This is a genomic window from Nocardioides sp. Root1257, from assembly GCF_001425175.1.
GTDB lineage: Bacteria > Actinomycetota > Actinomycetes > Propionibacteriales > Nocardioidaceae > Nocardioides.
On record NZ_LMDV01000009.1, the window covers coordinates 393,152 to 450,163 of the forward strand.

54 protein-coding genes, 1 tRNA gene and 1 other RNA gene (2 of these 56 only partly in view) are annotated in these 57,012 nt (G+C 70.0%); 23 read left to right on the top strand and 33 right to left on the bottom strand.

The window, feature by feature from the left end; genetic code table 11:
• The 3 genes from ASC77_RS27500 to ASC77_RS16115 all read left to right on the top strand — a co-directional run.
• A protein-coding gene (locus ASC77_RS27500; protein ID WP_235547714.1) for a LuxR C-terminal-related transcriptional regulator crosses the window boundary here: on the top strand, positions 1-1,576 show its 3' portion. 1,028 nt of this gene lie to the left of the window's left edge; only the last 1,576 of its 2,604 coding nucleotides appear in the window; its start codon lies off the left edge, out of view; the stop codon is at positions 1,574-1,576.
• Positions 1,577-1,642: 66 nt separating this feature from the next.
• A complete protein-coding gene (locus tag ASC77_RS16110) occupies positions 1,643-2,236 on the top strand; it encodes an HdeD family acid-resistance protein (protein WP_162249833.1) in 594 nt (197 codons plus the stop codon).
• Between the two features lie 11 nt (positions 2,237-2,247).
• Positions 2,248-3,603 (top strand): hypothetical protein, encoded by a 1,356-nt coding sequence (locus ASC77_RS16115; RefSeq protein WP_056155122.1) that lies wholly within the window; start codon positions 2,248-2,250, stop codon positions 3,601-3,603.
• On the opposite strand, the gene ASC77_RS16120 is transcribed toward ASC77_RS16115, so the two are convergent.
• Positions 3,515-4,450 (bottom strand): YhjD/YihY/BrkB family envelope integrity protein, encoded by a 936-nt coding sequence (locus tag ASC77_RS16120; RefSeq protein WP_056155125.1) that lies wholly within the window; start codon positions 4,448-4,450, stop codon positions 3,515-3,517. The genes ASC77_RS16115 and ASC77_RS16120 overlap by 89 nt on opposite strands.
• A gap of 112 nt (positions 4,451-4,562) precedes the next feature.
• Here ASC77_RS16120 and ASC77_RS27015 point away from each other — a divergent pair, with 112 nt between their 5' ends.
• Together ASC77_RS27015 and ASC77_RS27270 are read left to right on the top strand one after the other, a co-directional pair.
• Positions 4,563-5,078, top strand: a complete 516-nt coding sequence (locus ASC77_RS27015) for a potassium channel family protein (protein ID WP_162249834.1) — start codon at positions 4,563-4,565, stop codon at positions 5,076-5,078.
• A 162-nt stretch (positions 5,079-5,240) separates the two neighbouring features.
• Positions 5,241-6,461, top strand: a 1,221-nt coding sequence (locus tag ASC77_RS27270) for an HNH endonuclease signature motif containing protein (protein WP_235565256.1), incomplete at its 3' end; no start/stop codon positions are given.
• 482 nt (positions 6,462-6,943) lie between these two features.
• Here the strand turns inward: ASC77_RS27270 and ASC77_RS16135 are convergent.
• Positions 6,944-7,861 carry a formylglycine-generating enzyme family protein gene (locus ASC77_RS16135; protein WP_235547716.1) on the bottom strand — a complete coding sequence of 306 codons (918 nt, stop codon included), beginning with the start codon at positions 7,859-7,861 and terminating at the stop codon, positions 6,944-6,946.
• A 37-nt stretch (positions 7,862-7,898) separates the two neighbouring features.
• On the bottom strand, positions 7,899-10,223 hold the full coding sequence (locus tag ASC77_RS16140) for an arylsulfatase (protein ID WP_056155135.1): 2,325 nt from the start codon (positions 10,221-10,223) through the stop codon (positions 7,899-7,901).
• A gap of 109 nt (positions 10,224-10,332) precedes the next feature.
• Here ASC77_RS16140 and ASC77_RS16145 point away from each other — a divergent pair, with 109 nt between their 5' ends.
• Both ASC77_RS16145 and ASC77_RS16150 read left to right on the top strand, forming a co-directional pair.
• Positions 10,333-11,994, top strand: coding sequence for a SulP family inorganic anion transporter (locus ASC77_RS16145; protein ID WP_056155138.1), 1,662 nt, complete (start codon positions 10,333-10,335; stop codon positions 11,992-11,994).
• Positions 11,987-13,255, top strand: a complete 1,269-nt coding sequence (locus ASC77_RS16150) for an ion channel protein (protein ID WP_200945011.1) — start codon at positions 11,987-11,989, stop codon at positions 13,253-13,255. Before ASC77_RS16145 ends, ASC77_RS16150 begins: the two co-directional genes overlap by 8 nt.
• Positions 13,256-13,258: 3 nt before the next feature.
• Here ASC77_RS16150 and ASC77_RS16155 read toward each other — a convergent pair whose 3' ends face one another.
• From ASC77_RS16155 to ASC77_RS16165, 3 genes are all read right to left on the bottom strand, one after another.
• On the bottom strand, positions 13,259-15,583 hold the full coding sequence (locus tag ASC77_RS16155; protein WP_056155144.1) for an arylsulfatase: 2,325 nt from the start codon (positions 15,581-15,583) through the stop codon (positions 13,259-13,261).
• A 63-nt stretch (positions 15,584-15,646) separates the two neighbouring features.
• Positions 15,647-17,851: a SpoIIE family protein phosphatase gene (locus ASC77_RS16160; protein ID WP_056155147.1), complete on the bottom strand. Its 2,205-nt coding sequence runs from the start codon at positions 17,849-17,851 to the stop codon at positions 15,647-15,649.
• A gap of 4 nt (positions 17,852-17,855) precedes the next feature.
• Positions 17,856-19,106, bottom strand: coding sequence for an FAD-binding protein (locus ASC77_RS16165; RefSeq protein ID WP_235547717.1), 1,251 nt, complete (start codon positions 19,104-19,106; stop codon positions 17,856-17,858).
• 33 nt (positions 19,107-19,139) lie between these two features.
• Here ASC77_RS16165 and ASC77_RS16170 point away from each other — a divergent pair, with 33 nt between their 5' ends.
• Positions 19,140-19,538: a hypothetical protein gene (locus tag ASC77_RS16170; protein WP_056155153.1), complete on the top strand. Its 399-nt coding sequence runs from the start codon at positions 19,140-19,142 to the stop codon at positions 19,536-19,538.
• 6 nt (positions 19,539-19,544) lie between these two features.
• On the opposite strand, the gene ASC77_RS16175 is transcribed toward ASC77_RS16170, so the two are convergent.
• The 3 genes from ASC77_RS16175 to ASC77_RS16185 form a co-directional block, all read right to left on the bottom strand.
• The gene (locus ASC77_RS16175) at positions 19,545-20,678 is read right to left on the bottom strand and encodes an RNA polymerase sigma factor (protein WP_056156526.1); all 1,134 of its coding nucleotides are present in this window, start codon (positions 20,676-20,678) and stop codon (positions 19,545-19,547) included.
• A gap of 10 nt (positions 20,679-20,688) precedes the next feature.
• Positions 20,689-21,108, bottom strand: a complete 420-nt coding sequence (locus ASC77_RS16180) for a YciI family protein (RefSeq protein ID WP_056155156.1) — start codon at positions 21,106-21,108, stop codon at positions 20,689-20,691.
• 102 nt (positions 21,109-21,210) lie between these two features.
• Positions 21,211-21,963 (bottom strand): glucose 1-dehydrogenase, encoded by a 753-nt coding sequence (locus tag ASC77_RS16185; protein ID WP_056155159.1) that lies wholly within the window; start codon positions 21,961-21,963, stop codon positions 21,211-21,213.
• Positions 21,964-22,014: 51 nt separating this feature from the next.
• Between ASC77_RS16185 and ASC77_RS16190 the strand changes: the two genes are divergently transcribed.
• The gene (locus tag ASC77_RS16190) at positions 22,015-23,094 is read left to right on the top strand and encodes a diacylglycerol kinase (RefSeq protein WP_056156528.1); all 1,080 of its coding nucleotides are present in this window, start codon (positions 22,015-22,017) and stop codon (positions 23,092-23,094) included.
• A 12-nt stretch (positions 23,095-23,106) separates the two neighbouring features.
• On the opposite strand, the gene ASC77_RS16195 is transcribed toward ASC77_RS16190, so the two are convergent.
• The 4 genes from ASC77_RS16195 to ASC77_RS16205 all read right to left on the bottom strand — a co-directional run bounded on the left by ASC77_RS16195 (position 23,107) and on the right by ASC77_RS16205 (position 24,924).
• The gene (locus ASC77_RS16195) at positions 23,107-23,832 is read right to left on the bottom strand and encodes a hypothetical protein (protein ID WP_056155162.1); all 726 of its coding nucleotides are present in this window, start codon (positions 23,830-23,832) and stop codon (positions 23,107-23,109) included.
• The gene (locus ASC77_RS16200) at positions 23,829-24,059 is read right to left on the bottom strand and encodes a hypothetical protein (RefSeq protein WP_056155166.1); all 231 of its coding nucleotides are present in this window, start codon (positions 24,057-24,059) and stop codon (positions 23,829-23,831) included. The genes ASC77_RS16195 and ASC77_RS16200 overlap by 4 nt, the downstream gene beginning before the upstream one ends.
• Before the next feature lie 138 nt (positions 24,060-24,197).
• Positions 24,198-24,362: a twin-arginine translocase TatA/TatE family subunit gene (gene tatA, locus ASC77_RS26225; protein ID WP_082574822.1), complete on the bottom strand. Its 165-nt coding sequence runs from the start codon at positions 24,360-24,362 to the stop codon at positions 24,198-24,200.
• Positions 24,363-24,438: 76 nt separating this feature from the next.
• The gene (locus tag ASC77_RS16205) at positions 24,439-24,924 is read right to left on the bottom strand and encodes a lecithin retinol acyltransferase family protein (protein ID WP_082574823.1); all 486 of its coding nucleotides are present in this window, start codon (positions 24,922-24,924) and stop codon (positions 24,439-24,441) included.
• 147 nt (positions 24,925-25,071) lie between these two features.
• Here ASC77_RS16205 and ASC77_RS16210 point away from each other — a divergent pair, with 147 nt between their 5' ends.
• The gene (locus ASC77_RS16210) at positions 25,072-25,479 is read left to right on the top strand and encodes a hypothetical protein (RefSeq protein WP_056155171.1); all 408 of its coding nucleotides are present in this window, start codon (positions 25,072-25,074) and stop codon (positions 25,477-25,479) included.
• 97 nt (positions 25,480-25,576) lie between these two features.
• On the opposite strand, the gene ASC77_RS27275 is transcribed toward ASC77_RS16210, so the two are convergent.
• Together ASC77_RS27275 and ASC77_RS16215 are read right to left on the bottom strand one after the other, a co-directional pair.
• Positions 25,577-26,035, bottom strand: a complete 459-nt coding sequence (locus ASC77_RS27275) for a hypothetical protein (RefSeq protein WP_082574824.1) — start codon at positions 26,033-26,035, stop codon at positions 25,577-25,579.
• Positions 26,009-26,091: transfer RNA gene (locus ASC77_RS16215), tRNA-Leu, on the bottom strand. The genes ASC77_RS27275 and ASC77_RS16215 overlap by 27 nt, the downstream gene beginning before the upstream one ends.
• Before the next feature lie 223 nt (positions 26,092-26,314).
• Here ASC77_RS16215 and ASC77_RS16220 point away from each other — a divergent pair.
• From ASC77_RS16220 to pknB, 7 genes are read left to right on the top strand one after another with little or no spacing between them, the layout of a single operon-like run.
• Entirely contained in the window at positions 26,315-27,022 is a 708-nt protein-coding gene (locus ASC77_RS16220; protein WP_056155174.1) for an FhaA domain-containing protein, read from the top strand.
• Positions 27,023-27,026: 4 nt separating this feature from the next.
• Complete coding sequence (locus ASC77_RS16225) at positions 27,027-27,503, top strand: FHA domain-containing protein (protein WP_056155177.1); 477 nt, start codon at positions 27,027-27,029, stop codon at positions 27,501-27,503.
• Between the two features lie 6 nt (positions 27,504-27,509).
• Positions 27,510-28,844, top strand: coding sequence for a PP2C family protein-serine/threonine phosphatase (locus tag ASC77_RS16230; RefSeq protein WP_056155180.1), 1,335 nt, complete (start codon positions 27,510-27,512; stop codon positions 28,842-28,844).
• A 1-nt stretch (position 28,845) separates the two neighbouring features.
• Positions 28,846-30,258, top strand: coding sequence for an FtsW/RodA/SpoVE family cell cycle protein (locus ASC77_RS16235; RefSeq protein WP_056155183.1), 1,413 nt, complete (start codon positions 28,846-28,848; stop codon positions 30,256-30,258).
• Positions 30,255-31,727 (top strand): peptidoglycan D,D-transpeptidase FtsI family protein, encoded by a 1,473-nt coding sequence (locus tag ASC77_RS16240; RefSeq protein WP_056155186.1) that lies wholly within the window; start codon positions 30,255-30,257, stop codon positions 31,725-31,727. Before ASC77_RS16235 ends, ASC77_RS16240 begins: the two co-directional genes overlap by 4 nt.
• Positions 31,724-33,157, top strand: coding sequence for a serine/threonine-protein kinase (locus tag ASC77_RS16245; RefSeq protein WP_056155190.1), 1,434 nt, complete (start codon positions 31,724-31,726; stop codon positions 33,155-33,157). The genes ASC77_RS16240 and ASC77_RS16245 overlap by 4 nt, the downstream gene beginning before the upstream one ends.
• Positions 33,158-33,169: 12 nt before the next feature.
• Complete coding sequence (pknB, locus tag ASC77_RS16250; protein ID WP_056155193.1) at positions 33,170-34,906, top strand: Stk1 family PASTA domain-containing Ser/Thr kinase; 1,737 nt, start codon at positions 33,170-33,172, stop codon at positions 34,904-34,906.
• An 18-nt stretch (positions 34,907-34,924) separates the two neighbouring features.
• Here the strand turns inward: pknB and ASC77_RS16255 are convergent, their stop codons facing one another.
• Entirely contained in the window at positions 34,925-35,752 is an 828-nt protein-coding gene (locus tag ASC77_RS16255; RefSeq protein WP_235547718.1) for a DUF881 domain-containing protein, read from the bottom strand.
• Positions 35,753-35,855: 103 nt separating this feature from the next.
• Between ASC77_RS16255 and ASC77_RS16260 the strand changes: the two genes are divergently transcribed.
• Positions 35,856-36,311, top strand: coding sequence for a cell division protein CrgA (locus ASC77_RS16260; RefSeq protein WP_056155195.1), 456 nt, complete (start codon positions 35,856-35,858; stop codon positions 36,309-36,311).
• Between the two features lie 232 nt (positions 36,312-36,543).
• On the opposite strand, the gene ASC77_RS16265 is transcribed toward ASC77_RS16260, so the two are convergent.
• Together ASC77_RS16265 and ASC77_RS16270 are read right to left on the bottom strand one after the other, a co-directional pair.
• The gene (locus ASC77_RS16265; RefSeq protein ID WP_056155199.1) at positions 36,544-37,461 is read right to left on the bottom strand and encodes a rhomboid family intramembrane serine protease; all 918 of its coding nucleotides are present in this window, start codon (positions 37,459-37,461) and stop codon (positions 36,544-36,546) included.
• Between the two features lie 19 nt (positions 37,462-37,480).
• The gene (locus ASC77_RS16270; protein WP_056155202.1) at positions 37,481-37,993 is read right to left on the bottom strand and encodes a peptidylprolyl isomerase; all 513 of its coding nucleotides are present in this window, start codon (positions 37,991-37,993) and stop codon (positions 37,481-37,483) included.
• Positions 37,994-38,156: 163 nt separating this feature from the next.
• Here ASC77_RS16270 and ASC77_RS16275 point away from each other — a divergent pair, with 163 nt between their 5' ends.
• Positions 38,157-38,789 (top strand): hypothetical protein, encoded by a 633-nt coding sequence (locus ASC77_RS16275; protein WP_056155205.1) that lies wholly within the window; start codon positions 38,157-38,159, stop codon positions 38,787-38,789.
• A 10-nt stretch (positions 38,790-38,799) separates the two neighbouring features.
• Here the strand turns inward: ASC77_RS16275 and ASC77_RS16280 are convergent, their stop codons facing one another.
• Genes ASC77_RS16280 through ASC77_RS16300 form a run of 5 tightly spaced genes read right to left on the bottom strand, consistent with a single transcriptional unit; the run spans position 38,800 to position 42,858 of the window.
• Entirely contained in the window at positions 38,800-39,819 is a 1,020-nt protein-coding gene (locus ASC77_RS16280) for a 1-acyl-sn-glycerol-3-phosphate acyltransferase (protein ID WP_056155209.1), read from the bottom strand.
• Positions 39,819-40,646, bottom strand: a complete 828-nt coding sequence (locus ASC77_RS16285) for a patatin-like phospholipase family protein (RefSeq protein ID WP_056155213.1) — start codon at positions 40,644-40,646, stop codon at positions 39,819-39,821. The genes ASC77_RS16280 and ASC77_RS16285 overlap by 1 nt, the downstream gene beginning before the upstream one ends.
• A gap of 7 nt (positions 40,647-40,653) precedes the next feature.
• Positions 40,654-40,998, bottom strand: coding sequence for a DUF3817 domain-containing protein (locus ASC77_RS16290; RefSeq protein ID WP_056155216.1), 345 nt, complete (start codon positions 40,996-40,998; stop codon positions 40,654-40,656).
• A gap of 9 nt (positions 40,999-41,007) precedes the next feature.
• Entirely contained in the window at positions 41,008-41,760 is a 753-nt protein-coding gene (locus ASC77_RS16295) for an SURF1 family protein (RefSeq protein WP_056155219.1), read from the bottom strand.
• Between the two features lie 51 nt (positions 41,761-41,811).
• The gene (locus ASC77_RS16300) at positions 41,812-42,858 is read right to left on the bottom strand and encodes an Ig-like domain repeat protein (protein WP_056155221.1); all 1,047 of its coding nucleotides are present in this window, start codon (positions 42,856-42,858) and stop codon (positions 41,812-41,814) included.
• Positions 42,859-43,231: 373 nt separating this feature from the next.
• Between ASC77_RS16300 and ASC77_RS16305 the strand changes: the two genes are divergently transcribed.
• Positions 43,232-44,407, top strand: coding sequence for a tyrosine-type recombinase/integrase (locus tag ASC77_RS16305; RefSeq protein WP_082574826.1), 1,176 nt, complete (start codon positions 43,232-43,234; stop codon positions 44,405-44,407).
• Positions 44,408-44,527: 120 nt separating this feature from the next.
• On the opposite strand, the gene ASC77_RS26730 is transcribed toward ASC77_RS16305, so the two are convergent.
• The 4 genes from ASC77_RS26730 to ASC77_RS26735 form a co-directional block, all read right to left on the bottom strand.
• Positions 44,528-45,226 carry a hypothetical protein gene (locus ASC77_RS26730; protein ID WP_156391130.1) on the bottom strand — a complete coding sequence of 233 codons (699 nt, stop codon included), beginning with the start codon at positions 45,224-45,226 and terminating at the stop codon, positions 44,528-44,530.
• A 187-nt stretch (positions 45,227-45,413) separates the two neighbouring features.
• Positions 45,414-46,217, bottom strand: coding sequence for a hypothetical protein (locus ASC77_RS16315; protein WP_056155231.1), 804 nt, complete (start codon positions 46,215-46,217; stop codon positions 45,414-45,416).
• Positions 46,214-46,834: a hypothetical protein gene (locus ASC77_RS16320; protein ID WP_056155233.1), complete on the bottom strand. Its 621-nt coding sequence runs from the start codon at positions 46,832-46,834 to the stop codon at positions 46,214-46,216. Before ASC77_RS16320 ends, ASC77_RS16315 begins: the two co-directional genes overlap by 4 nt.
• 203 nt (positions 46,835-47,037) lie before the next feature.
• A complete protein-coding gene (locus ASC77_RS26735; RefSeq protein ID WP_156391131.1) occupies positions 47,038-47,559 on the bottom strand; it encodes a hypothetical protein in 522 nt (173 codons plus the stop codon).
• Positions 47,560-47,764: 205 nt separating this feature from the next.
• Between ASC77_RS26735 and ASC77_RS16325 the strand changes: the two genes are divergently transcribed.
• Complete coding sequence (locus tag ASC77_RS16325; protein WP_156391132.1) at positions 47,765-48,145, top strand: hypothetical protein; 381 nt, start codon at positions 47,765-47,767, stop codon at positions 48,143-48,145.
• Positions 48,146-48,786: 641 nt separating this feature from the next.
• On the opposite strand, the gene ASC77_RS16330 is transcribed toward ASC77_RS16325, so the two are convergent.
• Positions 48,787-49,002 carry a helix-turn-helix domain-containing protein gene (locus tag ASC77_RS16330; protein ID WP_056155240.1) on the bottom strand — a complete coding sequence of 72 codons (216 nt, stop codon included), beginning with the start codon at positions 49,000-49,002 and terminating at the stop codon, positions 48,787-48,789.
• Between the two features lie 272 nt (positions 49,003-49,274).
• On the opposite strand from ASC77_RS16330, the gene mobF reads away from it, so the two are divergent.
• The gene (gene mobF, locus ASC77_RS16335; protein ID WP_156391133.1) at positions 49,275-52,631 is read left to right on the top strand and encodes a MobF family relaxase; all 3,357 of its coding nucleotides are present in this window, start codon (positions 49,275-49,277) and stop codon (positions 52,629-52,631) included.
• Here the strand turns inward: mobF and ASC77_RS16340 are convergent.
• Positions 52,555-53,295, bottom strand: a complete 741-nt coding sequence (locus tag ASC77_RS16340; RefSeq protein ID WP_056793439.1) for a hypothetical protein — start codon at positions 53,293-53,295, stop codon at positions 52,555-52,557. The two genes, mobF and ASC77_RS16340, sit on opposite strands and share 77 nt — an antisense overlap.
• 570 nt (positions 53,296-53,865) lie before the next feature.
• On the opposite strand from ASC77_RS16340, the gene ASC77_RS16345 reads away from it, so the two are divergent.
• Positions 53,866-54,948, top strand: coding sequence for a tyrosine-type recombinase/integrase (locus tag ASC77_RS16345; protein ID WP_056155248.1), 1,083 nt, complete (start codon positions 53,866-53,868; stop codon positions 54,946-54,948).
• Positions 54,949-55,127: 179 nt separating this feature from the next.
• Here ASC77_RS16345 and ASC77_RS16350 read toward each other — a convergent pair whose 3' ends face one another.
• The 4 genes from ASC77_RS16350 to ASC77_RS26235 all read right to left on the bottom strand — a co-directional run.
• Complete coding sequence (locus tag ASC77_RS16350; protein WP_082574949.1) at positions 55,128-55,604, bottom strand: Ltp family lipoprotein; 477 nt, start codon at positions 55,602-55,604, stop codon at positions 55,128-55,130.
• A gap of 34 nt (positions 55,605-55,638) precedes the next feature.
• On the bottom strand, positions 55,639-56,157 hold the full coding sequence (locus tag ASC77_RS26740) for a hypothetical protein (RefSeq protein WP_056155251.1): 519 nt from the start codon (positions 56,155-56,157) through the stop codon (positions 55,639-55,641).
• Between the two features lie 55 nt (positions 56,158-56,212).
• An RNA gene (rnpB, locus tag ASC77_RS18900) (RNase P RNA component class A) lies at positions 56,213-56,599 on the bottom strand.
• A 39-nt stretch (positions 56,600-56,638) separates the two neighbouring features.
• A protein-coding gene (locus ASC77_RS26235; protein WP_082574828.1) for a very short patch repair endonuclease crosses the window boundary here: on the bottom strand, positions 56,639-57,012 show its 3' portion. The gene runs 139 nt beyond the window's last position; 374 of the gene's 513 nt are visible here — the last part of the coding sequence; the start codon falls outside the window, past its right edge; its stop codon occupies positions 56,639-56,641.

Here is a 57,012-nt window from a genome sequence, read left to right on the forward strand (position 1 = left end):
CCTGCACCGGCTCGAGGCGATCGGCGAGCACGCCGTGGCGGCCGCCCTGATCGCCAGCGACGGGCCCAGCCTGCTGCTGCGCGGGCACGGTGGCCCGGTCCGCGAGTTCGCTGCCGCGCACCCCTCCGCGATCGAGGTGGCCCCGGGGTCGTGGTTCGCGGTCGCCCTCGAGCGATGGTTCGCGGGCGACGCGCCCGCTGCCCTGCTGTGGCTCGAACGGATCCTGCAGGAGCCCCAGCCCGACACCGAGCTCACCGTGGTCCAGCAGGCGTGCGCGCGGGTGATGCGCTCGCGTCTCGGGCTGGAGCCCATGGGCCGCGCGGTCGCGCACGCCCAGCGGGTCGTCGCCGACCCCGAGCTGACGGCGGCGGGCACCTCCGCCCTACCGATCCTGCTGTGCGAGCTCGCCGTCACCCAGAACTGGACGGGCGACCTGGACACCGCGCAGGAGAACCTCGCCGCCGCCGTCCGGCTCAGCCGCACCCACGACCTGCCCGTGCTCACCGTCGTCGCCCTCTCCCACCTCGCGTTCACGGAGTACATGCGGGGTCGCGAGAGCGCCGCGGCCGAGGTCGCCGACCAGGCGCTGGCCCTGATCGCGGAGCGCGAGCTCGACGCGCCGTACTCCGCAGGCCGGGCGCGGCTGGCCCGCCAGCTCGCGGAGCTCAGCGGGCTGCCGCTCGAGCGCGGCGTGCGCGCGCTGGAGGACGACCCGCTCGCCAGCCACGCGGCCGACCTCACGACGCGCTTCTGGGTCCGCACGCGCCGCTCACGCCTGCAGCTCGCGCACGGCTCGGTGTCGTCCGCCGAGCTGGCGCTCGAGGTGCCGCTCGAAACGCCGCCGCTCCCCGCCCACCTGGCCGTCGCGCTCCTGCTGGAGCGGGCCTTCCTCGCCAGCCTGTCCGGCGACGCCGCTCTGCTCGGGCAGCTCCACGACCAGCTGACGGAGATCGGCGCCGCCGCCGAGTCCGCCCTGGTCGCCGGGCTGCGCGCCGACCTCGCCGGCGACCGGCGCTCCGCGGTCCGGCTGCTCGACCTGGCGGCCGAGGGACCTGCCACCGAGCAGCCGGCGGTGCGCGGGCTCGCCCTGGTGACCTCCGCCCAGCTGGCCGACTCGCTCGGCGACGGGGAGCGGGCGATGTCGCTGCTCGGCGAGGCCGTGCTCGCGACCAAGGTCCGCCACAACGCCGTCCCGTTCCTGGGCTGGAGCCGACACGGCACCCCGGTGGCCGACCTGGTCCAGCGTCTCGCCGAGACCAGCCGGGACCCGTGGCTGGGCGACCTCGATGCGAACCTCTCGGGCCTGTCCAGCATCGCGACGTACTTCGGCCCCTCCACGCCGCACCCCCGGGAGCGTGAGGACCTCCCGGACGGCGCGATCCGACCGACGCTGAGCCCCCGAGAGCGCGACGTGCTCTACGAGCTGGCCCGCGGCTCGACGTACGCCGACATCGCGGCGAACCTCTTCGTCTCCGAGAACACGGTCAAGACCCACGTCTCGAGCCTCTACGCCAAGCTCGCGGTCAACCGGCGCAGCGCCGCCCTGGCCGCCGCCCGCACCATGCGGCTGCTCTAGCCGCGTCCTCGGACCACCCGATTTGGGTGACGGCACCCGGTGCCGGAGCGCGGGATGGTGGGGACCATGACCGATGCCGTCGAGCCCTCTGCCACCCGGTCCCGGCACGCCGCGGCGAGCGAGCTCCGCCTCGTCGACCACTGGGGGCTCGTGCTGGCCTACGGCATCGTCACCCTCGGCTTCGGCATCGCGCTGGTCGTCTGGCCGCACGCGTCCGTCACCGTGTTCACGGTGCTGCTCGCCATCCAGCTCATCATCGCCGGGATCTTCCGGATCAGCGCCGCGCTCTCCGTCAGCCGCGCGGACGGCGGCGTCCGGGCCCTGATCGGCCTCAGCGGCGGTCTCGCACTGATCGTCGGCCTGCTCATCCTCCGTGACCCGCTCCAGAGCGTGCTCGTGCTCGGGATGATCATCGGCGTCTTCTGGGTGATCGCCGGGGTCATCGACATCCTCGGCGCCCTCGTCGCGCCGCCTCCGTCCGGGCCCGGCTGGGAGCTCTTCATCGGGGTGGTCACCGTGCTGGCCGGCGGCTTCCTGCTCGTCTACACCGACCTGTCGCTGAAGCTCCTGGTCGTCTTCGTCGGGATCTCGCTGATCGTCACCGGGGCGCTCGCGATGATCGCGGCGTTCCGGCTGCGCTCGCTGCGGCCCGTGACCTGAGAGGACCCGCCATGGCCGACGAGGAGCCGTCCGAGGTCGACGAGCTGCGCGCCGAGGTCGCCCGCCTGCGTGCCGAGGTGAACGCGCCGCCCCCGACCGTCGAGATCCCGGCCGACACCTCGAGCCGTACGGGTTGGTGGCGCCCGGTGGTGGCGACCGTCCTCATCGTGCTGATGGCGGTGCTCGCCCCGCTGTCGGTCGTCGCCCGCTGGGCCCACGACACGGTCTCGGACACCGACCGGTACGTCGAGATCGTCGGGCCGCTGGCGAGCGACCCGGCCGTCCAGGCCGCCGTCATCGACCGGATCACCACGGAGATCACCACCCGCCTCCAGGTCCAGTCGGTCACCAAGGAGGCGGTGGACGCGCTCGCGGAGCGCGGACTGCCGCCGCTCGCGGCGACCAGCCTGCAGGCGCTCTCCGGCCCGCTGGCCGAGGCCATCAACGGCTTCGTCGAGGAGCAGGTGACCACACTGGTCGAGTCCGACCAGTTCCAGCAGGCCTGGGAGGAGGCCAACCGCCAGGCCCACACCCAGATGGTCGCGGTGCTGACGGGCAAGGACACCGACACGGTCGAGGTCTCCGACAACGCGGTCTCGATCAACCTCGCGACGCTCATCGACACCGTCAAGCAGCGCCTGGTCGACCGCGGCTTCACGCTGGTCGAGCGGCTCCCCCAGGTCGACGCGACGTTCACGATCTTCCAGTCCGACGACATCACCAAGGCCCAGACCGCGTTCCGGCTCCTGGACGCCGTGAACACCTGGCTGCCGATCCTCGCCCTGCTCTGCCTGGCCGGGGCCGTCGCCGTGGGCCGGTCGCGCCGGCGCACGCTGGTCGCCGGGGCGCTCGCCCTCGCGCTCTCGATGCTGCTCCTCGGCGCCGGCCTCAACGCGTCGCGCGAGATCTACCTGAACGCCGTACCGACCGATCAGCTGCCGACCGACGCGGCAGGAGCGATCTACGACCAGCTCGTCTCCTTCATCCGCCTCAACCTGCGCGCCGTCATGGTCGTCGCGCTCGCCGTCGCCTTCGTCGCCTGGGTCACCGGGCCGGTGGGGGCACCGGTGGCCCTGCGCCGGGGTACGGCGCGCGCGATCGGCGCCGTGCGGTCCGGCGGGGACCGCGTCGGCATCGACACCGGACGCTTCGGCATCGCCCTGCACGCCTACAAGACGCCGATCCGGATCGGCGTCCTGGGCGTGGCGCTGCTGCTCTACGTGATGCGGGACCACCCCACCGGTGGGTTCGCGCTCGTGCTGCTCCTGGTGGCCGCGCTCATCCTGCTGCTGGTGGAGCTGCTCTCCCGTCCCCCCGTCCCCGAAGCCGGTGCCACAGCGGCGCCAGCAGGTCCGCCAGCGTCCTGACGACCCGCTGCACGGTCGGGTCCTCCGAGACGACCCGGCCGACGAGGGCGGCGCAGACCAGGATGCCGGCGAAGCCGATCAGCCAGGTCGAGATCGCCAGGATGACGCCGAGCGTGCCGAACTGGTCGGCGTTCGAGTCGACGTACGCCGGCATGACCTGGGCGGACGCCCGCGTGTAGAGCACCCCGACGACGCCCGTCAGCAGGGCGCCGAGCAGCAGCCTCCGCCACGCCACCCGACCGAAGAGCAGCACCCAGCTGGTCGCCCACCACAGGAGGGTCACGAGCACCATCTGGACCCCGAGCCGGACCGTGATGCCGAAGAGGCCGTCGACCGCACCCATCAGGGTCCGCACCGCGCCGACGAGCTGGAGCGTCAGCAGCCAGCCGAGCAGCCACAGGAAGCACCGGCGCATGCCGGACACACCCCCGATGTGGTGCTGCTCCCACACCTTCTCGTACATCCGCTGGATGGCCCGCGCGAAGCTGGTCGCGGAGAAGAACGTGATGGCCAGGCCGATCAGGCCGGTCTGAGCCCGCACCTGGTCCTCGTCGACCTGTCCCTGGATCTGGCTGTCGCCACCGCTGCCGAGGCCGGTGGCGTCGGTGAAGGACCGTACCGCCTCCCCGGACACGTGTGGGAAGAACGCCGCGAGCACCACCAGCATGGGGATCAGGGCGAGGAGCCCCTGGGCGGCGATCAGCATGCAGCGGTCGATCAGCTCGATCCGGACGAACTCGCTGACCAGCCGGCCCAGGATCGGCACCCGGTCGATCACGTCCATCGCCTGGTCGCGACGCGTGCGGTACGACGTGGTCACCCGCTCGCGCAGGGCGGCGACATCCACCGCTCGCTCACCTCCCGCGTCGTCACCGCCGGGTCCGGCAGGATGGCAACCAGCATGGGTGGCGCTCCAGGCGCCCCGCTCACCCGTGCCGGGTGATTCCAGGAGGTCTGAGATGCGCAGTTGGCGGCGGGTGCTCCGGGACTTCGGGCTGATCGGCGTCGCGCTGCTCGTCTACTTCGTGGTCCCGGTCGGGTTCCGCAGCAGCTCCAACGTCGTCGAGCATGGCGTCATCAGCCTGGTGGCGATCGGACTCGTGGGTGCCCTGGTGCTGTGGCAGGTGCTGCTCCAGGTCGACGACCCGAGTCGCCGGATCGACGGCCTGCTGCTGTCGATGGTCGCCGGCGTGCTCGTCTTCGCGCTCGCGTTCTACCGCCTGCACCTCGAGGACCCCTCCCAGTTCTTCGGCATGTCCACACGCATCGACTCGCTCTACTTCACGATGACCACCCTGCTCACCGTCGGCTACGGCGACATCAACGCCGCGGGCCAGACCGCCCGGGTGATGGTGCTGCTCCAGATGGTGTTCAACGTCGTCGTCATCGCGACCGCCGCGAGCACCCTCAACAGCCGGGTGCGGGAGAACGCCGCGCGTCGTGCCGAGGCGAGGCGTGAGCGTCGCGACGCGTGAAGTCGTGCGGGTTCGCTCGGGTCGGCCGCCGACAGGCTAGTTACAGCGGGTGACGTCGGCGGTGGGTTGCGGTCCGCCGCCCGGCACGCGGGTCCGCCCGAAAACCATTCGAATCAATCCTCGATGACTCGAATGTATGTTCGAATCATGGTAGGATCGAGCATGGCTCGACGCACCCCCACCCAGGACCCGCAGCTGCGGGATCTACTGGAGCGTGCCACCGAGCAGACCCAGGTCGCGCGGATGGCCGAGGCCGCCCGGTTCGAGCTCGCCGCACGTTGGGCCGAAGCCCACCCCGCACCGGTCGAGGACGCGGTGGTCGACGAGCTGGGTGATCTGGTCATGTTCGGTGACCAGCCGATCACCCTGGCCGGTGAGGGTGCACCGGGGATGAGCGAGTTCGCGGTCGCGGAGTTCGCCGCCGCCGTGGGCATGTCCGCCTACCAGGGCCGCAGCTTCCTGGGTGCAGCGTTGGAGGCGAAGTACCGGCTCCCGAAGATCTGGGCCAAGACACTCTCGGGCGAAGTGCCGGTGTGGAAGGTCCGCCGGGTCACCGACCGCACCCACCGCCTCAACCCGACCGCCGCCGCCCACGTGGACCGGCAGCTGGCACCGGTGCTGGCGTCGTGCTCGTGGGCGAAGGTCGAGTCGGAGGTCGAGACCGCCGCCGCCGAAGCCGACCCCGAGCACGCCGAAGGCGAACGCCTCGACTGCTCCGCCCAGGCCCACCTCGACATCGACCTCAAGGACGGCCGCCTCAACCGGGGCCTCGTCCCGATCACCGGGCTGCTGGAGTACACCGACGCCCTCGCCCTCGAGGCACAGATCAAGGCCGGCGCCCACGCCCTGCTGACCGACCACCCCGAGCTGGACCTCGATGTCCGCCGTGCGATGGCCGCCGGACAGCTCGGCGGCGATGCCGCTGCCCCGCGCGAGGTCGTGATCTACGCCCACCACCAGCCCGACGATGCCCACGGCATCGTCGGCCTTGAGGGCGGCCACGTCCCGTACGCCACCATCGACCAACTGGTCGAGTGGTGCACCCAGGCCGGCACCCGGGTCTCGATCCGACCGGTCCTGGACTTGTCCGAGGAGATCACCGTCGACCGTTACACCCCCACTGCCCGGCAGCGGGAGCAGGCGATCCTGCTGACCCCGACGTGTGTGTTCCCGCACTGCAACAAGGACGCCCGGGGCTGCGACCTCGACCACATCACCGCCTACGCGAGTGGCGGGAAGACCACGTCGTGGAACCTCGCGCCGCTGTGCCGGTTCCACCACCGCGTCAAGACCTTCAGCACCTGGACCTACCACCGCACCAGCCGCACCAGCTTCATCTGGACCAGCCCCAAGGGCCGGGTCCACCCCGTCGACCTCACCGACNAGGACGCCCGGGGCTGCGACCTCGACCACATCACCCCCTACGCGAGCGGCGGGAAGACCACGTCGTGGAACCTCGCCCCGTTGTGCCGCTTCCACCACCGCGTCAAGACCTTCAGCACCTGGACCTACCACCGCACCAGCCGCACCAGCTTCATCTGGACCAGCCCCAAGGGCCGGGTCCACCCCGTCGACGTCACCACCGAACACCGACGACGAACCCACTGACCCCCACCCCGCCGACACCGCCGGCGGGGCCATTGCCATGCCACCCGGGCCCCAACGGTCGACCCGAGCGGGCCGCCACCCGACAGGCTGCTGGAAATCGCCCCCGCAACCACCGACCACGGTGACCACGTATCCCGGTAGTCGCGTCACCAACAGCAACCACCACGAACCGCGACGCTGTCGACATCAACCGGGAAGATCCGGTGCACCAGGTAGATCGAATCCTCCCGGGCGATCCCCGCGATCGACCCGATCGGTCACCCCCGGCGTACGCACCGGAACCCGACGTGAGACGTCGTGTCCCGCACGCCGTGGCCCTGTCGGGCGGCCGGGCGGTAGCGCTGGCAGTAGTCGGGCGAGCACAGGTGCGACCCGCCCTTCGTGACGAACCGGTCGGTCTCGACCAGCCGGACGCTGCCCCCGCAGCAGGGGCTGGCGGTCGCGGCCGACGTCACGACCTCGCCCTCGCGGGCGTGGTTGTCGGTCCAGCGGGTCGCGGTCCACTCCCAGACGTTGCCGATCATGTCCTGCAGCCCGAAGCCGTTGGCCGGGTAGGTGCCGACCGGCGAGGTGTGGTCGAAGCCGTAGGGGTCCTCGCTGCGCCAGGGGAACGGTCCCCGGAAGGTGTTCGCCAGCACCGCGCCGCCGGGCGACAGCTCGTCGCCCCACGCGAAGTCGCGGCCCACGAGCCCGCCACGGGCCGCGCGCTCCCACTCGTGCTCGGTCGCGAGGTCCTTGCCGGCCCAGCGGGCGTACGCCGTCGCGTCCTCCCAGCCGACGTGCACGACCGGGTGGTCGGGGAGCTCCTCCCACGAGCTGCCAGGGCCCTGGGGCGCGCGCCACGAGGCATCCGGCTGCCAGCGCCACCACTGGGTCCAGTCGCCGAGGTGCACCGGCCCCGAGGTCAGCGTGAAGACCTGGGAGCCCGGGACCAGGAGCGCGGGGTCGGCGCCCGGGAAGTCGGCCGGGTCGGGCGCCACCTCTGCGACCGTGACGTGGCCCGTGTCGGCCACGAACTGCGCGAACTCGGCGTTGGTGACCGGGTGCCGGTCGAACCAGACGTCCCCGACCGCGACCTCGCGGAGCGGTCGCTCCTCCGGGTAGTAGTGGTCGTTGCCGATCGTGGTCGTCCCTCCCGGGACGAGCACCATGCCCTCCTCGTGGCCCTCCGTCACGCCCTCTGTCTAGCAGAGAGGCGTGACGGAGCCGTGGTCAGTCTCGGGACATCGCGGCGTGGAAGTCGCGCTCCCGGTCGACGTACACGTCGTCGCCGATGTTGATCTCGACGACCTTGATCCGCCCTCCGGTGAAGGCGTACGGCGCCGCGTACTCCTTCGTGACCGGGTCGGAGGAGTCGCGACCGACCGTGAGCCCCTCACCGCAGAGGGCGAAGTGGCCGGGCTGGGTCTTCCAGTCGCTCTTGGCGACGGCGAGGTCGTCGACGTAGAGCGTGGCCGTGCCGATCGCCTGCCCGCGGTCGCCGTGGCTCTCCTTCGAGAACTCGACGCCGAGCACGTGCGCGCCGGTCGGCAGCAGGTCCGGCGAGACCAGCTGCTGCTCGGGCGGGATCCCGAGGAAGTTGTTGACGTACCAGAGCCTGCGGTCCTTGATGAAGAGCGTGTGCCCGCCGAAGCGCGCGCCGTTGGCGATGAGCACGCCCTCCGAGTCGTCCGTCAGCTCGACGTCGGCGAGGATCTTGAAGGAGCGACCCCGGATCTCCGCAGCGTTGAACTCCGGCAACGGCGAGGTGTCCGGGTAGTAGCGGTAGATCCCGCCCTCGGGGATGTCGGCGACGGGCATCTCCTTGACCAGGTCCTCCAGGGAGCGGTTGTCCAGGGGCAGCACATCGTACTTACCGGCCTCGACGTACCAGAGGTTGACCAGCTCCTTGACCTTGTCGGGGTGCTGCTCGGCGAGGTCGTGCGCCTCGGCGCGGTCCTCCTCGGAGTGGTAGAGCTCCCAGGTCTCGTTGACGAAGTCGGCGGCCGTCGCGCCCTGCTGCGGCGCTCGTTGCGCGACCACGTGCCAGCCCTCGTGCCACAGCGCGCGGGTGCCGAACATCTCGTAGTACTGGATCTTCTTGCGGGTCGGGCCGTCGCCGTCGAAGGAGTACCTCATCGACACACCAGGCAGCTCCGTCTGCGCGTAGCCGAGCACCTGGTCGGGCATCTCGAGCCCGATGCACTCGAGGATCGTCGGGACGACGTCGACCGCGTGGTGGTACTGCGTGCGCACCTCGCCGCGCGCCGTGATGCCCTTCGGCCACGAGATCACCAGCGGGTCGGCGACGCCGCCCTGGTAGGTGTAGCGCTTGAACATCTTGAACGGCGTGGAGAACGCGGTCGCCCATCCGGTCGGGTAGTGGTTGTACGTCGCCGGCGAGCCGATCTCGTCGAGCAGAGCGAGGTTCTCGTCCATCTCGTCGGGCCAGGCGTTGAAGAACTTGTTCTCGTTGACCGACCCGTTGGGCGTGCCCTCACCGGAGGCGCCGTTGTCGGCGCAGTACATGACGATGGTGTTGTCGAGCTGGCCGGTCTCCTCGAGGTAGTCGATGATCCGGCCCACCTGCGCGTCGGTGTACTCCGAGAAGCCGGCGTACGTCTCCGCCATCCGGGCGAAGAGCCGCTTCTCGTCGTCGCTGAGGGAGTCCCAGGGCCGAACGTGGTCGAGCGGGGTGGCCGCCTCGCCGGGCAGCGGGTTGATGTCGGTCAGCGCGGTGCCCTCGGGCAGGATGCCGCGCTCCACCATCCGGGGCAGCACCCACTCGCGGTAGGCCTCGTAGCCGTCGTCGAACTGCCCGGCGTACTTGGCGATGTACTCCTCGGGCGCGTGGTGCGGGGCGTGGTTGGCGCCGGGGCAGAACCACAGGTACCACGGCTTCTTCGGTGCCGAGCTCTTGCTGTCCGCGATGAAGGAGATCGCCTTGTCGGCCAGGTCCTTCGACAGGTGGTAGCCGTCCTCGGGCATCGCGGGCTGGTCGACGTAGTGGTTGTCCTCGGCGAGGGTGGGATACCAGTTGTTGGTCTCGCCGCCGATGAAGCCGTAGAAGCGGTCGAACCCGCGGGCCAGGGGCCAGTTGCGCTTGCTGGCACCGACCGCCCACTCGTCGAGCGGGATGTTGTGGTTCTTGCCGACCCAGAAGGTGTTGTAGCCGTTCTCGCGGAGCACCTCGCCGATGGTCGCGTTCTCCATCGGGATGTGGCCCGTGTGGCCCGGGAAGCCCTGGGCGCCCTCGGCGATCTGGGCGAAGCCGTTCTGGTGGTGGTTGCGGCCGGTCAGCAGGCACGACCGGGTCGGGGAGCAGAGCGCCGTGGTGTGCCACTGCGTGTAGGTCAGGCCGTTGTCGGCGAGGCGCTGCATGGTCGGCATGTTGATGCGCCCGCCGTACGGCGACCAGGCGGCGAGCCCGGTGTCGTCGTACAGCACCAGGAGCACGTTGGGCGCGCCCTCGGGCGCCGGCGGTTCGCGGAACGGCGTCCAGTCGGCGACCGAATCGCGCACATCGAGGTTGACGACACCCTTGAACTGCTTGGCCACGAGACCCCTCCCGGGAAGACGGCGGACCACCACGCTCCCTCGCTGTCGCGGCACCCGGCTCACCCTCATCGGGTGAGGTTGCCGCGCGGTCCGCGCGATTGGGTGAGGCGTGCCCGCACTGCTGCCGACCCTGTCCGGCTACCAGCGCGGTTGGATCAGGTACGACGTCCTGGCCGGGGTCGCCGCAGGCACCGTCGTCATCCCGCAGGCGATGGCCTACGCGACCATCGCCGGGCTGCCGGTCGAGGTCGGTCTCTACACGTGCATGCTGCCGATGCTGGTGTACGCCGCCCTCGGCGGATCCCGGTCGCTCAGCATCTCGACGACGTCGACGATCGCGGTGCTCACCGCGTCCGCGCTCGCCGTGCTGCCCGACGACCGCACGCCCGACGAGCTGCTGCGCGACGCGTTCACCCTCACCACGCTGGTCGGCCTCGCGCTGCTGCTGATGCGCCTCTTCCGGCTCGGCTCGCTGGTCGAGCAGATCAGCCCGGCCACGATGATCGGGGTCAAGACCGGGGTCGGGCTGACCGTCGCCGTCTCGCAGCTGCCGACCCTGCTCGGCGTGAGCGGCGACGCCGAGAGCCAGGGCTTCTTCGGCAGGCTCGGCGACACGCTCTCCAAGCTCGGTGACGCGAACGGTGTGACCGTCGTCGTCTCGGCGGTCGCCATCGGTGTCCTGTACCTGCTCCGCCGGGTCGCCCCCCAGGTCCCGGGCCCGCTGGTCGTGGTCGCGGGCGCGATCCTGCTCGTCGCCCTGACCGACGTCGAGGAGCACGGTCTCGCCCTGATCGAGCACGTGCCGAGCGGCCTGCCGACGCCGACGATGCCGATGTGGGGCGACATCGGCGTGCTGATGCCCGGCGCGGCCGCGATCGCGATCATGGCCTTCATGGAGACCGTGATCGTCGCCCGGGCCCAGCGGCAGCGCTCCGAGCCGCCCATCGACAGCGACCAGGAGCTCCTCGCCAACGGCGTCGCCGCGCTGGCCGGCGGGCTCTCGCAGTCGATGCCCCCGGCGGGTGGCTTCTCCCAGAGCGCGGTCAACCAGCGTGCGGGTGCGCGCACCCAGCTGGCCGGCGTCACGACCGCCGTGCTCGCCGTGCTCGTCGCCCTCTTCCTGGGCCCGGTCCTCGACGACCTGCCGGAGGCGATCCTGGCCGCGATGGTCATGGTCGCCGTCCTCGGCCTGGTGCACCCCGCCGAGTTCGTGCGACTCCTGCGCATCGACCGCGCGGAGTTCTGGGTCGCACTCGCCACCGCGATCATCGGGCTCACCGCCGGCCTCCTGCTGGCAGTGGGAGTCGGCGTCGCCCTCACCCTCGTGCTCGTGCTCCGCTCCGTCAGCCGCAGCCAGGTCCGCCCGATCCATGCGCGGATCGGAGGCGGCTGGACCATCAACCCGGAGACGATCGACGAGACCGCGTCGTACGACGACATGGTGCTGTTCCACCTCGACGGCGGCCTCTTCACGGGCAACGCGCAGCCGACCCAGGACGCGATCTTCACCGCCGCGCTCAACCGCGATCCCCGACCCGCGGCCGTCGTCCTCGAGGCGGCGTCGGTCGGCAAGGTCACCACGCCGTTCCTCGACGTGCTCGAGGGTCTGCACGCCGACCTCGGGCAGGAGGACATCGCCTTCGTCGTCGCCGCCCTGGCACCGGAGGCCGCCGAGACGGCCCGTCGGGCAGCCTGGTTCGCCGGTTTCGAGGACGACGGGCTGGTGCAGCCGACGGTCGATGCGGCCATCGAGCGGGGGCGTCGTGGCTGACGCCGAGCCCGCTGCCGGCGCCCCGACGGTGACCGCGGGGAGCCTGCTGCGCCAGGTGCCGCCGGCGATCGTCGTCGGCGTCGGTTCCGGGCTCACGCTGATCGGCATCTCGCTGCTGGCCGGCTGGCTCGAGGGCCTGATCTGGGACGACCTGCCGCCGCAGCTCGGCGTCGACCCCGACGCCTGGTGGTGGACGATCCTGCTGCTCACCTGCGCCGGCGCGCTCGCCGGTCTCGTCGTCTGGAAGGCCCCTGGCCACGCCGGGCCCGACCCAGCCACCATCGAGCTCGTCTCGGCGCCCCTCCCCCTGCGGGCGCTGCCCGGCCTCGCCGCTGCGCTGATCATCACCCTCGCCGGCGGGATCAGCCTCGGCCCCGAGAACCCGATCATCGGTCTCAACGTGGCCCTGGCGGCCGTGCTCGGCATGCGCCTGCTGCCGAAGACGCCAGCGCCCTTCTGGATCGGGCTCGCCGTGGCCGGCACGCTCGGCGCGATGTTCGGTACGCCGGTCGGCGCGGCGCTGCTGCTGAGCGAGACGTCGCCCGGCGACCAGCGGATCCCGCTCTGGAACCGGATGTTCGGGCCGCTCGTGGCGGCCGGCGCCGGCGCGGCGACGATGTTCGCGCTCTCGGACCTCGACCTCGCCATCCCGGTGCCCGGCTACTCCGGCTTCCACACCGGTGACCTGTTCATCGCGATGCTGATCGCCAGCGGCGCGGCGGTCATCGGACTGGTGGCGGTCTACGCGTTCCCCGTGCTGCACGACGTGCTCCACCGGGTCTCTAACCCGTTCGTCCTGCTCACGGGAGCGGGCTTCGTGCTCGGCATCCTCGGTGTCATCGGCGGCAGGGAGAGCCTCTTCAAGGGCCTGGACGAGATGAAGGACGTCTCGGCCCACATCGGTGATTACTCCGCCGGGCACCTGGCCCTGCTCAGCGGCGTCAAGCTGCTCGCCCTGCTGGTCGCCGCCTCGGCCGGCTTCCGCGGCGGCCGGATCTTCCCGGCCCTCTTCATCGGCGTGATGCTCGGCTGGCTCGTCGTGGCGGTCTTCCCCGACGTCGCGCCGGCCGTCGCGATCACCGCGGCCTGCGTGGGCATCCTGGTGGCCGTCACCCGCAACGGCTGGCTGGCGCTCTTCATGGCGCTGACCGTCGTCCCCGACGCCGACCTGCTGCCCATCCTCGTCCTGGCCGCACTGCCGGCCTGGCTGATCGTCGTCGGCCGGCCCCTGATGATCGTCGAGGAAGAGCCGGCTGCCTGACGCCTACTCCCGCGAGAGGATCGCGGCGGCCTCGAGCTCGAGGTCGAGGTACTGCTCGCCGCTGACGTCGACCGCGACGCCGAGCAGCTTGCCGCCGGTGAAGGGGAACGGGTTCGTGTACTGCCGGCTCACCGTGTCGGCGCTGTCGAAGCCGACGCAGAGGCCGTCACCACAGAGGGTGAACTTGCCGACCTGGGCGCGCATCGGCCCCTCCGCGACGACCTGGTCGTCGACGTAGAGGCGGCAGGTCCCGACCGACTCCTTGTACTCGCCGGCACCCTCGCGCACGAACTCCATGCCGAGCGTGTGCGGCCCGGCCGTCAGCGGCTCGGAGACGAAGGTCTGCTCCGGCGGGATGCCGAGGAAGTTGTAGACGTAGTGCAGCTTCTGGTCCTTGATGAAGAGCGCGTGCCCGCCGAAGCGCGAGCCGTGCGCGAAGAGCACGCCCTCCGCGTCGGCGTCGAGGACCGCGTCCGCGATGATCTTGTAGGACCGACCCCGCACGTTCACCGCGACGCTCTCGGGCACGGCCGCGGTGTCGGGGTAGTAGACGTAGCGGTCCCGGGCCGGCTCGGCCTGGGGACGCTGGATGCTCACCAGCTCGAGCGCCCTGCGGTCGTCGAGCGGCAGGACGTTGTTCTCGTCGGCCTGCTGGAACCAGGCGTCGACCATCTCCTGCAGCTTCTCGGGCATCTCGTCGGCGAGGTTCCTCGACTCGGAGCGGTCCTCGGCGACGTGGTAGAGCTCCCAGGCGTCCTCGTCGAACCTGCCCTTGCCGCTGATCGGCGCGTGGATCGCGGCGGCCTTCCACCCGTCCTTCCAGATGCCCCGGGTGCCGAGCATCGCGTAGTACTGCACCTCCTTGGTCGTCGGTGCGTCCGGCGCGGCGTCGAAGCTGCTCCGCATCGAGACGCCGCTCAACGGCTGCTGCTCGACACCGCGGTACGTCGCCGGCATCTCCAGCCCGGTGACGTCGAGCACGGTCGCCACGATGTCGGTCGAGTGGTGGTACTGGTGCCGTATCTCGCCGCTCGCCTCGATGCCCTGCGGCCAGTGGATCACCATCGGGTCACAGGTGCCGCCGGAGAACTGCGCGTAGCGCTTGAACATCTGGAACGGCGTGGAGAAGGCGGCCGCCCATCCCGTCGGGTAGTGGTTGTAGGTGTCGGCGCTGCCGAGCTTGTCGATCATCGCGAGGTTCTCGGCCAGGTCGTCCGGGTAGCCGTTGAAGAACTTGTTCTCGTTGACCGAGCCGTTGGGACTGCCCTCGCCCGAGGCGCCGTTGTCGGCGCAGTAGAAGATCAGCGTGTTGTCGAGCTGGCCGGTCTCCTCGAGGTAGTCGACGATCCGGCCCACCTGGGCGTCGGTGTACTCCGAGAACCCGGCGTACACCTCCGCGAAGCGGGCGAAGAGGCGACGCTCGTCGTCGTTGAGCTCCGCCCACGGGCGCACGAAGTCGTCGGGGTTGGCGGCGTCCTCCGGCATCGGGTTGAGGGGGGTCAGCTCGGTGCCCTCGGGCATGATGCCCTTCTCGATCATCCGGGCCAGCACCCACTCGCGGTAGGCCTCGTAGCCGTCGTCGAAGGCGCCCTCGTACTTCTTGATGTACTCCTCGGGCGCGTGGTGCGGGGCATGGTTGGCGCCGGGGCAGAACCACAGGTACCACGGCTTCGAGGGGTTGGACGCCTGCTGGTTGCGCAGCATCTGGAGCGCCTGGTCGGCCAGGTCCTTCGACAGGTGGTAGCCGTCCTCCGGTGAGTACGGCTGGTCGATAAACCGGTTGTCCTCGACGAGGTCGGGATACCAGTTGTTGGTCTCCCCGCCGAGGAAGCCGTAGAAGCGGTCGAAGCCGAGCTGGAGCGGCCACATCGAGCGATTCCCGCCCGGGGCGTTGTCCTCCTCCGGCACGTTGTGGTCCTTGCCGACCCAGAAGGTCGAGTAGCCGTTGTCCTGCAGGAGGTGGCTGATCGTCGCGCACTCGTCCGGGATGCGACCGGACGCTCCCGGGAAGCCGTCGGTCGCCTCCATGATCGTCGCGCAGCCGTTGAGGTGGTGGTTGCGACCGGTCAGGAACGTGGACCTGGTCGGCGAGCACAGCGCGGTCGTGTGCCACTGCGTGTAGGTCAGGCCGTTGGCGGCCAGCCGGTCCATCGTGGGCATGTTGATGCGACCGCCGTACGGCGACCAGGCCGCGAGGCCGGTGTCGTCGTACAGCACCACGAGGACGTTGGGGGCGCCATCGGGCGCCGTCCGCAGCTCGTAGGGCTTCCAGTCCGGGACCGAGTCCCGCACGTCCAGCTGGATGACGCCGTCGAAGTCCTCGTTCATGCTTCGATCGTGTGACGTCCCCGGAGGGTCCGCCTCCCCCGAGTCGGGTGAAGGTCCGTCCGGTCAGACGAGCCGGAGGGCGAGCACCGTGGTGTCGTCACCGCCACCGTCGTCGTGCAGGTCGACGAGCCCGTCGAGCCAGGTCTGCAGGCCGGTGTCGGCGTACGACGCCGCGGCCAGGGAACGCAGCCGCTCGGTCCGCTCCTGGAGGTCCTCACCCCTGCGTTCGACGAGCCCGTCGGTGTAGAGCAGGAGCGCGTCGCCCGGCTCGAGGTCGATCCGCATCGTCTCGGCGGTGCCCGTGCCGACGCCGAGCAGCGGCCGGATCGGGATGTCGAGCTCGACGGCGCCCTGCGGATTCACCAGCAGCGGGCGAGGGTGGCCGGCGCTGGTGAGCTCGACCCGACCGGTGCGCGGATCGAGCACCGCGAGGACCGCCGTCGCGACGCGCTGGTCGAGCAGGCCGGCCATCAGCAGGTCGAGCCGGTCCAGGCAGGTGGCCGGAGCGTGCCCCTCGAAGAGGTAGGCGCGCAGCGCGGTGCGTACCTGGGTCATCGCGGACGCCGCCGAGACCCCGTGCCCGGCGACGTCGCCCACCACGACGGCGATCCGCCCGTCGGAGAGCTCGAAGGCGTCCCACCAGTCACCGCCCAGCTGGAAGGTCGAGGCCGGCTGGTAGCGGGCTGCGAGCTCGACCCCGTCGAAGTGCGGGGGGACGTCGGACACCACGCTGCGCTGGATCGACTCGGCCATCGCGATCTGGTCGCGGGAGCGGCTGAGCAGCAGGCCGATCAGGTGCTTGCCGAGGGCGTCGGCCACCTCGAGCTTCCACGACGCCCAGGTCGTGCTGCGTCCGCGGACGACCTGGCGCCACTTCTCGAACGACCTGCGCGGGCTCAGGCGCACGTGGCCACCCTCCGCGGCCGCGAGCTGCTTGTTGGTCGGGTCACCGCCCCAGTCGACGACCCGCTGCTGCTCGGGTCGCAGCCACAGCAGCCACCGGTCCGGGGCCGATCCCACCCGCAGGACGCCGGCCGCGGTCGAGATCCCGGCCAGCGAGGGCACCAGCTCGCCGAGGCGGTCGGTCGCGGTGGCGTAGCTGGTCGGGTCCTCGAGCGCCGACGCGACCGCCTGGAGCTGGTCCCGGTCGAGGTCGACCTCGCCGCGCACCGTCAGGACCCCGTCGTACGACAGCACCGCGCCGGTCGCGTCGACCAGGGACAGCAGCTCCGGGTCGTCCATCACGCTGACCAGGGGCGACTCGGGGTGGGCCGAGGTGCGGGTGATCATCCGGCCGAGCACGGTCTGGGCAGCGAGGCTGCGCTCCCGGTTGTCGGCGCGCTCGCGATCGCCCGCGAGCTGCGAGGCGACCTGTCCGAGGAACTCGGCGGCGGAGCGCGCCTCGTGGCTCGGCCGGTGCGGGCCGGAGTAGTGGTGACACGCGACGAGACCCCACAGCTGGCCGTCGACGACCAGCGAGATCGACATCGAGGCGGTGACGCCCATGTGCGAGAGGTACTCGATGTGGATCGGGGAGACGCTGCGCAACGTGGAGTGCGAGAGGTCGAGCGGGGCGTCGGTGTCCGGGTCGAAGACGGGGTGCAGCGGGACGGGCACGTAGCCGATGTCCGCGATCAGCCGCGTCCAGTTCACGGTGTAGAGGCGCCGGGCCTGGGCGGGGATGTCGGTGGCGGGGTAGTGCAGGCCGAGGAAGGAGTTCAGGTCCTGGCGGCGCTCCTCGGCGATGACCTCGCCGTTCCACTCCTCGTCGAAGTGGTAGACCATCACCCGGTCGAAGCCGAGCACCGCCCGCACCTCGACCGCGAGCTGGGCGGCGAGGTCGGCGACCGACGGCGCCTGCGCCAAGCGCCCCATCGCGGACCGGGTCGAGTGATAGGGCTGCCGGGTCTCCCCCACGGCGCTCAACGGCTCGATCTCGACGACCAGCCGGTCCCCCGAGCGGTGTCGTCGCACGTCGACGGCGATGCCGCCCAGCACCGCGGTCTCGGCCCCTGCCTCGATGTCCGACGCGAGGTCCGGCCCGACCAGCTCCGCGAACGTGCGACCGATCGCATCCGCGGGCGCGGTCTCGATCAGGTCGTCGAGGTTGGCCGACACCATGACCGCACGCGAGTCCTGGTCGAGCGCCAGCAGCACGCCGTGCGGCTGGATCGCGCCGGGGACGTGGATCGGCTCCCGGTCGCAGGTCTCGAGGTCGACCTCGCCGTACGCCGGGGTGTGCCCGGCGGGCGGCGACGTCTCTGGCACAGGGTCAGGGTAGGTCACATCGCAGATCAACCGTTCGGGTGAGGAAGGCGTTACGGAACTTCCCCGTCGGGTCCCGCCGAGCGGCGAGCTCGCGGAAGTCGTCGAAGCGTGGGTAGAGCGGTCGCAGCGCGTCCGCCCCCGCCGCGAAGCACTTGCCCCAGTGCGGCCGGCCGCCGAGCGGCAGCAGGGCCTCCTCGATGGCGGGCAGCACGCCGTACACGCCCGGCACGTCACGCAGCCAGGTGAAGTGGAAGCCGACCGCGTCGGCGTCGTACGCACCGCTGAGCCAGAGCCGGTCGGCGGCGATCGTGCGCACCTCGGAGACCTGCAGGAGCGCGGCGTACGCCGGCGCGAGCGCGCGGAGCCGCTCGATCGCCACAGGTGCCGCGCTGCGCGGGACGAGGTACTCGCTCTGGAGCTCCTCGCCGCGGCTGGGCGTGAACTCCATGCGGAAGTGCGGCAGCCGCTGGTGCCACGGACCCGGCGCACCGCCCTGCTCGGTGACCGCCGCGATGTCGGCCCCGGCCAGCATGTGCAGCGTCCCGGTCGCCGGCACCGCTCCGGCGAGCGCGGCGGGCGGCTCGGCGCCCCGGCTCTTCAGCCACACCTGCTGGACGGTGCCGCTGACCCAGTCGGTGAAGAGGCTGACGCTGTACGCGCTCGCGGTGAGGTCGTCGAGGTGCTCGACGGCGAGGTCCCAGGGCAGGTCGGTGAAGAGGTCCTGGCGCACGTCGTACGCCAATTCGACGTCGAGCGTCACGTGCGTGACGACCCCGAGCGCACCGAGCGAGACGACGTGGCCGTCGAAGTCCTCGTCGCCGCGGCTGATGGTCCGCAGCTCGCCGTCGGCGCCGACGATCTCGAGGCCCGCGACGGCCGCCGCGAGGGATCCGGTGCGGTCGCCCGAGCCGTGCGTGCCGGTCGCGACCGCTCCGGCGACGGAGATGTGCGGCAGGGAGGCCATCGTCGCGAGCGCCCAGTCCTGGTGGGCCAGCTGCTCGGCCAGGTCGCCGTACCGGACCCCGCCCGACACCCGCACCACGCGGCGGTCCTCGTCGATCTCGACGTCGCGGCCGAGGCCTGCTGTCCCGACCAGCACCCCGGTCGTGTCGGCCAGGTCGGTGAAGGCGTGCCGGGTGCCGAGCGCTCGCACGCGGTCGTGACGGGCGACGACCTCGCGGAGCTCGTCGACGCTGGCCGGGTGCTGCACCTGCTCCGCCACGTAGGTGTGGTTGCCCGCCCAGTTCTTCTCCACGCCGTCATCCTCGCACTGCGCCATACTCGTCCCATGGCTCCGTCACACACCGAGAACGCATGGGCCGACGGCCTCGGCATCTTCGCCGGTGCGGCCCTCCTGACTGTCGGCATCTTCCAGTTCCTGGAGGGTGTCGCCGCTGCGGCGAAGGACGACGTGTTCGTCACCACCCCCAACTACGTCTTCGAGCTCGACCTCACGACGTGGGGCTGGATCCACATCGTCGCCGGCATCCTGGTCGCCGTCATCGGTGGCTCGATCCTGATGGGCAAGCGCTGGGCCCTGGTCGCCGGCATCGTGCTCGCGGTCCTGTCGGCGCTGCTCAACTTCGTGTGGCTGCCGTTCTACCCCGCGTGGGCCGTCATCATCATCGCCTTCGACGTCGCCGTCGTGTGGGCGCTGAGCACGATGCTCGGCCGCACCAGGGCCTGACCTGCCTCACGCGCGCAGCCGCGCCGCCTGACGGGTGAGGTGGTCGCGCTCCGCGGTCGAGGTCGCCTGACCCGCGGCCACGACGTACAGGTCGTGGGCGATCGACCGGTCGCCGGCGCGCTCGTGGAGGTAGGCGCGCACGGCGGTGTGCCGGGGTACGTCGGCGGGCACCCGCTCGACGGCGCGCAGCCCCGCCATCGGGCCATCGACCTCGCCGACCGCGACGGCCCGGTTGAGGGCGACGACCGGGCTGTCGACGATCCGGGTCAGCTCGTCGTACCACTCGAGCACCTGCGGCCAGTCGGTCTCCTGCGCCGTCCGGGCGTCGGCGTGCAGGGCAGCGATCGCCGCCTGGGCCTGGTACTCACCGAGCCGGTCGCGGGCCAGCGCGGCCTGCAGCACGACCACGCCCTCGGCGATCGCGTGCCCGTCCCAGCGGGTGCGGTCCTGCTCGGCCAGCGGCACCAGTGAACCGTCGCTCGAGAAGCGCGCCGCCCGCCGGGCGTGGTGCAGCAGCATCAGGGCCAGCAGGCCGGCGACCTCCGGGTCCTCGGTGCCGCCGGCCAGCTGCCGCGTCAGCCGGATCGCCTCGGCGGCCAGGTCCACCTCGCCGCTGTAGCCCTCGTTGAAGATCAGGTAGAGGACCTTGAGCACGGTGGAGAGGTCACCCCGCGCGCCGAGGCGCACGTCCGAGATGGTGCGCTTGGCGCGGCTGATCCGCTGCGCCATCGTCGCCTCGGGCACCAGGTAGGCCTCGGCGACCTGCCGGGTGGTCAGGCCGCCCACGGCACGCAGGGTGAGCGCCACCGCGGACGCCGGGGTGAGCGCGGGGTGGCAGCAGAGGACCAGCAGCATCAGGGTGTCGTCGCGCTGCTCGGTCGGCCCTGGCGGAGGATCCTCCACCTCGGCGAGCTCCCGGCGCTGCCGGGCCGTGTCCGAGCGCTGCGCGTCGAGGAAGCGCCGCCAGGCCACCGTGACCAGCCAGCCCTTCGGCTCCGCCGGCATCTCGTCGGGCCACCGGCGGACCGCCTCGATCAACGCCTCCTGGACGGCGTCCTCGGCCGCCGCGAAGTCTGCCCCGCGACGGACGAGGACGCCCAGGACCTGGGGGCCCAGCTCCCTGATCAGCTCCCCGGGCAGCTCCTCCACGTCAGTCCGTGACGGTCGGCGGGTGCTCGAGGAAGGGCCGCACCTCGAGCCACTCGTTGATCGGCTCACCGCCCTTGCCCGGCGCCGACGAGAGGTACGCCGCTGCCTCGTACGCACGCTCCTGGGAGTCGACGTCGATGATCATCCAGCCGGCGATCAGGTCCTTGGTCTCCGCGAACGGCCCGTCGGTGACCGGCGGTCGGCCGGGGCCGTCGGACCGCACGAACGAGCCGTCGGGCGACAGCGCCTGCCCGTCGACGAACTCCCCGCGCTCACGCAGGTCGTCGGCGACCTGGTTCATGAACGCGATGTGGGCCGTCACCTCCTCCGGCGTCCACTGGTCCATCGGGATCCTGCCGACCTCGGTCGGCTCGGGACCGGTCGCGCGGCGGTAGTGCTTCAGCAACAGGTACTTCGCCATGGTGGTGGTGCTCCTTCGGTGTCCGAGGCGAACCATTCTGGCCGCCTTCGACCCTGGGACGGAGCGGTCAGGAGGTTCTCGACATCCCCACGGAGATTTCTTTCAGATGTTCGTGGGGATGTGCATGACGGTGCCGCCGTCGACCACGAACTCCGACCCGGTCGAGAACGACGACTCGTCGCTCGCCAGGAACACCACGAACGCCGCGACCTCGTCCGGCTGGCCCGCGCGGCCCAGCGGGATCGGGATCAGGCCCTCCGGCATCTGGTCGGTGGCCGGGGTGCTGATCCGTCCGGGGTGCAGGGAGTTGACCCGGATCCCGTGCGGGGCCAGCTCCATCGCCAGCGACTTGGTCAGGCCGGTCAGGCCCCACTTGGAGGCGACGTACCCGTGCGCCCACGGCGTGCCCCGCAGGCCCTCGATCGAGGAGGTGTTGATGATCGAGCCGCCGCCGGCGGCGATCAGCGCGTCGGCGGCGGCCTTGGCCCCGAAGAACGCACCGGTCAGGTTGACGTCGAGCATCTGCTGCCACTGGGCAGCCTTGTAGCGCTGCAGCTGGCCGCCGTTGAAGATGCCCGCGTTGTTGAAGAGGACGTCCAGGCGGCCGAACTCGGCGAGGGTGAACGCCACCGCGGCCGCCCACTCGTCCTCGCTGGTGACGTCGAGGTGCACGTAGCGAGCCGCGCTCTGCCCGAACTCCTGGCACAGCTGCTCGGCGAGCGCTGCCCCTTCCTCGTCGAGGAGGTCGCCGATGACGACCTGGGCGCCCTCGGCGACGAGCATCCGTGCGCTGGCGCCGCCGATGTTGCGCGCACCGCCACTGATCAGGGCGACCTTGCCCTCGACACGACCCATGCAGCGCAGGCTAGCATCGCGCTAGAACATGTTCTAGAAATGGGGATCGAGATGACCATCCGCGTCGCCCAGGTCAGCACCGGCAACGCCGGCAGGCTCACGCTGCGCCAGCTCATCGCCGACGACCGGTTCGAGCTCGTGGCGGTGTCCACCTCGACGCCCGAGAAGGTCGGCCGGGACGCGGGCGAGCTCGCCGGCGTCGACACGGTCACCGGCATCACCGCCGTCGGCGACCTCGACGCCCTGATCGCCGCGGGGCCCGAGTGCGTCGTCTACTGCGCGATGGGCGACACCCGACCCCGCGAGGCGACCAACGACGTACGCCGTCTCCTCGAGGCCGGCATCGACGTCGTCGGCTCGGCCCCCGGCACCCTGCAGTTCCCGTGGGGCACGATGCCGCAGCAGGTCATCGACAAGGTCGAGGCATCGGCGCAGGCCGGCGGCGCCACGGTCTACATCACCGGCGTCGACCCCGGCTTCGCCAGCGACCTGGTCCCGCTCGCGCTCGCCAGCACCTGCCAGCGCATCGAGCAGATCCGGTGCTACGAGCTCGCCGACTACGCGACGTACGACGGCGCCGAGGTGATGTTCGACCTGATGGGCTTCGGGCAGCCGGTCGACTCGACGCCGCTGCTCTTCCTGCCCGGCGTCCTCGGTCTCGCCTGGGGCACCGCGATCCGGATGATGGCGAGCGGCCTGGGCATCGAGGTCGACGAGATCGTCGAGTTCTGGGAGGCCGAGCCGGCGCCCGAGACCTACGAGATCGCGGCCGGCACGATCCAGGAGGGCACCATCGCGGCCCTGCACTTCTCGATCAGCGGCCTGGTCGCCGGCCACCCCGCGATCGTCGTCGAGCACGTCACCCGCACCCGCGACGACCTGCGCCCCGACTGGGCCCGGCCCTCCTCGGGCGGGGGCGCCTACCGGATCGAGATCACCGGCGAGCCGTCGTACGTCGTCGACGTCGTTCCGAGCAGCGAGCACGGCGACCACAACCACGCCGCCATCGTCGCGGCGTGCGGCCGGATCGTGAACGCCATCCCCGACGTCCGCGCCGCCGGTCCCGGCATCGCGACGACTCTCGACCTGCCGCTCCCGACGGGTCGGGGCACGTACGTCGGGACCCGGTGAGCCAGGGTTCCGCTACCACAGGGGCCTGATCTCGCTCAGGAGTGCGTTCTGCTTCGCGACGGCGCGCCGAGCCGCGACGCGCCAGTCGAAGATGCTGAGGTCGAGCTCGAAGGCCTTGATGGCGACCATCCCCCAGAAGCAGCTGAGCGCACCTTTGCCCACGCCGGCTGCGCCCCCTCCCGCGAGGCCGCCGATCGCTGCTGCGCCACCGCAGACGATCGTGACCTTGGTGATGCCCTGGGCGAACTCCTGCTGGTGGTGGCCCGCGGCGTCGCAGTTCGCCTGATAGCCGGCGCCGGCCATGGGCGTGCACATCATGGCTTCCAGCGGGTACTTCCACCAGTCGCCACCTCGCTTCTGCGCGAGCCGTTGCCGGGCTGTCCGATGACTCGCGAAGTAGGCGTTGAACGCCTTGCGCCACACCGGCGGCAATGTGTAGCCCCTGGCGTTGTCCAGCTTGCCGTCCTTGAAGGCCTCCACGTGGTTGCTGGCCCAGTTGTGCGCCCACTGGTCGCAGGTGAGGTCGGGGTTGCCCGGCGGGATGCAGCGCTTGCGCCCGACGGCGTCGGCCTTGCTGCCGGAGGACATCGAGGCTGGCGTCGAGGCGGCTGCCGCGGCACCGTCCGCGTGCTGGAGGTAGGTGAAGACCAGGGCGAGGACGATCCCGATCGCGAGGGGGACGACACCCCACTCCACGATCAGTCTCCGAGTCGACTTGCGGGGAGCCTTCGAGCTCACGCGATTCTCCGTTCCATGAGGGCGAGCCGCTCGACGGGCACGTCGAGCCAGGTGGCCACCAGCAGCAGCTCGACGACGTCGAAGACCACGGCGCCGGACATCCGGCTGCGCGCGGTCGTGGTCGAGACGGCAAGCACGGCCGCCAGGTCACTGGCCCGCCTGTCCTGTCGCCCCATCTCTGCGCGCACCTCGGCAGCAACTGCCGCGCCGTACTCCGCAGGGGTCATGCTGCGACGTTGCATGATCTTTCATGCGTTGTCAACCTCATCATGCAGATTGACGTCTTTTCATGCACTCGTGATCGCGATCGGCCGACTCGAGCTCGCCCCGGTACGGGCGTACCGGTGCGACTCGAGAGACGTGCCCTAGGAGTCCGCCGGCCCCTCGTCGCGCAGGCCCTTGGTCTCCGCCTTGAAGATCCGCAACGCCTGACCGGCGCCGCGCGCCAGGTCGGGCAGCTTGGTGGCGCCGAAGAGGAACACCACGACGACGAGGACGATCAGGAGCTCAGGGGCGCCGATGTCTCCCACGGCGGGCCTCGCTATCTGGCGACGACAGGACGCGAGAAATCGTACGTCGCAGGTCCCAACGTCAGGACGCCAGATCTCAGGACGCCAGCGCCATCGCGCTGCGGCGTCGCTGCCGCTGACGGCGCAGCGGCGTGCCCACGGCGTACGCGCCGACACTCACGCCACCGAGCACCACCAGCGGCACTCCGGCCGACATCAGGAGCACGATCGAGGCGACCGCCCAGGGCGTCGCCATCAGCACCCCCCGCACCTGGATGCTGCTGGGCGCGCCGGTGGACGCCCAGGTCGCGAGGTGCTCGCAGTTGTTGCGGACCAGGTGGTAGTCCTGCGCACCCAGCCGCGACTCCGCGTTGGCGACGATCTCGTCGACCGGCAACCGGTGGCGGTAGGAGCGCACGAAGATCTCCGACCGCAGGGAGAACGCGTCGTACGACGTGCGCTCGACGCGCCGCTTCCGGCCCCAGCCCGCGACGTAGTGGATGACCGTGCCGTCTCCGCAGTCGATGCCGTGGTGGGTGAAACGCCGCAGCCGGTGCACGTAGAGATGATCGCCGCGACTCACGGACCGAGGCTACCGGCAGGTACCCCCGGCGCGGGCATTATCGGGAGCGTCACGGAGGTCACGGACCTACACGTACGATCGCCGGCATGCGCTGCCACCCACGTCATGCGCATTGCGGTCTTTTCATGCGTCTGACAGCCTTTCCCCATGACGTCAGCTCCGAGCGCCACCTACCTCGCGACCTTCTCGGAAGCACTGGTGTCCGAGATCAAGGCCGAGATGGGCCGCCGCGACCTCTCCTCCCGGGCGCTCGGCCGGCTGCTGGGCAGGTCGTCGCAGTACATGTCGGACCGGCTTGACGGCGGGAACTCGAAGACCGGCCGACGGGTCACGCTCACGGTCAAGGACCTGGCCGCCATCGCCGGCGTCTTCGAGCTGCACCCGGCCGAGCTCATCCGGCGCGCGAAGGAGGCGGCCGACGGCCGGGAGGCCGCACAGGACGGCGGCCGGGTCGTCGAGCTGCCGCGCTCGACGCCGTCCGACACCGAGGAGGTCGCGGCGCACGACTCCAGCACGCCGATCACCCACGAGCAGGAGGCACCCGACACCCCATGACCCCGCTGCCGGGGCGGCACTGTCGGAGGCTGCCTGTACAACCGGCGGTGCCGACGTCGCGACGCCCGGATCGCGACGACGCCACCGGACGGGGGTCTCAACGGTGAACGAGGAGCGCTTCGCGAGGCTGGCCGACCTCTGCGCGGCGCAGGGCGTCCGCATCGCGTGGGTCGACCTCAGCCCGCAGCGACACGGTCAGTACAAACGGCGAGACCGGCTCATCGAGCTCAACCGCACCCTCGTCCTGCGGCAGCTGGTCCCGGTGCTCGCGCACGAGTACGCGCACTTCGTCCACGACGACGCCTGCTCGACGATCGCCGCCGAGCGGCGCGCCTGGGAGTACGCCGCGCGGATGCTGATCACGCCCGCCGACTACGCCCGCGCCGAGAGGGTCGTCGGCCCGCACCCCAACGCGATCGCCGCCGAACTCGACCTCACCGCCGTGATCGTCCGTGCCTGGCGCCGCCAGCACCGCGCCGCCGGCCACGAAAAAGGGCCAGGTCTCGATGACCTGGCCCTTCTCCTCACGTGCGCGAGGGGGGATTTGAACCCCCACGCCCTTTCGGACACTGGCACCTGAAGCCAGCGCGTCTGCCGTTCCGCCACTCGCGCGTGAAGCGGGGCAAGGTTATCCCAGGGGCGACCCGGCGCCCAAACCGGGGAAGCGGCACCGCCCGGCCATCCCCCGACCGTGCCGCCGACCCCGTTACGATCGGTCGCACCCGGCCGCCCAGGTCGGGTGGCTGTGCCTGCGCAGCGGATCACGGTTTCCACCACCCGTGCCGCGGGCACGACCACCGGGACCGAGATGGCATGGGACGGAAGGAGGGCAGACGTGGGCGGGCTCCAGAGACTGGAGAACAGGCTCGAGCAGATGATCTCCGGCGCGTTCGCACGGGCCTTCCGCTCGGCCGTGCAGCCGGTCGAGATCGCGGCGGCGCTCCAGCGCGAGTGCGACAACAACGCGCAGATCCTCTCCCGGGACCGGCGCCTGGTCCCCAACGACTTCCACGTCGAGCTCTCCGGGACCGACCTGGACCGGCTCGCGCCCTACGACAGCGCGCTGGCCGACGACCTGGTCCGACAGCTGCGCGACCACGCCGACGAGCAGAGCTACGTCTTCCCCGGCCCGGTCAGCATCGCGTTCGACCCGGCCGAGGACCTCACCACCGGCCGCTTCCGGATCCGCAGCCGCGCGCAGGCCAAGGTGACCAGCGACGCGACCGCCACGCAGGTCGGCCGGGCGCGGGCCTTCCTCGAGGTCAACGGCACCCGGCACCCGCTGCAGGCGCCCGGGCTGGTCGTCGGGCGCGGCACCGAGGCCGACCTGCGGATCAACGACCCCGGCGTCAGCCGGCGCCACATCGAGTTCACGGTGACGGGCGGCGGCGAGCGGGGCATCGCCCTGGAGGTCCACGACCTCGGCTCGACCAACGGCATGCTCGTCGACGGCCACCGGATCACCCACACCGGGCTGCACGACGGCTCCTCCGTCAAGATCGGCAACACCACCCTGGTCGTCCGCGTGCTCGAGGAGCGATAGGCGCATGTCCGAGCTGACGCTGTTCCTCATCCGGGTCGCCTACCTCGCGATCCTCTGGATCTTCGTGCTGTCCGCCATCTCGGTGATCCGCTCCGACATGTTCGGCGCTCGGGTCCCGGAGGCCGCCCGCACCGGCGGCGGCAAGGCGCCCAAGCCGCCGAAGCAGCCCAAGCCCGGCAAGCGCCGCACGGTGCCCACCCACGTGCTGGTCACCGAGGGGTCCAACGTGGGCGAGCGCGCCGACCTCTCCGCCGGCCCGGTGCTGATCGGGCGCGGCAGCGACGCCGCGATCCGGCTCGACGACGACTACGTCTCGACCCGGCACGCGCGGATCGCCGCGTCGGGGGACCAGTGGTTCGTCGAGGACCTCGGCTCCACCAACGGCACCTTCGTCGGCACGGTGCGCATCAGCCAGCCGACCACGATCACCATGGGCACCCAGGTCCGCGTGGGCAAGACGATCCTCGAGCTCAGGAAGTAGCCCGGGATGTCCGACCAGCCGACCGAGCCGGCACCCGCAGGGGCCGGCGCCCCGCCGCGCCTGCGCCTCGAGTACGGCGCGGTCTCGGACGTCGGCCGGGTCCGGCGCGACAACCAGGACTCCGGGTACGCCGGGCCCTGGCTGCTCGCCGTGTGCGACGGCGTCGGTGGCGCCGCTCGCGGTGACATCGCGTCGGCGACGGCGATCACCCAGCTCCGCCGGCTCGACGAGCCCCCCGGCAGCGACTCGTCCGAGGAGCTCCTGGGCCGCGTCGCCGGTGCCGTGCACCGCGCGCACGACCGCCTGGTCGAGCTCGTCGACGAGGACCCCGCGCTCAGCGGCACGAGCACCACGGCCACCGTGCTCGCGTTCGACGGCGTCCGCCTCGGCGTCGGCCACGTGGGCGACAGCCGCGCCTACCTCTTCCGCGACGGCACCATCCGCCAGCTGACCCTCGACCACACCTTCGTGCAGACCTTGATCGACGAGGGCCGGATCACCGAGGAGGAGGCCCGGGTCCACCCGCACCGCAACCTGATCATGCGGGCGATCGACGCGGTCAGCGACAGCGAGCCCGACCTCTTCATCGTCGACCTCGCGGCCGGCGACCGGCTCCTGGTCTGCAGCGACGGCGCCTGCGGGGTGCTCGACGACGGCCGGATGGCCGACATCCTGGGCACCGGCAACCCGGAGTACGCCGCGATCGAGCTCGTCCGCGCGAGCCTGGAGGCAGGCAGCAGCGACAACGTCACCTGCGTGGTGGCCGACGTGCAGGAGGCCGTCGAGGCGTCGGGTGCCCAGGACGAGCCCCTCGTCGTGGGCGCGGCAGCCGAGCGTCGACTCCAGCGCGGCCGGACCGGCGGCCTCTTTCGCGGCCACCGCTCGGGCGACACCGGCGAGCTGGAGCCCGTCCCCGACCTGCCGGCCGGCGCCCTGGACGCGATCGACGCCGACCCGGTCGACCCCGAGGCCGCCCGCTACGCACCGCGCCCGCCCCGCCGCTACGTCTGGGCCAAGCGCCTCTTCGCCCTCGCCGTCGTCGTCGGCATCGGGTGGATCGCCGTCGCCGGCCTCTGGTCGTGGTCGCAGCACCAGTACTACGTCGGCGAGCAGGACGGCTCGGTCGTGATCTTCCGCGGCGTCAACGCCTCGATCGGTGGGTTCGACCTCTCGGAGCCCTACCAGACCAGCGACGTCGAGCTGGCCAGGCTGTCCGACTTCGACGCGGGCAAGGTCGAGGACGGCATCGACGCCACCGACCTCGCCGACGCCCGGCGCACCGTGCAGAACCTCGCCCGCTCGCAGGAGCCCGCGACCGACACCGCCGGCACGGACGGCTGAGATGGCCCAGCAGTCGACGCTCATGGGGTTCGTGCACCGCCGCCGGCGGGGTGCGGAGCTCTTCCTGCTCGTCCTCGCGCTCGCCGTCGGCATCGGCGCGTACGCCGCGGTCGGCATCGGCGTCCAGGGCGAGGTGCCGCCCGACATCCTGGGGTACGGCGGCTGGCTCGCCGGCCTGGTCATCGGCGCGCACGTGGTGATCCGCCTCGTGGCGCCGTACGCCGACCCGGTCCTGCTCCCCGTCGTCGCCGCGCTCAACGGGCTCGGTCTCGCGGTCATCCACCGCATCGACCTGGCCCGCGAGGCGATCGACCGGCCGCACGGCTTCGCGCAGCAGCAGCTGATCTGGATGACGCTCGGCGTCGGCCTCTTCGTCGTCACGCTGCTCGCGATCCGCGACCACCGCGTCCTGCAGCGCTTCACCTACACCAGCGGGCTCGCCGCGATCGTGCTGCTGCTGCTGCCGATCCTCCCGGGCATCGGCCGCACCATCAACGGCGCCCAGATCTGGATCCGCCTCGGCCCCTTCAGCTTCCAGCCGGGCGAGGTCGCGAAGGTCCTGCTCGTCATCGCGTTCGCGGGCTACCTCGTCCTGCACCGCGACGCGCTCGCCCTCGCCGGCCGCCGGGTGCTCTTCGTCGACCTGCCCCGTGGTCGCGACCTCGGCCCGATCCTCGCGATGTGGCTGGTCAGCCTCGGCATCCTGGTCTTCCAGCACGACCTGGGCTCGAGCCTGCTGTTCTTCGGCCTCTTCCTGATCATGCTCTACGTCGCGACCGAACGACCCGGATGGCTGATCGTCGGCGGACTGATGTTCGTCGGCGGCGCGACCCTGGCCTACTTCCTCTTCGGCCACGTCCGGATCCGCTTCGACATCTGGCAGCACCCCTTCGACTTCTACACCGCCGAGCAGGGCGGCAAGAGCTTCCAGCCCGTCGAGGCCAAGTTCGGCATGGGCTGGGGCGGCCTGATCGGCCGCGGCTTCGGCAACGGCGACCCCAACCGGGTGCCGTACGCCGAGTCCGACTTCATCGTCTCCTCCATCGGTGAGGAGCTCGGCCTGACCGCCGTGATGGCGGTCCTGATGATGTACGGCCTGATCGTCGAGCGCGCGCTGCGCACCTCGCTGATCTGCCGCGACGCCTTCGGCAAGCTGGTGGCCGTCGGTCTGGCCAGCGTCTTCGCGATCCAGGTCTTCGTGGTCGTCGGCGGCGTCACCGGCCTCATCCCGCTCACCGGACTCACCACGCCGTTCCTCTCGTACGGCGGCTCCTCCCTCGTCGCGAACTGGGTGATCATCGCGCTGCTCCTCCGCATCTCCGACCAGGCCCGACGGCCACTGCCGACGATCTCGGACGACACGGCCGCGTTCAGCGCCGAGGAGACCCAGATCGTCCGGGCGGTGAGCGCATGAACAAGCCGATCCGCACCGTCTCGATCTTCTGCCTGCTGCTCTTCCTGGCGCTGATGATCAACGCGACCTACCTCCAGTACTGGAAGGCGGGCGCGCTCAACGACAACCCCCTCAACCGGCGGGTCCAGGTGGCGGCGTACTCCCAGGAACGCGGCGCGATCCTGGTCGGCCGCAACCCGGTCGCCGAGAGCGTGAAGTCCGACGACGAGTACAAGTTCCAGCGCACCTACCCGAAGCCGTTCCAGTACGCGCCGATCACCGGCTACTTCTCCTACTTCGGCGCCACCGGCATCGAGCGCTCCCGCAACTCGGTGCTGTCCGGCGACGACTCGCGGCTGTTCGTCAACAACTTCGTCGACCTGATCAGCGGCAACCAGCCCCAGGGCGGCAACGTCGCGCTCACCATCAACCCCGCGGCCCAGCAGGCGGCGTACGACGGACTGCAGGGCCTGGGCTCGGACGTCCAGGGCTCCGTCGTGGCGATCGAGCCCAGCACCGGCAAGATCCTCGCGATGGTGTCGCTCCCGACCTACGACCCCAACAAGCTGGCCTCGCACGACCTGGCCTCGGTCACCAAGAAGTCCGCGGAGCTCAACGACGACCCGACCGAGCCGCTGCTCAACCGGGCGATCCAGACCCGGCTGCCACCGGGCTCGACGTTCAAGGTCGTCACCGCTGCGGCGGCGATCGAGAAGGGGCTCTACGACGCGGACTCCAACGTCCCCGGCGGCGTGACCTACCAGCTCCCCCTCACCAGCGGCCCCACCGGCGAGATCGACAACGAGGGCCGCAGCTGCGGCGCCAACGGGTCGAAGATCCCGTTCCGCCAGGCGATGGAGCAGTCCTGCAACACCTCCTTCGCCCAGATCGCCGGCGAGGTCGGGGCCGAGGACATGGCCAAGACGGCCGACGCGTTCGGCTTCAACCAGCACTACTTCGACGACCTGTCGCCGCAGGCACTGTCGGTCTTCCCCGAGGAGATCGACAAGGCGCAGCTCGGCCAGACCGGCTTCGGGCAGTTCGACGTCTCGGCCACGCCGCTCCAGATGGCGATGGTCTCCGCCGGCATCGCCAACGACGGCGTCGTCATGAAGCCCTACCTGGTCGACGAGGAGCAGTCGGCCGACCTCAACGTGCTGAGCAAGACCGACCCGGAGGAGTTCTCGCAGGCGGTCTCGGCGACGACGGCCGGCGAGGTCAAGAAGCTCATGGTCTCGACGGTCGAGGACGGCACCGCCTCGCCGGCCGCCATCCCCGGCATCTCCGTGGCCGGCAAGACCGGCACGGCGCAGACCGGGGCGACCGACCGGTCGCCGTACGCCTGGTTCATCTCCTTCGCCCCGGCCGACAACCCCGAGGTCGCCGTCGCCGTGATGATCCAGAACGCGGACATCCCGCGCGACGAGATCGCCGGTGGTCTGCTCGGCGGCCCCATCGCCAAGGCAGTCATGGAAGCGGTGATCAGGTGAGCCAGACACCATTCGGGTTCGCGGACGACTCGCGGCGCTACCGGCTCGACTCCCGCATCGCGACGGGCGGCATGGGCGAGGTGTGGCGGGCGACCGACACCCTCCTCGACCGCGAGGTCGCGGTGAAGCTGCTGAAGACGGAGTTCGCCGACAACCCGACCTTCCGGGTGCGCTTCGAGTCCGAGGCGCAGCACGCCGCGTCCCTGCACCACCCCAACATCGCCACCGTCTACGACGTCGGCGAGGCCAGCATGACCGACGGCTCCCGCAGCCGACGGCCCTACCTCGTGATGGAGCTCGTCGAGGGCCAGCCGCTCTCCGCGGTGCTGCGCCCCGGCGTGCCGATGGACCCGGCCGCGGTCCGCGACCTGCTCGCCCAGGCCGCCGACGGGCTCGGAGCCGCGCACGCCAACGGCATCGTGCACCGCGACGTGAAGCCGGCCAACCTGATCGTCACCCCCGACCGGGTCGTCAAGGTGACCGACTTCGGCATCGCCCGTGCGGCCGAGGGCGTCGGGCTCACCAGCACCGGCGAGGTCATGGGCACGCCCCAGTACCTCTCGCCCGAGCAGGCCCAGGGCCTGAAGGCGACGCCGGCCTCGGACGTCTACTCGCTCGGCGTCGTCGCGTTCGAGTGCCTCGCCGGCCGGCGGCCCTTCCAGGGCGAGACCGCCGTCGCCACCGCGCTCGCCCACCTGCGCGACCCGGTCCCGGACCTGCCCCCGTCGGTCCCGGCCGACCTCGCCGCCGTCGTACGACGCGCACTGTCGAAGGACCCCACCCAGCGGTTCACCGACGGCAGCGCGCTCGCCGCGGCGCTGCGCGACCCGGCCACCGCCGCGACCGCCGTCGTCGCGCCCCCGGTCGTCGCGCCGACCCCCGCGACCCAGGTCATCGCCCCGCTGCCACCGCCGACCACCTCGACGCAGGCGGCGTACGAGGAGGAGCGTCGCAGCTGGGTGTGGCCCGTCGTCGGCGTGATCGCCGTGGTCGTGATCGCGGTCCTCGTCGTGCTGCTGCTCACCCAGGGCAACGGCGGCGACGACCCGACCGACGAGGTCACCGACTCCCCGACGCAGTCCTCCTCGGCACCGTCGTCGCCGAGCGAGCCGACGACCAGCGCCACCGAGCAGGACACGACGGTGCGCATCGACGAGAGCCAGTACGTCAACCGCCCGCTCTCCGACGTCCAGCGCGAGCTCGCCGACCTCGGCCTGCGCGTGAACACCGAGCGGGTCGACAACCCCGGCGACCAGATCGAGAACGACGTCGAGAGCGTCAACCCGACCGGCGCACTGCAGCAGGGCGACACCGTCACGGTCACGTTCTGGGGGCCGGTGCCGCCCGAGTCGCCGAGCGAGTCGGCGTCGGACTCCCCCAGCGAGTCGGCGTCCGAGAGTCCTTCCGACAGCACCTCCCCGAGCAGCTAAGGCCAGGTCACCGTGAACAACCAACAGCCGGTCGTCGTCGGCGGGCGCTACGAGCTCGGTGAGCTCCTCGGCCGCGGCGGGATGGCGGAGGTCCGCAAGGGCACCGACACCCGACTCGGGCGGGTCGTCGCCGTGAAGCGGCTGCGCACCGACCTCGCCAGCGACGCGACGTTCCAGGCCCGGTTCCGCCGCGAGGCGCAGTCGGCGGCCTCGCTCAACCACCCGGCGATCGTCGCCGTCTACGACACCGGCGAGGAGCCGGCCGCCGACGGGTCGGGGATCTCGCAGCCCTACATCGTCATGGAGTTCGTCGCCGGCCGCACCCTGCGCGACATCCTGCGCGAGGGCCGCAAGATCCTGCCCGAGCGCGCCCTCGAGATCACCAGCGGCGTCCTCTCGGCCCTCGACTACAGCCACCGCGCGGGGATCATCCACCGCGACATCAAGCCCGGCAACGTGATGCTGACCCCGAGCGGCGACGTGAAGGTGATGGACTTCGGCATCGCCCGGGCGATCAGCGACGCGTCGTCGACGATGACGCAGACCGCCGCCGTGGTCGGCACCGCGCAGTACCTCTCCCCCGAGCAGGCGCGCGGCGAGACCGTGGACTCGCGCTCCGACGTCTACTCGGCCGGCTGCCTGCTCTACGAGCTGCTCACCGGCCGGCCGCCGTTCGTCGGGGACAGCCCGGTCGCGGTCGCCTACCAGCACGTCCGCGAGCCCGCCGTACCCCCGTCGGACCACGACACCTCGCTGCCGCCCGAGGTCGACGCGATCGTGCTCAAGGCGCTCGCGAAGCGTCTCGAGGACCGCTACCAGTCGGCCGCCGCGATGCGCAGCGACATCGAGCGCTACCTGGGCGGGCGCCCGGTGCAGGCGCCGATCCCGCCGCCGGTCGCCGCCGCGCCCCCGGTGACGGCTGCGACGTCGGTCGTCGCCCCCGTCGCGGCGTACGAGGAGGAGGAGCCGCGCAGCCGGACCGGCCTGATCATCGCGCTCGGACTGCTGCTCATCGTGCTGATCGCCGGTGCGGCCTACCTGCTGCCCAACCTGTTCGAGAAGGCGCCCGAGCAGGTGCCCACCCCCAACGTCATCAACAAGACCGAGAAGCAGGCGCGACAGCTCATCGGCGACGCCGGGCTGGCGGTCGGCTCGATCGACCGTGAGAACAGCGAGGACGTGCCTGCGGGGCGGGTGGTCCGGCAGGACCCGAACCCCGACGACTACGTCGACCCCGATACCCGCGTCGACCTGGTGATCTCGCTCGGCAAGCCGCAGGTCGAGGTGCCGTTCCTGATCGGTCAGGACAAGGATGCGGCCAAGCAGACGCTGGAGGCGGCCGGCTTCGACGTGAAGCTCAAGCAGGTCGAGTCCGACGAGGACAAGAACACGGTCATCAGCACCGACCCGTCCCAGGGCCAGACCGTCGCGGCCGGCACGACCATCATCGTGTCGTTCTCCGACGGGCCCGAGAAGGTCCCGAACGTCGTGGGCCTGCAGCAGGCGGAGGCGGAGACCGCGATCCGCAACGCCGGCTTCGTGCCCCGGGTGTTCACCACCGACGACACGACGGAACCCGCGGGCACGGTCATCGACCAGAGCCCCGCCAAGGGCGAGACCCTGTCCGAGGGGTCGACGGTGACGCTGCAGGTCTCGAGCTTCGTGGAGCCCTCGGCCCCCACGTCCCCGACCGACACCCCGACGACGGACCCGAGCGAGACGCCGATCATCCCGCCACCGCCGGGCTGACGGCCGGCGACTCCCGGGCTAGTCGGACTTGCCGCGCAGGGGGCTGGCGTAGCTGAGGCTGGTGAGGCCGTCGTACGCCGGCGCGGTGATCGCGTTGTCGAGCTCGAGGTCCCAGCCGACGGAGATGTCGGGGTCCTCGGCGTCCTCGCGGTAGGCCGCGACGTACGCGTCCGCGTCCACGGCGGCCTGGAGCGCGGCCTGGTCGCCGACGGCCTGGATCACATACGGCGGCGGGAACGGCACACCCTGCAGCTGGACCAGGCTGCCGAAGCACTTGATGCCGGTCGTCGACACGATCCGCTGGCCCTGGATGGTGACGGCGCTGGCGCCGCCCTTCCAGAGCGCGTTGACCACCGCCTGGATGTCCTGCTGGTGCACCAGCAGCGGGTTGACGTTGCCGGTGGTCGAGTTGATGACGTCGGCGGGTGCGTCGGTGAGCACGATCGTCACGCCGGGACCGCGGCGCTCCACCAGGCCGGCCGGGTCGTGGAGCCGCTCGATCTTGCGCTGGTAGCGATTGACGTCGCGGTCGCTGACCGCGGTGCTGAGCATCGCGACCTGGGCGTCGAGCGCGGCGACCCGGCTGCGCAGGTCGTCGTACGCGTCGGACTCGTCCTCGACCAGCGACGCCAGGTCCGTGTAGCGGCCTGGTCGCAGGTCGGTGCCCTCGCTGTTGTTGGCGCTGACCACGAAGAGGCCGCCGCAGGCGAGCACGACGAGCGGCGTGCCCAGGCGCCACAGCCGGGCGCGGGGGCTCAGCGGGTTGCGCTGCGGCACCCGGAGGAACCGTCGCCGGTGCTCCGGGTCGCTCGACCCGGTGGGCCTCGCGTGGGATCCGGCGCTCACGTTGACTAAGGTATCCCGGAGTCCGTCCCGGCCCGGTACGGACGACAGCATGGCCCGCGTCACGACGGGTCCCGCACGACCTCACGACCGACCAGGAGCACCCGTGTCCAAGCTCAAGGCCAAGGACCCCCTCGCCCCCGACCGGGGCCCGATGGCATCGCCGCGCTTCATCGTCGCGCTGGTGCTGATGGTGCTGGGCATCGCCTGGATCGCCTACTACTACGTGGTCTTCGACCCGACGGCGCTCCCCCCGAAGGACAGCGGCTCGCCGGCGTTCATGCGCGACCTCGGGGACTGGAACTACCTGATCGGCTTCGGCCTGCTGATGATCGGCCTGATCGTCTCCGCGCACCCGTCGACCCCGCTCGGCCGCGGCCGCGGTGTCGTGGTCGGCATGCTCGGCTGCTTCGTGATCGGCCTGCTGTGGATCTGCACGTACTACGTGTTCAGCAACGACCTCAGCAACATCCCGGTCTTCGACGACCTCGGTCAGAAGAACTTGGTCGTCGGCATCGCGTTCATGGCGGTCGGCTTCACGTTCGCCACCCGCTGGGAGTGAGCTGACCCCCGCACCTCGCACCTCACCACGAACGCCGGTCCCCTCGAGGGGGCCGGCGTTTATGCACACCTGGGGACAAGTCTGTGGAGAACTACATGCGTGTAGTTCTGCACAGGCTCCTCCACAGTTGTGGATGATTGCCCCGGGACCGGGCAGCCGAAACCGGCACGACACGCCGGTCTAGGTCGGCGTGTCGTGCCGGTTTCACCGGCCAACCGGTGAAACCCGCAGATCAGGCCAGCGCCGCCGTGCGCGCGACGGTCGCCACCAGGATCACCGCGGCGACGGCGACGAGGCCGGCGGCCTGGTACGCCGTTCGGTGCCGGCGTGGCGCGTAGGCCAGGATCCCGGCGACCACCACTCCACCGACGAAACCGCCGAGGTGGCCCTGCCAGGAGATGTTGGGGACCGCGAACGTGATGAGCACGTTGACCGCGATCAGCCCCCACAGGGCGCGCATGTCGCCGCCGACCCGACGGGCGACCACGATCAGCGCGCCGAAGAGGCCGTAGATGGCACCCGAGGCGCCGAGGGTGAGCTGGTACTCACCGGAGGCCCACAGCACGACGGCCGATCCCGCCAGCAGCGCCAGGAAGTAGAGGGCCAGGAAGCGGACCCGGCCGAAGACCAGCTCCAGCTGCGGGCCGATCATCCACAGCGCCAGCATGTTGAAGGCGATGTGGGTGATGGTGACGTGGGTGAACCCGGACGTCACGAGCTGCCACCACGCACCGTCCGCGACCCCCGGCAGCCAGGTGCCGCCCTGGGCGTCGCACGCGGCCTGGGGTGCGGCGTACGCCTGGTTGCCGAGCAGGCACAGCCCGCTCGGCCGCAGTCCCAGGAGGTCGACCAGCCGGCTTCCGGAGCCGCCGGTCACCAGGATCGCCAGCCACACGCCCGCGTTGATCGCGATCAGCACCCCGGTGGTGATCGAGGCGTTGCTGGGCCGCAGCCCGCCGAACGCAGTACGCCCGCTGCGGGTCGCCTTCTTGCCGGCCGCGACGCACTCGGGGCACTGGAAGCCGACAGCGGCGTCGCGCATGCAGTCGGGGCAGATCGGACGCTCGCACCGCTGGCAGCGGATGTGCGACTCCCGGCCGGGGTGGCGGTAGCAGACCGGCACCCCGGCGGGCGCCGGATGATCGTTCATCGTGGGTCGTTCGGGGAGCTCAGGCGCCGATGATCTCGACGGACTCGATGACGACGTCGTCCTTCGGGCGGTCGCCCGGGCCGGTCGGCGTGGTGCCGATGGCGTCCACGACGTCGCGCGAGGCCTGGTCGGCGACCTCACCGAAGATGGTGTGCTTGAAGTTCAGCCACGTCGTCGGCGCGACGGTGATGAAGAACTGCGAGCCGTTGGTGCCCGGGCCGGCGTTCGCCATGGCCAGCAGGTAGGGCTTGTCGAAGGTGAGCTCGGGGTGCGGCTCGTCCTTGAAGGTGTAGCCCGGGCCGCCGGTGCCGGTGCCGGTGGGGCAGCCGCCCTGGAGCATGAAGCCCTCGATCACGCGGTGGAAGACCAGGCCGTCGTAGAAGGGGCCGGTCTTGCCGTTGCCCGCGTCGTAGTCCTTGGTGCCCTGGGCCAGGCCCACGAAGTTGGCGACCGTCTCGGGGGCGTGGTTGGGGAAGAGGTTGAGCGTGATGTCGCCCCGGTTGGTCTTCAAGATGGCCTGCTGGTCCGCCATGACTGCCTCTCACGTTTGGTGGGTACACCACGGACGTACGCGGTGCTGGTTGTGCCGTCCGATCCTCGCACGGTCGACAAGCAGCCCGCCCGGCGCCCGGCCCCTGGTTCGGTCGCCGGTGGCATGATCGGATGCACCAGGGACACGACGAGAGGAAGCCCCCATGGGTCTGCGGAAGAACAAGTCGCTCCTGGACCAGGCCGGTGACACGGTGAGCGAGTACGTCGACCAGGTCCGCCCCCAGCTCGAGGCCGCGGTCGCCACGGCCCGCGAGAAGGCCGGCCCTGCGATCGCCGATGCACGCGGCAAGGCTGGTCCGGCCATCGCCGACGCGAAGGCGAAGGCGGCCCCCTACCTCGCCGACGCTCGCGACAAGGCAGGCCCGGCGATCGCCGCGGGCGCCGCCGTCGCCGCCGAGAAGATCGCCGAGGGCGCGGCGTACGCCGCCGAGAAGGCCGCCGCCGGCGCGGAGGCCGCTGCCGACAAGGTCGCCGAGGTCGCCGACCCGCCGAAGAAGAAGCACCGGCTCCGCAAGCTGGTCATCATTACGGGGATCGCGGCCGGCGCGGCGTACGTCGCCTCGCGGCTGCGCGGCGGCCAGGAGAGCCAGAACTGGCAGTCGTCCTACTCCCCGACGCCGGCTCCGGCCGCGACGCCCAAGCCGGTCGCGGTGGTCGAGGACGACGAGGCCGGTGCCTCGCCCGGTGAGGCGCTGGCCGACCAGGCCGAGTCGCCGCACCCGGTGACCACGCCGGACGACCCGGCCGACGTGGTCGAGGTCGACGACAAGAAGTAGCCGAAGCGCTCTAGGACCGGCCGGTGGAGATCTCCGCCGGCCGGTTCTCGTCTATCCAGGTGTCGATCCGCTCCCACCACGCGAACAGCCAGTCGATGCGCTCCTCGCGCCCGGCCGGGATCTCGGCCCGCGGGATCTGCCACCAGCGCATGATGATCCGCTTGTCCATCGGCAGCTCGCGCCAGACCTCGCCGACGGTGACCATGTGGTCGAGCCCGGTGTGGGCGACGAGCACGACGTCAGCGTCTGGCGCCGCGTCGAGCGCGGCGAGGAAGCCGCCCGGTCGGGGCGCGAGCACGTGGATCATCCGCTCGGCCCGCTGCGCCATCCGCTCCAGGCCGAGCCGGCGCAGCCGGTCGATCGCCCGCTGCCGCCGTTGCGGGGTGAAGTTCCCGCCCTCGGGGAAGATCACGAAGGCGTCGTTCTCGTCGAGCCCGCTCGCGAGGTCGGCGATCTGCGCCTCGAGGTTCTCGGTCGGGCCCGGGTTCGGGGTGATGAACCGCGCCGGGATCCGGTTGAGGATCACCGAGATCATCGGGTCCCACGCCAGCGTGTCCTTGAGGACCACCCGTGGCTCGCGGCCGTACCACGCCATCAGCGTGTGGATCAGCACGAAGGAGTCGCCCGGCCCGGCGTGCCGGCAGCAGACCAGGATCGGGCGGCCTCGGTGATCGAGCGGACCGGGCCCCTCGGACTCGATGCGCAGCCGCAGCACCCGCCGGGCCTCCCGGAAGAACACCCACATGGTGCCCTGCACCAGGTCGTAGTGGATGCCCTCGAAGTACGCCGTCCGCAGCCGCCGGCCGAACCCGGACGCGAACCACAGGCCGAGCATCACCAGGAGCAGCAGCGCCTCGCAGGTGAGGTAGACGAGCACCACCCAGAAGAAGCGCAGCGGCCGGAGCCGACCGCGCACGATCGGCGAGATCGCCGCGGCACCGATCAGCCACAGCGGCAGCGTGAACCAGGCGACCACGGCCAGGGCGACCACGAGCGGCGCGATCACGCAGCGCCGCAGTGCCCAGATCATCAGCTCAGGTGCTCCTCGAGGTAGGCGAGGGTCGCCTCGTAGGTGAGGTCGATGCGCTCCTGCACGCCGGAGAAGTCGCGGCTGCCGAGCACGCTGTCGTCCTTGCCCGAGGTCCCCCGTGCCGGGAGGACGTGCGCCTCGACGCTCGACGGCAGCTCGGCGAGCTCCCGGTTGAACCGGTGCCGCCGCGCGATCTCGAACGAGACCCGCGCGACCTCCCACGGCCGCTTCGGCGGCACCAGCGGCCGGTCGATGCGGCCGACCTGGAGGACGAACACCCGGGTGGCGCCGAGCTGGACGGCGCGGCCGAGCGGGATCGAGTTCACGATGCCGCCGTCGAGGTAGTGCTCGTCGCCGACCTTCGCCGGCGGCAGCAGGCCGGGTACGGCGGCGCTCGCGACGACCGCGTCCACGACCGGCCCGGAGTCGAACCAGTGCTCGGCGGCCCGCTCGATGCTGGCGGCGCAGACCTGGAAGCGGACCGGCAGCTCCTCGAAGGTCAGGTCACCGAACTCGTCGACGAGCGCCTGCTTGAGCGGCGTGGCCGACCACAGGTGGGTGCCGGTCGACATCGCTCGGCGGACGGTGCGCAGCGGGCTGTCGCCGTACACGTCGGCGCCGCCGGACGCGGCACCCTGCCAGAGCGCGACGAGCTTCGGGATGACGGACGCGTCCGGCTGCCGGGCCACCATCGCGCCGTTGAGGGCACCGATGCTGGTGCCGAGCACCAGGTCGGGGGTGATGTCGCGCTCGAAGAGGGCGCGCACCATGCCGACCTCGACGGCGCCGAGGACGCCACCGCCCCCCAGCACGAACGCCGTGGTCATCGGACCGTCACACCGTCGAGGATCCCACGAGCTCGGGGTTCTCGGCGCGCACCTTCTGGCTGACCCGGTGCTCGACCCAGAAGATCAGCAGCGGGATCAGGCCGGCCACGAGCATGAGCAGGGTGAACGCGATCGACCACCGCGCCCGGCGGGCGAGCAGGAAGGCGACGACGACGTAGATCATGAAGATCCAGCCGTGGAAGAGCCACATGATGCTGGCGGACTCGCCGAACTGCTGGAGGCTGCTGCCCTCCGTGGCGAGGTACTTCAGGGGCGCGGCCACGAGGGCGCAGAACGCGAGCAGCACGCCTACGACCAGGGCCAGCACGCGGTAGAGGTTGAACAGCTTCACGGGGCCAGCCTACGGATCGCTCGTCGCGGCCTCGTCGGCGTCCTCGACCACGCGCCCCTCGGCTGTCGTGTCGGTCACCCACCGCCACCAGATGAAGGCGGCGAAGAGCCCGAAGAACCACCACTCGATCGCGTAGAGGAGGTTGCGGATGCCGGTGAACGTCCCCACGTCGGGCAGCTGGTCGACGCTGGCCTGCTCGAGCCCGTCCTCGGGCTCGGTGGCGACGCCGTACGCGCCGTAGAGGTCCTGGTCGACGTGCTGGATGAGGTCGGCGATCCGCAGCTGCGGCAGGACGTCGTCGCTCGGGTCCTGGTCGACCTCGCCGGTGCCCTCGGGCGGCTGGAGCCAGGCGTCCAGGCTCGCCGCGCCGGTCGGTGGAGCCGGAGCGTCGTCCGGGTCGGCCACCCACCCGCGGACGATCGGCAGGGCCGCCCCGTCGTCGCCGTCGACGGCGAGCGGGGTCACGACCCAGTAGCCGTCGTGGCCGTCGTGCACCCGACCCGAGACGTAGACGGTCCCGTCCGGCACCCAGGTCCCCGAGACCGACACGGGCTGTCCGACCTGGTCGCCGGGGAACGGGTCGTCGGGGCCGATGACCTCGTCGAGCGGCTGGGGATCGGCGTGCGTCAGGTCGACGGCCTCCGCGGCCCGGTGCGCCTGCCACGCGTCGTACTGCCAGACGCCGAGGCCCACCGCGATCCCGACCAGGACGAGCGCCAGCAGGTGCGCGCCCCAGTAGCGCGGGGCGAGCGGGCTGGGCACGCGATCAGCGTACGCAGCCCACCCACCCCGCTCCTGCGGTGGGCTCCGCGCCTACTTCTTCTTCTGCTTCTTGACCTTGACCACGAAGGTCTTGGTCGCCTTGGCGGCGTTGTACGCGCCCGCCGCGGCGAACGACGCGGTCACCTTGTGCTTGCCGGGCTTGAGCTTCGGCAGCGTGAACGTCGCCAGGCCCGAGCGCAGCACACCCTGCTGCGCACGCAGCTTGTCGACTGCGAACGTCACCACTCCGCCGACCAGCGCCGTACCGGACGTGACGTTGACGTACGCCTTCGGGCGCTGGCCCTGCAGGACCTTGCCGGGCACCGACAGCTTGATGCTCGGGGTGAGCTTGTTGATCTTGACGGCCGCGGTCGTGAAGGGGGCCGGCGCGACGCCGGCTCCGACGCTGGAGAGCATCAGCGCCAGGAGCGGCGGGTAGGTGACGGTGGCGCTGACCGTGGAGCCCGCATCGGCGCCGGTGGGGGTGTACGACAGCCCGGTCACTCCGGTCGGCGCGCCGTTGCGGTTCCACGCGACGACGGGGTCCGACGACAGCCCCAGGCCGATGCCACCGAGGCCGCCCAGCGCAGCGCCCAGCTCACTGAGCGAGCTGGGGATCGAGACCGCGAGCGGCCGGCCGACGCCCGGCGTACCGGTCAGCCTGGGGGTCGCGATGGTGATCGTCAGCGGCGTCGTGGCGCCCTCGGTGATCGTCAGGGCGCCTGCGCCGACGGCGAGACCCGCTCCACCCATCAGGGTCGCGATCGAGCAGGTGGACAGACCGACGCAGGTGATCCCGGCCCAACCACCCATGACCATGGCGCCGTAGGTGCCGGCCGGGACCTCCTCGGCGAACGAGGCGGCCGCCACGGGGGTCCCGCCGCCGTCGGGAACGCCGAGGGAGACGGGGCCGGACCCGTCAGAGGGCACCAGCTCGACCGCGCCCTGGACCGGTCGACCCAGGTCGTCGACGAGGGTGAGGGCGATGATGCCGTTGCCCGGGTCGATCGCGTTCGCCGGGGTGGCGACCGCGACGGTACCGAGGATGAGCGCAGTGGCGGCGAAGACAGCCGTCAGCCGCGGGAGACGTGAGCGCACAGAGGCTCCTTGGAACTAGAGGTTCCCGAGAGGGACAGTGTCCGTTCGATTGAATCGGAGCCCCAGCCGGCACGGGCCAGAACGCCGTGATCCGTTCGGGTGGTCCAGACCCGAGGGCCGTCGCGGCTCGAGGAGATGTCCCGGAGAGATGGTGGAGCCTAGGGGACTCGAACCCCTAACCCCCTGCTTGCAAATTGTCCTGGAGTAGAGGTGTAAACTGCCTCTGACCTGCGAAAACAACGAGTCAGTTGTGGACAGATTCCCCCATAAGTGACCGTTCCTTCCCCCACTGGACCCCCAAGCACTGCTGCGCAAGCAGGGGGTCGAACAGCAGGTCATCGGCAGGCAGAAGCACGGAAGGACACTCGGGACGATGACTCGCAGACGAGGCTTCGGAGAGGTGGAGCGTCGGGTCGGCGCCAACGGGACGGTGACCTACCGGGCGCGCTACGCCATGGCCGACGGGACCCGGCACTCGCGCACCCTCGGCACCAAGATGGACGCGGAGGCATGGCTCGCGTCGGAGCGCTCACTGATCGACCGCGAGGTCTGGTCCGCTCCGGCCGCGCGCAAGGCAGCGGAGGTACGCCGACAGCGCGAGGCCGCGTACAACACCGTGCGGACCTTCGCCGCTCGCTACCTCAAGGAGCGCAGCCTGCGACCCAACACCGTGCACAACTACGAACGGCTCCTTGCCACCCGGATCGACCCGTACTTCGGTGAGATGCCGCTGCGCGACGTGTCCTTGTCGGAGATCAAGGCGTGGCGTGCCTCGCTCGATCCGAGGACCTCTTCGCAGAACGCCGCCGCCTACCGGCTCCTGCGCTCGATCCTGCAGGCCGCTGAGGAGGAGGAGCTGATCGACCGGGTGCCGCCGAAGATCCGCGGCGCGAGCTCGGCTCCGGTGCAACGTGTCGCCGTTCCGGCGACGCTCGAGGAGATCGCGGTCATCACCGACGCGATGCCCGAGCGGCTCCGTCTGCTGATCGTGCTCGCGGCATTCGTCGGCCTTCGCCAGGGTGAGCTCCTCGAGCTGCGGCGCTCGGACGTCGACGGGGTCACCGGCAGGGTCAGCGTCACCCGCAAGGTCGACAAGGACGTCCTGCCCGGCGCTCCCGGTGCCTGCCGGAAGTGCGGTCGGGTGATCAGCTCGCCCAAGACCGCCAGTGGTGTCCGCACCGTCCACGTCCCGCCGCCGTTCTTGCCCGCCCTGCAGAAGCACCTGCTCGAGCACACCGCGGCCGGTCCGACCGGACTGCTCTTCCCCGGGGATAGGACCGACCACATGAGCGTTCGCTACCTGATGGATCGCTACCGTCCCGCTCGCGAAGCCGCTGGCCGACCCGATCTGACCATCCACCACCTCCGCCACACCGCCCTCACACTGGCCGGCCAGCACGGAGCTACCGCCGCCGAACTGCAGGCCCGCGCCGGCCACGCCTCCCAGGCGGCAATGGCGATCTACCAACACGCCACCATTGATCGCGACAAGTCGCTCGCGGACAGGATTGGCGCGACATATGAAGCTTGGCGCCAGAGCGAACCGTAGAGCCCCACGGGAGCGATGGGGCCACCGGGTTGGAACGGTCCCTCCGCCGCGAGGGGGGCGGTTGCCATCCTGCGTCATGGCGCCACGACCTCGACTAGCGCAGTCGCGCACGAGTCCAGATCACCACTCCTCCCATGGCTGCGTTTTGTACGGAATGTCGTGGACCGGCGGCCGCTTGCGGTCCTCTTGTGCCCGCTTCGCAGCATCTGAGGCATCTCTGGTGTTCTCATGGGCGCGCATCTCAGCATCACGTCGTTGCTTGGCGCGCGCTTGGCGGAGCCGAGACTCGGCTCGCTCGGCGAGCAAGGCGTCACGCTCCAGACGGCTCTTCGTTGCGGCGTCCTGGCGCTGGCGCTCTGCCTCGAGACCTTGCTGGATACGTCCGGTCAGCGCCTCGTCGATCTCCAACCTGATCTTTCGTGACGTGATGACGTCGCGGGCGAAGGCAACCGCAGTATCAAGAGACCCGTACACCAACGTCAACCGTTCGGAAACTGCCTGTTCCAGATCACCTAGGTAGACGTCGCCCAGCTCGTGTGCGGCGGCATTCCACTCCGTCAGCAATAGGTGACCCTCGTCGTTCTCACCCGCCGCGAGAACGGCCGCGAGGAGAAGTCGTGCGCCACCAATGCTGGCCAAGGCATGGTGTTCTGAGCGGCTGCGAAAGTCAGCTGCCGAGGGCTCCCTCAACTGGTGACCGACAACAACCTGCCAAACCGCGAGAGGGCTCGGATGTGTGCTCCGCGCCACAACCACCTCCCTGCCCAAACGCTGTCCGGTGTGCGGATCGTCTTCTGGCAGTTCCCAGACAGAGGTCACGACTTTCGACGCCGCGCTTCACAACTTAGGTGTATCGAGCCTCGGCGTGAACCGATTCCTCGTGGATCTCCCGCATGGAGCGCGTCTTCCCGCCGCCTGGGCTCCAGCGGCTGTCCAGAAGCTTGTGCGACGTCTCGTCCGCCAGACAGACGCAGCCTGCGCGCACTGTGGCGTGGCCTCAGAACAGCTATCCGAGGTGGTCTCTGGGAGGTGGAGCCTCGCTGAGCCTCATTCCAACCAACAGCGCAACGCGTGCTGGCGACAGGTCGCGGTTCCGCACTTGCTCGATGAGGCCGCCATCCACACGCGACGCGACATGCCCGAGCGCGACCAGTTCAAGATCGATCAATGGCACGTCTGCGAGGAATCTCTGCCAGCGCCAACGGTCGAGTTCCTGGGCGAAGCGGATCGGCTCGTCGGCTCGTTCGACGATCCGATCCAGTGCGCCGGCCATCGCTTCCACCCGGCTGCCCCGAGCGTAGGCGACGAACTGCTCGAACATAGATGCGGGTACTCCCGCCAGGCTCCAACCTAGGCCAGCGTTGTCTCGCAACGCGCCGGCAGCACGCCACGGGGTGTGCAAGTTCCCCAACTCGACTTCTTGGTCGTAGTAGAGCGCGGCAAGCGACGAGATCGGTTCGCTCGGGGGCGGAGCCATCGAGCCATCGCGTTCATCTCGCGAGGGCTGCCAGAACCCGTTGCTGGCGAGGCCGAGTGTCCATGCCTCCGGCGCGCCAGCACGCTCATAGAGCCTGGCTCCTCGCGCGAGAATTTCGGATGCGACGCCTTGATCAATGAGGACAAGTAGCGTCGCCGCGTCTGCCAACGTCGTGGCCAACATGAGCTCCCGCTCAACAACGCCTTCTTCGAACTGCGTCGGATCCGGTGTCTCATACTCAAGTGCGTACTCAGCCAAGCTGTGGCCCACTCGCGCGACGTCCTCTGGGTCGACGTCGAGAACCTCGAACCAATCGACCGGCAGCGCTGTCACAGCACGTCCCGAATTGCGGCATGCCCCTCTGGGGCGACGAAACGACCATTTGTCCATCGACCAGCGACATATGCTCGCCTGCCGACGGCCGAGGAACGTCCCGCGCCAAGCTCCCAGCGCTCGACCCACTGAAGCTGCGCCATCGGCACGTGGATCTTCGCCGTGACTTCACCCTGACGGTGGAAGCGCCGAAACTGCGAGTAGGTCAGCAGATCCCGAACGTCCTCGGCGAAGGGCTCGAGCCTCACCTCAGAGTGCGGCAGGACCGGAACCCAACCGGCAAAGATGTGCCCCGCTGACTGGAAATTGTCCGTCGCGTAGAGCAATGCCGTCCGCTGTGCGCTTTCCACGCGATTTTGGCCGTAACCGCGGGGACGCGACGTGCGCATCCGAACTCCCGCTGTCAGAGATATGAATGGCGTCTCGTCCTGCACTGTTTGGTACTTGTCGAGATGGTCCTGAAGCGCACCGGCAGTGAGTTTGTTGGCTACCTCCGCGGGGGAGATCAGACCGGCGTTTCGCCACCAATTGCAAACAAGACCGCGCTCGCGCAGGATCGCACGGGCCTCGTCGTCATCGAGCCCGCTCATCCCCTTGCGAAACCACTGGAACCACATCTGGAAGCAACTATCGCAGACGATCAAACGGACTGAAGTTCCGACGGCCGCTGATCAGCTGGCGGACGACCCGACCAGCTGGTCCAGCAGTCCCCGGGGCCGAGGCCCCGGGTTGCGTCTAACCGCCGCGACACGGCGACCACCGTGAAATGCCCCAGTCTTGCCGTTGCTTATCGGCGACTACCTAAGTTCATCCTCGCCTACTAGCGCACCCAGGCAGTTGCTCGCCCCTGCGCCGCCTTACGAGCTCGTTGTCTGTCCGGCTTGGGATTTGCCATCACCCAGTTGTTGGCGACGATCACGATCTCCGACACCGCAGTTGATACGGGAGGAGTTCCGAAAGTCATGTCCGTCTTCTGGGCGGCACTCCACACCTCGAGAAGGTGGTCCACTCGTTGCTGGAGTTCAACCGCCACGGATGGCCACTTTCCAGTGAGTTTTGACATGAGATCGATGCTGCGAGCCAAGACTTCCTGCACAGCCTCGGAATCGTCGATGGTGCTGTTCCTGACCTTCGCAGGCAGCAGAACCGAGGACACAATGAGCGCGGAGGCTGAGTCCCGCACGTTTGCGCGGACCTGCGCTAAGCGCTCATGGCGGATTGTCAGCACAACTGCAAACGCCGTAAACAAGCCCCCAATGATCCCGCCGACAATCCCGTCCAGCGCCGTCCCCCACCACCAGGCACCGTCGTTGAGATGTCCGCCTGTCCACTCGTCTGCCATGCACCGGACCGTAGCGGTCGTCCTGTCCGCGGCGCGTCCGCTACTGCGTGCACTTGCTCACTACCAAAGTCGCCGAGGGCCTGCTGCACGGGAGGTGACATCTCGTCCTGGCGACCGTTCGTGCATCAGACCGCCACGTTGCCCTTTTGGTCGACTCCCCTCTGTGTCTAGGAGAGCCGGGTCGGACCCTGACAAGATGCTGGGCATGACTGATTCGTACGGGGCTACCCACGTCGGGGCCCTGCCGCCGGACATCGACCAGTACGTCCCGGGTCGGGTGGGGATGTGGTCGGTATCGCCCGTTATCGATAGGCCAGCTGCCAGGGTCTGGAGAGTGGCGTTCATTCACGCGGCAGAGGCTGACCCGATCATTGAGTGGATGGGTGCCGGATTCGCGGTCTGCGCTCCCGACGATGCTGAGCGAGTCGCTGAGCGCCTGGTGGAACTAGTCGAGGAGACGAACGAGAAGTTCCCTGCTGCGCTGGCTCCGTTCAAGGAATCGGAGACCTCGTACGTGATGGATAGGGGCAGCGCTTACTATTCGGCCGATGGGGAGCACTTCCGGAATCGACGCTTCCTAGCGTGAAACGTGGGTGTATCCCGCCACCGCGGGTGCGTCCATTCGCCGCGACAAGGGCTCTCAAGAGCTGCCGTCGGGCGCCCAGCCCAGAGGGATATGCGCGGCGCCCGCTGTCTCGCAGAAGTAAAGCGTCGGCGCGCCGTAGGCAGGATCGTCATTCGGGACCACGATCAGCTCGTCGCCGCATGTAGGGCACGCAAAGGTCATATCGCCGAAGATAGGCACACGGTCGGCTGCTGACGTCAGCCGTTCGTCTTGACTCGCCGGCCGTTCTGAACGACGTGCGTCCCACCGCCGCGGACGCGACCAGCGTCCCACCGCAGCGAAGCGGCGACACACCTCATCTGGCCCAGGCGCCACCCGCACGGTTGCTGTTGGGGACGCGTGCCATCCCCCATCTGGAGGGTGCCCTAGATGGTTCAGCGACAGGAAGCAAGGACTGCGCCGGAGGATCTGCCCCAACCGGAGCAGACGCCACCCAGCCCTCCGGGCGCTGGGGTAGTAGAGGCCAATCGGACTGAACTACACCCGCGTAGTTCTGCACAGGTTAATCCCCACATGTGCACAACGGTGGCGCGCATTCCAGCGCGTACGGCGCACCAACGAGCGCCGGTACCAGCTGCCGCGATCGTCTCCGACAAACCCGGCTACGCACTACGCCCACGCCAGGTGTTGATCGGATGCGCGTCGATGAAGCGGTCCAGTGACTCGGTCTTGATTCGGATTGTGCGCCGCCCGAGGCGGACGGCCTCGAGATTGCCGGCCGCGATAAACCGCCGGACGGTCTTGGTCGAAACGCCGAGGATCTCGGCGGCCTCGGCGATTGAGACGAGGCGGCGAGTGGTGCTGATGGTTAGGGCCATTCGGGTGCTCCTGAGTCAGCGGCGGTCCGGTTGGGCGCCTTCGCTCCTCAAGGCCCCGAGCTGTCTTCCAGTGGCCACCCCAACTTGCTCCACTCTCTCCGCGTCTCGTGGCCTGTCACTCGTCACCTCCTGGCCCTCCTCGCCCTCGCGCAACCCACCCGCTTCCTCCGCCTTCTGCCGTTCCTCCCACCCACCGATCCCACACACACCTCTTTCATTCCAGACCCGGGGTGGCCACTCACCGGCTCTCATCGGCCTTGAGGGGCGTGACGATGACTCTGAAGAAGCTGGCCGCCGGGTCGGGGTATGAGTACCTGACCCGGCAGGTCGCGGCCGCCGACACCACGGAACTCGGCCGCACCAAGCTGGCGGACTACTACTCCGTGAAGGGCGAGGCTCCCGGGCTGTGGATCGGGTCCGGCCTGGTCGGCATCACCGGCATCGAGGGCGGTGACCCGGTCACCGCCGCACAGATGCAGAACCTCTTCGGGCACGGCCAAGACCCGGTGAGCGGCACGGCACTAGGCCGCGCCTACCGGCCGGACGCGGTGGCTGGGTTCGACCTGACCTTCTCGGCGGTGAAGTCCGTGTCGACGCTGTGGGCCGTCGCTCCGCCGGAGATGGCAATGACGATCCGGCAGGCTCACGACGCCGCGGTCGCGGACGCCGTCGCGTTCCTCGAGGCGCACGCGGTCTTCACCCGCGAGGGCACCGACGGCGTGCGACAGGTGGAGACCCGCGGACTGATCGCGGCGGCCTTCACCCACCGCGACTCCCGCGCCGGCGATCCGGACCTGCATACCCACGTCGCGGTCGCGAACAAGGTGCAGACCCGGGAGGGCAAGTGGCTCTCGCTCTACGGCACCGTCCTGCACCGGTACGTCGTGGCTGCCTCCGAGACCTACAACACTGCGCTCGAGCACCACCTCGTCGAACAGCTCGGAGTCCGCTTCGTCGACACCGGCCGCGGGCTGGGCAAGCGTCCGGTCCGGGAGATCGCCGACGTCGACGCGATGCTGTGCGAGCGCTGGTCCCACCGTCGTCGCGACATCGACGCCCGCGTCGACGCGCTCTCTGCGGACTTCGCCGTGGCGCATTGCCGACCGCCGACGGCCAAGGAGTCCATTGCGCTGGAGCAGCGGGCCAATCTGGAGACCCGTGCTCCGAAGCACGAGGCACGCGCGGAGGCGCATCAGCGGACGACGTGGCGGGCCGAGGCAGTTCAGGAGCTGGGGCAGCTCGGGCTCAATCGGATGGTCGATTCCGCGCTGCACCCAGACGCCATCGACCAGCCGCAGGTATCTGCGACTTGGCTGGATGCGGCTGCCGTCCGGGTCATCTCCGAGCTTGAGGACCGTCGTGCCACCTGGCAGTCCTGGCACCTGTACGCCGAGGCGCAGCGCCAGGTACGCGGCATCGACGTACCTGCGCATCAGGTCGACGCGGTCGTCGAGCATCTCGTCGAGACCGCGACCCGGATGCTGATCAACCTGACCCCAGACCGCGATCCGGTTACCGAACCGGCAGCCCTGCGGCGCTCGGACGGCACCAGCGTCTATCGCCACACCGGTGCCGACCACTTCACCAGCCAGCGGATCCTGGACGCCGAGCAGCGCATCGTCCGTGCGGCTGGCCAGCCGTGCGGCACGTCGATCGACCCGATCGACATCGAGCTGTCGCTCATGAAGGCCGAGCTCGACGGTGCGCGCCTGAACGCAGGCCAACGCGAGCTCGTGCTGGCCATGCTCAGCGACCCGCGACAGGTGGCGTTGGCCCTCGCACCGGCCGGGTCCGGCAAGACCACCGCAATGAGCGCGCTGGCACGCGTCTGTGGCGACCTCGGCTACACCACCATCGGCCTAGCGCCGTCGGCAGCGGCCTCCGCGGTCCTGCGTGAAGCGACCGGGATGCCGACGGAGACGCTCGCCAGGCTCGACCACCTCCTCGCCTCCGCCGCAGACCTCGACATCGGACCGCGCACCGTCGTGGTCATCGACGAGGCCGGCATGGCCGACACCCCGACGCTCGACCGGATCATCGCCGCCTGCTGCGACCGAGGTGCACGCGTCCGGCTCATCGGAGACGACCAGCAGCTGGCAGCTATCGGCGCCGGCGGAGTGCTGCGTGACGTCGCCACCACCCACGGCGCCGTACGCCTCGAGGAGGTCGTCCGATTCGCCGACCCCGTCGAGGCCACGGCCTCGCTCGACCTGCGCGCCGGCAACCGAGCCGCAGTCGCGTTCTATCTCGACCACGACCGGATCCACACCGGCGACGCCGACACGAGCATCAGCGAGGTCCTCACCGAGTGGACGGCCGAGCGAGCCGTCGGACGTGAGTGCCTGATGCTCGCGCCCACGCGCGAACTCGTGGCACGGCTCAACCGAGGCGCACGCACAGCCCGGAGTGCCGGCTCGCCGCCGACCGACGAGGTGGACCTCGTCGACGGCAACCGCGCGTCCGTCGGCGACACGATCCTGACCCGGCACAACGACCGCCGGCTCGCCGTCAGCGGCACCGACTGGGTCAAGAACGGTGACCGCTGGACCGTCACGACCGTCGGCCGCGACGGCAGCCTGTCCGCCCGACACCTGGGCTCGCGACTGACGGTCACTCTGCCGCCGGAGTACGTCACCCGCCACGTCGAGCTCGGATACGCCACGACGGTCTATACCGCCCAGGGCAGCACCGCGGACGTCATGCACGGCATCGTCACCGGCACCGAGGACCGGCAGCTGCTCTACACGATGCTCACCCGCGGCCGCGAGGAGAACCACCTCCACCTCGTCATCGACCAAGCCGACGACACGGCCGAGCAGTTCCTCCCCGGCATCGACGAACAACTCTCCGCTGTCGAGACCCTCGACCGGATCGTCGACCGCGATGGCGCAGCAACCTCAGCGACCAGCGTCCTCGTGAACTCCACGAGCGCGGCCGCCCGACTCCGCGACGCTGCGCGGCGCTACGCGGACGCCGTAGAGACGGCAGCCAACCGTCTGATCGGTGCCAACGCGAATGCCGCGCTGGAAGCCGCGGGGAGCGGACCACTGCCGTGGCTGCCGGACATCCCGTGCACGGTCCGCGGGCACCCAGAATGGTGCAGCTACCTCACGGCTCGAGCCGACCACGTCGCCGAGCTCGCCGACCGGGTGCGCGCGACCGCGGCACTCCCCGACACGCTGGCCCGCTTCGAGGGGATCCTCACAACCGAACTCCGGGAAGCGGTCACAGTGTGGCGCGCTGCCAGCGGCGTACCCGCCGGCGAGCGCAGCCTGCTCGGTCCGGCCGTCGACGAGCCGACCGCGGCTCGCTTCGCTCGCGGTCTTCTCCGCGAGGTGCACGACCTCTACCCACCCGCCGTACGCACCTGGGAGCAGCGAGTCAGCGACCAACTCGGCCGCTCTGACGAGCACACCCTGGAGGTGGCCCAGCGACTCGACGCAGCACAGCGATCCGGACTCAATGCCGCCATGATCCTCCGCCGTGCACTCGCCAAGCCGCTTCCGAACGACAAGCCGACGGAGGCGCTCGACTATCGGGTCCAGCGGACGGTCACCCAATGGCGGGGCGTCGCCGCTCCGGGGACACGTCCGGAGCCCACGCATCCGGCGGCAGGTCTCGAACTCTGAAGAAGTGCGCGTCGTGCTCCTCGGTCAGCACGAGCTGCATCTCCTCGGCGGGCGTGACCGGGCAGCTGGTGTGCTGGGCCCGCCACACCGCGAACCGCTCCGGGTCGTCCCTCACCGCCACGTACTCAGTCCATCGGTCGAGCGCCGCCGAGGCACGGCGTCTGATCGCACGCGGAGACAGATGCACCACGTCGGCGAGCCTGTCGACGACGGCTGGTGCCGTCAGCCCCATCCGGCCACGGTGCCCTGGAGCGTCCATCTGTGCAGCAAGGTTCGCCAGCGTGCCGAGGAGCCACGCATCGAAGACATGGATGGCGTTGGCATCCATGGCCTCGATCATCAGGTCTGTGATCTGATCGAAGAGATCATCCAGCGACTCGTGGACGTCGACGGGCACAGCCAATTCGTCATCGTTCTCGACCCGCACCGTCTCCGCCCAGATTCGATCACGCCTCGCCGCCAGATCGCCGACACCCAGCTCGGCGGCAACCTCTCGGCGCGTTCGCGCCAAGATCGTCGCGGCGACTCGACGAGGCTTTAGACGATGCGCCTGCGACACCTCAATCCACAGCTGACCAGCAACGAGCCCCCCGATATCGGGATGCAGGTCGCTCAGCTCGCCGGCGATCCGGTTCGCCCCCGGGACTAGCAGCCACGCAAGCACGGACGCCGCGTCACCGTCGCAAGCCGTCAACCCGGCGAGGGTGGCGAGAACGCCATCCGCCTCAGCCCTGCCTGCGTCACGTGTCCACTGAGGAAGCTCGGGGAGCGTGTCAACGACAGCGAGTTCCGGAGCGGCAGCGCACCAGCGTGTCCAGGAGCGACGAGCCGCCCGCATTCGGGGCGACTCCAGGTCACCGACGCCGAGTCGTTCCGCAACATCCATTGCGACCCCCGAAAAGACACGCATGGTCCCTGCTCACAACGAGACGCCCGCGTCCATCCGTACCCACGTCGGGACATTGAGCAGATCCCTACGATGCGCCGCCTACAGTCGCGCGTCAACCACGGAATTTCGAGCTTCCGAGCCAACCCGAGACAGTCCGTGACAGTCCGTGACAGTCCGTGACAGTCGGTGCCGAATCGGTACTGAAACCGCGTGTTCGACGTCTCACGATCCGAACGATCGACCATCGCTCCGCTCTGGCGCACCACCGCGGCTCCGCTCTCGCGCCGATACGATCGTCGGCTGGACTGGCCAGTGAGGTGCCGGCGCGAGAGTTATAGGAGCTCGATGGGGAGCATCGCCCTACGGCCGAACGGCCGGTGGCGCGCCCGCTATCGCGACTCGACCGGCCGCGAACACGCCCGACACTTCCTGCGGAAGGACGACGCCCAGCGCTGGCTCGATGCGGTCGCCGCGGCGAGCGCAAGCGGGCGCCGTACTCACGAGCTGGAGGCCGACGTCACCTTTCGCGAGTACGAAGAGGTATGGAGGTCGATACGGCTCCATCGGACGAGCAGCGGCGCACACGTCGAGACCATGTTGCGCCGACATGTCTACCCGACCCTCGGTGGCAGACGGCTCGGGACGATCGTCCATTTCGACATCCAGGCCTGGGTGAGCACACTGAGCACCACCGCCGGCCTGGCCACTTCTACGGTCCGCGTGATCCACGGCATCGTCTCGTCCGTCTTCCTCGCGGCGGTGCGCGACCGACGACTCACGACGAACCCGTGCGAAGGAACACGGCTTCCCGCCCGGGAGCGCCGGCTCGTCGTGCCACTACGCACAGAACAGGTGACCCGACTCCGCGCCGAGGTTCCCCACGAACTGCGCGCACTCGTCACCTTCACCGCCCGGACCGGGATGCGCCAGGGTGAGGTCTTCGGAGTAACCCAGGACCGCCTACGTCTCGACGGCAATGACCCAGTCGTGATCGTGGACCGCCAGCTCCGGACGCTCCCCGGGGCTACGACCGCGTTCGGCCCCCTCAAGACGCACTCGAGCCGCAGGATCATTCCGCTGCCGCGCGTGGTGGTCACGGCGCTCGACGAGCATCTACGGACCTACGACCGTGCCGAGGACGGTCTCGTCTTCACACTTGCTGGCAGGCCGATCGTGCGATCGGCCTTCGGGCACGTCTGGCGTCCGGCCGCCAAAGCGGCGGGGCTGAGCGAGCTGACCGGCACGGGCATGCACGCGCTACGGCATTACTACGCGTCGCTGCTGATCCGCTTCGGCGAGTCGGCCAGGACGGTGCAGGCGCGGCTCGGACATGCCTCACCGAGCGAGACGCTCGAGACCTACGCTCATCTCTGGCACGACTCGGACGACCGCACGCGCACGGCCATCGATATCGAGCTCGGGCTGTAGAGGTGCGGATGCCGCCGTCAGAGTTGCGGAGCGGTCGTGGTCGGTCGCCCGTCACGTCACCGAGTGTTCCGGGAACGGCGACGTCGCACGACCGCTCGACCAACTACTTGGAAGCCAATCACCGCGGGATCAGTAGCTCGTCGAGTTCTACTGCGGGCTGCGGCCGCTAGGGCCGCAACCTAACAAAGCCCGACCTTCTTGGCGGCGTACTTGGCTTGCGCCTTGGTGTATTGATCACCCGCAGACGAGGAGAGTTGGTCAACCAACCCGCTGCACGAGAAACTGCTTATGTCGAGGTAGGACTTCGCAGACTGAACGGCCTGCTTTTTCCAGTCGACATTGAGGTAATCGGCGGCGAACTTGGCGTCCTTCTTCGAGAAACCATCACCGGCCTTCGACGACAATTGGTCAATCAGACCCTGGTAAGAGAAACCAGACCCCATCTTAAGGTAGCTCTCCGCAGAGTCGACGGCGTTCTGCTGCGAAACAGTCAACTTCGGGCCGGATGGCTTTGCCTTCTCGCTGCTGCCCTGGCCGATGCCCGCCTCCTTGTCCCCGTCGGACGAATCTGAGGACGACGCCGCCGTCGCCACGAGCGCCGCCACAGTTGCGAGGACCGCAGCAAGCGCCCTGACTTTCGAACCTGAACTCTTCATCTTGGCCTCCCGTAAGGTCTCGATTTGCCGGAGCCTAGTCCTGCTCAAGGTCGGCGGACACGAGTTCATCGAACTTCCGCGCTCGAGAACGGATAAGTGCATACGGGACAACAAGCGCGGCCAGCGCCACTAGGTCCGTGACATCTCGAACCACGCCGATCGGATGGACTGGAGAAGGTTCCTCGCCATGTAGCCAGCCTCCAAAGGCTTGGACCGGCCACCGAACCGAGCCGACTGCCCACGCGTACGCGTCGCGACCCAGCTCTGTCGTCTTCACAAACAGGAAGCCGAGACCGCAAACCATCACCGCGGCTATCGAGTCGAAGCTACCGGTGGCAGGACGATGAAGGGCTCGACGCCCCAACTCGACGAGGGAGAGAAGGGCAAGCGGGAACACCACGAGTCCGGCGAAATCGGAGATCTTCCCAACAGCTGTCCCTGGCCACGCCGCCTTCATCCAATGGTCGTTGACGACGAGAACAACCAATGCGATGAGGGCTATCGGATGGAGCAACAACTCACCGGGCGTGGCCGACGAGGTCGGTTCGCTCATGCCTGTGAACCTAACCTCTAGCCAGGCCAATCCGAACTGGTCGCGCCATTGGATGCGGACGGGCTGACCTGTAAGCCGGGTTCTGTCCTCCGAAGAGGGGCGACCATCCATCTCGGACCACCGTTACCGACGGCCTCCAGCGATCTACCCGCGCACTCGGGCGGGCAGCCCTCGAACGTGCGCGCATCCGATGCCCGAGGGCTCCGAACTTCTTGATCTTGCTCCAAGTGGGGTTTACCTAGCCGGCCTGGTCACCCAGTCCGCTGGTGGTCTCTTACACCACCGTTTCACCCTTACCTCTCCGAGGAGAGGCGGTTTGTTCTCTGTGGCACTGTCCCGCGGGTCACCCCGGGTGGCTGTTAGCCACCACCCTGCCCTGTGGAGCCCGGACTTTCCTCGACGTCCTCCTGAAGGAGTGCGACGCGATCGCCCGGCCAGCCCATCCGCTCAGCCAGCATACGACCTCCCGGTCCCGTTGCGACTAGGAGCTACCAAGCCCCATCCGTTCCCTGTTCAGGCAGTCGCGATAGGACTGGACGACCAACGAAGCTGCCTCGACGGGCGGCACGTGCTCCCAGATCCGGAGAGATGTGAGGCCGAGTGCTCGGATCCGAGCCTCCGTATCTCTGTCTCGATCACGGTTTCCGTCGATCTTGTTCTGCCAGAAGTCAGATCTGGTTCTCGGCATCACAAAGTGCTCGGGACACCCGTGCCAGAAGCAACCATCGATGAAGACGTAGAGGCCGGCTCGAGTGAATACAATGTCGGCTCGTCGTCGGGGGGCGAACGGCAATGGATGATCGACCCGGAATCGCATGCCCGCTCGGTGCAGGATGGACCGCACGGCGAGCTCAG

Bases quoted from the DNA above. Each gene is read 5' to 3' on its own strand.
- ASC77_RS16275 (WP_056155205.1), top strand. From the start codon at position 38,157: ATGGGTCTGCGGAAGAACAAGTCGCTCCTGGACCAGGCCGGTGACACG.
- ASC77_RS27015 (WP_162249834.1), top strand. From the start codon at position 4,563: ATGCGCAGTTGGCGGCGGGTGCTCCGGGACTTCGGGCTGATCGGCGTC.
- ASC77_RS16305 (WP_082574826.1), top strand. From the start codon at position 43,232: ATGACTCGCAGACGAGGCTTCGGAGAGGTGGAGCGTCGGGTCGGCGCC.
- ASC77_RS16200 (WP_056155166.1), bottom strand. From the start codon at position 24,059: ATGACCCCTGCGGAGTACGGCGCGGCAGTTGCTGCCGAGGTGCGCGCA.
- ASC77_RS16325 (WP_156391132.1), top strand. From the start codon at position 47,765: ATGACTGATTCGTACGGGGCTACCCACGTCGGGGCCCTGCCGCCGGAC.
- ASC77_RS16270 (WP_056155202.1), bottom strand. From the start codon at position 37,993: ATGGCGGACCAGCAGGCCATCTTGAAGACCAACCGGGGCGACATCACG.
- ASC77_RS16210 (WP_056155171.1), top strand. From the start codon at position 25,072: ATGACGTCAGCTCCGAGCGCCACCTACCTCGCGACCTTCTCGGAAGCA.
- ASC77_RS16265 (WP_056155199.1), bottom strand. From the start codon at position 37,461: ATGAACGATCATCCGGCGCCCGCCGGGGTGCCGGTCTGCTACCGCCAC.
- mobF (WP_156391133.1), top strand. From the start codon at position 49,275: ATGACTCTGAAGAAGCTGGCCGCCGGGTCGGGGTATGAGTACCTGACC.
- ASC77_RS16170 (WP_056155153.1), top strand. From the start codon at position 19,140: ATGGCTCCGTCACACACCGAGAACGCATGGGCCGACGGCCTCGGCATC.
- ASC77_RS16110 (WP_162249833.1), top strand. From the start codon at position 1,643: ATGACCGATGCCGTCGAGCCCTCTGCCACCCGGTCCCGGCACGCCGCG.
- ASC77_RS26735 (WP_156391131.1), bottom strand. From the start codon at position 47,559: ATGGCAGACGAGTGGACAGGCGGACATCTCAACGACGGTGCCTGGTGG.
- ASC77_RS16235 (WP_056155183.1), top strand. From the start codon at position 28,846: ATGGCCCAGCAGTCGACGCTCATGGGGTTCGTGCACCGCCGCCGGCGG.
- ASC77_RS16190 (WP_056156528.1), top strand. From the start codon at position 22,015: ATGACCATCCGCGTCGCCCAGGTCAGCACCGGCAACGCCGGCAGGCTC.
- ASC77_RS16240 (WP_056155186.1), top strand. From the start codon at position 30,255: ATGAACAAGCCGATCCGCACCGTCTCGATCTTCTGCCTGCTGCTCTTC.
- ASC77_RS16345 (WP_056155248.1), top strand. From the start codon at position 53,866: ATGGGGAGCATCGCCCTACGGCCGAACGGCCGGTGGCGCGCCCGCTAT.
- ASC77_RS16330 (WP_056155240.1), bottom strand. From the start codon at position 49,002: ATGGCCCTAACCATCAGCACCACTCGCCGCCTCGTCTCAATCGCCGAG.
- ASC77_RS16180 (WP_056155156.1), bottom strand. From the start codon at position 21,108: ATGGCGAAGTACCTGTTGCTGAAGCACTACCGCCGCGCGACCGGTCCC.
- ASC77_RS16185 (WP_056155159.1), bottom strand. From the start codon at position 21,963: ATGGGTCGTGTCGAGGGCAAGGTCGCCCTGATCAGTGGCGGTGCGCGC.
- ASC77_RS16350 (WP_082574949.1), bottom strand. From the start codon at position 55,604: ATGAAGAGTTCAGGTTCGAAAGTCAGGGCGCTTGCTGCGGTCCTCGCA.
- ASC77_RS16285 (WP_056155213.1), bottom strand. From the start codon at position 40,646: ATGACCACGGCGTTCGTGCTGGGGGGCGGTGGCGTCCTCGGCGCCGTC.
- ASC77_RS16280 (WP_056155209.1), bottom strand. From the start codon at position 39,819: ATGATCTGGGCACTGCGGCGCTGCGTGATCGCGCCGCTCGTGGTCGCC.
- ASC77_RS16115 (WP_056155122.1), top strand. From the start codon at position 2,248: ATGGCCGACGAGGAGCCGTCCGAGGTCGACGAGCTGCGCGCCGAGGTC.
- ASC77_RS16320 (WP_056155233.1), bottom strand. From the start codon at position 46,834: ATGTGGTTCCAGTGGTTTCGCAAGGGGATGAGCGGGCTCGATGACGAC.
- ASC77_RS16225 (WP_056155177.1), top strand. From the start codon at position 27,027: ATGTCCGAGCTGACGCTGTTCCTCATCCGGGTCGCCTACCTCGCGATC.
- ASC77_RS26740 (WP_056155251.1), bottom strand. From the start codon at position 56,157: ATGAGCGAACCGACCTCGTCGGCCACGCCCGGTGAGTTGTTGCTCCAT.
- ASC77_RS16230 (WP_056155180.1), top strand. From the start codon at position 27,510: ATGTCCGACCAGCCGACCGAGCCGGCACCCGCAGGGGCCGGCGCCCCG.
- ASC77_RS16155 (WP_056155144.1), bottom strand. From the start codon at position 15,583: ATGAACGAGGACTTCGACGGCGTCATCCAGCTGGACGTGCGGGACTCG.